Source organism: Tannerella serpentiformis (genome assembly GCF_003033925.1).
GTDB classification, from domain to species: Bacteria; Bacteroidota; Bacteroidia; order Bacteroidales; family Tannerellaceae; genus Tannerella; species Tannerella serpentiformis.
Genome location: NZ_CP028365.1, coordinates 1 through 57,671, shown reverse-complemented (window position 1 = coordinate 57,671; position 57,671 = coordinate 1). Strand labels below are relative to the sequence as shown.

50 protein-coding genes and 2 pseudogenes (1 of these 52 running past the window's edge) are annotated in these 57,671 nt (G+C 56.5%); 34 read left to right on the top strand and 18 right to left on the bottom strand.

The window, feature by feature from the left end:
- From C7123_RS00255 to C7123_RS00205, 11 genes are all read left to right on the top strand, one after another.
- Positions 1-417, top strand: partial view of an O-acetylhomoserine aminocarboxypropyltransferase/cysteine synthase family protein gene (locus tag C7123_RS00255; RefSeq protein WP_069175360.1) — the final stretch only. Its footprint begins 867 nt before the window's first position; only the last 417 of its 1,284 coding nucleotides appear in the window; its start codon lies off the left edge, out of view; it ends in the stop codon at positions 415-417.
- A gap of 25 nt (positions 418-442) precedes the next feature.
- Positions 443-1,810, top strand: coding sequence for a dihydrolipoyl dehydrogenase (lpdA, locus tag C7123_RS00250; RefSeq protein ID WP_107490548.1), 1,368 nt, complete (start codon positions 443-445; stop codon positions 1,808-1,810).
- Positions 1,811-1,900: 90 nt separating this feature from the next.
- Positions 1,901-2,149 carry an AbrB/MazE/SpoVT family DNA-binding domain-containing protein gene (locus C7123_RS00245; RefSeq protein WP_069175358.1) on the top strand — a complete coding sequence of 83 codons (249 nt, stop codon included), beginning with the start codon at positions 1,901-1,903 and terminating at the stop codon, positions 2,147-2,149.
- Positions 2,137-2,463, top strand: a complete 327-nt coding sequence (locus C7123_RS00240) for a type II toxin-antitoxin system PemK/MazF family toxin (protein ID WP_237269321.1) — start codon at positions 2,137-2,139, stop codon at positions 2,461-2,463. The genes C7123_RS00245 and C7123_RS00240 overlap by 13 nt, the downstream gene beginning before the upstream one ends.
- A 621-nt stretch (positions 2,464-3,084) precedes the next feature.
- Positions 3,085-5,379, top strand: a complete 2,295-nt coding sequence (locus tag C7123_RS00235; protein WP_069175357.1) for an ATP-dependent helicase — start codon at positions 3,085-3,087, stop codon at positions 5,377-5,379.
- Positions 5,380-5,471: 92 nt separating this feature from the next.
- Positions 5,472-6,629, top strand: a complete 1,158-nt coding sequence (nspC, locus tag C7123_RS00230; protein ID WP_069175356.1) for a carboxynorspermidine decarboxylase — start codon at positions 5,472-5,474, stop codon at positions 6,627-6,629.
- Positions 6,630-7,202: 573 nt separating this feature from the next.
- Positions 7,203-7,976: a DUF6261 family protein gene (locus C7123_RS00225; RefSeq protein ID WP_069175355.1), complete on the top strand. Its 774-nt coding sequence runs from the start codon at positions 7,203-7,205 to the stop codon at positions 7,974-7,976.
- Positions 7,977-8,123: 147 nt separating this feature from the next.
- Complete coding sequence (locus tag C7123_RS00220) at positions 8,124-10,922, top strand: DNA methyltransferase (RefSeq protein ID WP_069175354.1); 2,799 nt, start codon at positions 8,124-8,126, stop codon at positions 10,920-10,922.
- 119 nt (positions 10,923-11,041) lie between these two features.
- On the top strand, positions 11,042-11,878 hold the full coding sequence (locus C7123_RS00215) for a CvfB family protein (RefSeq protein ID WP_069175353.1): 837 nt from the start codon (positions 11,042-11,044) through the stop codon (positions 11,876-11,878).
- Positions 11,879-11,880: 2 nt separating this feature from the next.
- Complete coding sequence (locus C7123_RS00210) at positions 11,881-13,677, top strand: MutS family DNA mismatch repair protein (RefSeq protein WP_069175352.1); 1,797 nt, start codon at positions 11,881-11,883, stop codon at positions 13,675-13,677.
- A gap of 85 nt (positions 13,678-13,762) precedes the next feature.
- Positions 13,763-15,061, top strand: a complete 1,299-nt coding sequence (locus C7123_RS00205; RefSeq protein ID WP_069175351.1) for a UDP-N-acetylmuramoyl-tripeptide--D-alanyl-D-alanine ligase — start codon at positions 13,763-13,765, stop codon at positions 15,059-15,061.
- Positions 15,062-15,499: 438 nt separating this feature from the next.
- On the opposite strand, the gene C7123_RS00200 is transcribed toward C7123_RS00205, so the two are convergent.
- The 13 genes from C7123_RS00200 to gyrA form a co-directional block, all read right to left on the bottom strand.
- On the bottom strand, positions 15,500-17,761 hold the full coding sequence (locus C7123_RS00200; protein ID WP_037979033.1) for a RelA/SpoT family protein: 2,262 nt from the start codon (positions 17,759-17,761) through the stop codon (positions 15,500-15,502).
- 59 nt (positions 17,762-17,820) lie between these two features.
- Entirely contained in the window at positions 17,821-19,377 is a 1,557-nt protein-coding gene (locus C7123_RS00195) for a lytic transglycosylase domain-containing protein (RefSeq protein ID WP_069175350.1), read from the bottom strand.
- Between the two features lie 58 nt (positions 19,378-19,435).
- On the bottom strand, positions 19,436-20,191 hold the full coding sequence (locus tag C7123_RS00190) for a DUF5683 domain-containing protein (protein ID WP_159049772.1): 756 nt from the start codon (positions 20,189-20,191) through the stop codon (positions 19,436-19,438).
- Between the two features lie 16 nt (positions 20,192-20,207).
- Positions 20,208-21,110 (bottom strand): ParB/RepB/Spo0J family partition protein, encoded by a 903-nt coding sequence (locus tag C7123_RS00185; protein ID WP_038009355.1) that lies wholly within the window; start codon positions 21,108-21,110, stop codon positions 20,208-20,210.
- Positions 21,111-21,123: 13 nt separating this feature from the next.
- The gene (locus tag C7123_RS00180; protein ID WP_037979029.1) at positions 21,124-21,894 is read right to left on the bottom strand and encodes a ParA family protein; all 771 of its coding nucleotides are present in this window, start codon (positions 21,892-21,894) and stop codon (positions 21,124-21,126) included.
- Between the two features lie 435 nt (positions 21,895-22,329).
- A complete protein-coding gene (locus C7123_RS00175) occupies positions 22,330-23,082 on the bottom strand; it encodes an MBL fold metallo-hydrolase (protein ID WP_244905556.1) in 753 nt (250 codons plus the stop codon).
- 95 nt (positions 23,083-23,177) lie between these two features.
- Positions 23,178-23,435 (bottom strand): hypothetical protein, encoded by a 258-nt coding sequence (locus tag C7123_RS00170; RefSeq protein ID WP_083206873.1) that lies wholly within the window; start codon positions 23,433-23,435, stop codon positions 23,178-23,180.
- Between the two features lie 77 nt (positions 23,436-23,512).
- Complete coding sequence (locus C7123_RS00165; RefSeq protein WP_069175347.1) at positions 23,513-24,475, bottom strand: DUF6261 family protein; 963 nt, start codon at positions 24,473-24,475, stop codon at positions 23,513-23,515.
- Between the two features lie 866 nt (positions 24,476-25,341).
- Positions 25,342-25,608 carry a toxin-antitoxin system protein gene (locus C7123_RS00160; protein ID WP_069175346.1) on the bottom strand — a complete coding sequence of 89 codons (267 nt, stop codon included), beginning with the start codon at positions 25,606-25,608 and terminating at the stop codon, positions 25,342-25,344.
- A 50-nt stretch (positions 25,609-25,658) separates the two neighbouring features.
- Positions 25,659-26,174, bottom strand: a complete 516-nt coding sequence (locus tag C7123_RS00155) for an NAD(P)H-dependent oxidoreductase (RefSeq protein WP_069175345.1) — start codon at positions 26,172-26,174, stop codon at positions 25,659-25,661.
- Between the two features lie 441 nt (positions 26,175-26,615).
- Positions 26,616-27,359, bottom strand: coding sequence for an RDD family protein (locus tag C7123_RS00150; RefSeq protein ID WP_069175344.1), 744 nt, complete (start codon positions 27,357-27,359; stop codon positions 26,616-26,618).
- Between the two features lie 1,114 nt (positions 27,360-28,473).
- Entirely contained in the window at positions 28,474-29,694 is a 1,221-nt protein-coding gene (locus C7123_RS00145) for a tetratricopeptide repeat protein (RefSeq protein WP_038009360.1), read from the bottom strand.
- Positions 29,695-29,745: 51 nt separating this feature from the next.
- The gene (gene gyrA / locus C7123_RS00140; protein WP_069175343.1) at positions 29,746-32,265 is read right to left on the bottom strand and encodes a DNA gyrase subunit A; all 2,520 of its coding nucleotides are present in this window, start codon (positions 32,263-32,265) and stop codon (positions 29,746-29,748) included.
- A gap of 925 nt (positions 32,266-33,190) precedes the next feature.
- Between gyrA and C7123_RS00135 the strand changes: the two genes are divergently transcribed.
- The 8 genes from C7123_RS00135 to C7123_RS00100 all read left to right on the top strand — a co-directional run bounded on the left by C7123_RS00135 (position 33,191) and on the right by C7123_RS00100 (position 42,781).
- Positions 33,191-34,075 (top strand): RsiV family protein, encoded by an 885-nt coding sequence (locus C7123_RS00135; protein ID WP_069175342.1) that lies wholly within the window; start codon positions 33,191-33,193, stop codon positions 34,073-34,075.
- Between the two features lie 8 nt (positions 34,076-34,083).
- Positions 34,084-34,704, top strand: a complete 621-nt coding sequence (rsmG, locus tag C7123_RS00130; protein WP_037986027.1) for a 16S rRNA (guanine(527)-N(7))-methyltransferase RsmG — start codon at positions 34,084-34,086, stop codon at positions 34,702-34,704.
- Complete coding sequence (locus tag C7123_RS00125; RefSeq protein WP_037980440.1) at positions 34,701-35,345, top strand: MBL fold metallo-hydrolase; 645 nt, start codon at positions 34,701-34,703, stop codon at positions 35,343-35,345. The genes rsmG and C7123_RS00125 overlap by 4 nt, the downstream gene beginning before the upstream one ends.
- 22 nt (positions 35,346-35,367) lie before the next feature.
- Positions 35,368-38,229: an aminomethyl-transferring glycine dehydrogenase gene (gcvP, locus tag C7123_RS00120; RefSeq protein WP_069175341.1), complete on the top strand. Its 2,862-nt coding sequence runs from the start codon at positions 35,368-35,370 to the stop codon at positions 38,227-38,229.
- A gap of 121 nt (positions 38,230-38,350) precedes the next feature.
- Complete coding sequence (locus C7123_RS00115; RefSeq protein ID WP_173897012.1) at positions 38,351-38,701, top strand: PAS domain-containing protein; 351 nt, start codon at positions 38,351-38,353, stop codon at positions 38,699-38,701.
- Positions 38,702-38,881: 180 nt separating this feature from the next.
- Positions 38,882-39,652 carry an SDR family NAD(P)-dependent oxidoreductase gene (locus tag C7123_RS00110; RefSeq protein ID WP_069175339.1) on the top strand — a complete coding sequence of 257 codons (771 nt, stop codon included), beginning with the start codon at positions 38,882-38,884 and terminating at the stop codon, positions 39,650-39,652.
- Between the two features lie 679 nt (positions 39,653-40,331).
- Positions 40,332-41,561 carry a site-specific integrase gene (locus tag C7123_RS00105; RefSeq protein WP_069175338.1) on the top strand — a complete coding sequence of 410 codons (1,230 nt, stop codon included), beginning with the start codon at positions 40,332-40,334 and terminating at the stop codon, positions 41,559-41,561.
- Positions 41,562-41,572: 11 nt separating this feature from the next.
- Positions 41,573-42,781: a site-specific integrase gene (locus C7123_RS00100; protein WP_069175337.1), complete on the top strand. Its 1,209-nt coding sequence runs from the start codon at positions 41,573-41,575 to the stop codon at positions 42,779-42,781.
- A gap of 472 nt (positions 42,782-43,253) precedes the next feature.
- Here C7123_RS00100 and C7123_RS13530 read toward each other — a convergent pair whose 3' ends face one another.
- Together C7123_RS13530 and C7123_RS13170 are read right to left on the bottom strand one after the other, a co-directional pair.
- Positions 43,254-43,424: a hypothetical protein gene (locus C7123_RS13530; protein WP_335755866.1), complete on the bottom strand. Its 171-nt coding sequence runs from the start codon at positions 43,422-43,424 to the stop codon at positions 43,254-43,256.
- Positions 43,425-43,868: 444 nt separating this feature from the next.
- Entirely contained in the window at positions 43,869-44,303 is a 435-nt protein-coding gene (locus C7123_RS13170; RefSeq protein ID WP_216820857.1) for a COG3415 family protein, read from the bottom strand.
- 99 nt (positions 44,304-44,402) lie between these two features.
- On the opposite strand from C7123_RS13170, the pseudogene C7123_RS00090 reads away from it, so the two are divergent.
- Both C7123_RS00090 and C7123_RS00085 read left to right on the top strand, forming a co-directional pair.
- Positions 44,403-44,546, top strand: a pseudogene (locus C7123_RS00090) (transcriptional regulator); the annotation flags it as partial.
- 366 nt (positions 44,547-44,912) lie between these two features.
- Positions 44,913-46,121 (top strand): MFS transporter, encoded by a 1,209-nt coding sequence (locus C7123_RS00085; RefSeq protein WP_037994151.1) that lies wholly within the window; start codon positions 44,913-44,915, stop codon positions 46,119-46,121.
- On the opposite strand, the gene C7123_RS00080 is transcribed toward C7123_RS00085, so the two are convergent.
- From C7123_RS00080 to C7123_RS00070, 3 genes and pseudogenes are all read right to left on the bottom strand, one after another.
- Positions 46,113-47,285 carry a site-specific integrase gene (locus tag C7123_RS00080; RefSeq protein WP_069175336.1) on the bottom strand — a complete coding sequence of 391 codons (1,173 nt, stop codon included), beginning with the start codon at positions 47,283-47,285 and terminating at the stop codon, positions 46,113-46,115. The genes C7123_RS00085 and C7123_RS00080 overlap by 9 nt on opposite strands.
- A gap of 685 nt (positions 47,286-47,970) precedes the next feature.
- Positions 47,971-48,099: pseudogene (locus C7123_RS00075) on the bottom strand (helix-turn-helix domain-containing protein); the annotation flags it as partial.
- A 521-nt stretch (positions 48,100-48,620) separates the two neighbouring features.
- Positions 48,621-49,241, bottom strand: coding sequence for a helix-turn-helix domain-containing protein (locus tag C7123_RS00070; RefSeq protein ID WP_069175335.1), 621 nt, complete (start codon positions 49,239-49,241; stop codon positions 48,621-48,623).
- Between the two features lie 97 nt (positions 49,242-49,338).
- Between C7123_RS00070 and C7123_RS00065 the strand changes: the two genes are divergently transcribed.
- From C7123_RS00065 to C7123_RS00005, 13 genes are all read left to right on the top strand, one after another.
- Positions 49,339-49,527 (top strand): GntR family transcriptional regulator, encoded by a 189-nt coding sequence (locus tag C7123_RS00065; RefSeq protein WP_069175334.1) that lies wholly within the window; start codon positions 49,339-49,341, stop codon positions 49,525-49,527.
- Positions 49,528-49,540: 13 nt separating this feature from the next.
- Entirely contained in the window at positions 49,541-50,140 is a 600-nt protein-coding gene (locus tag C7123_RS00060) for a BRO-N domain-containing protein (protein WP_083206872.1), read from the top strand.
- Positions 50,140-50,361, top strand: a complete 222-nt coding sequence (locus C7123_RS00055; RefSeq protein ID WP_069175332.1) for a hypothetical protein — start codon at positions 50,140-50,142, stop codon at positions 50,359-50,361. The genes C7123_RS00060 and C7123_RS00055 overlap by 1 nt, the downstream gene beginning before the upstream one ends.
- A 39-nt stretch (positions 50,362-50,400) precedes the next feature.
- Positions 50,401-50,700 carry a hypothetical protein gene (locus C7123_RS00050; protein WP_159049771.1) on the top strand — a complete coding sequence of 100 codons (300 nt, stop codon included), beginning with the start codon at positions 50,401-50,403 and terminating at the stop codon, positions 50,698-50,700.
- A complete protein-coding gene (locus tag C7123_RS12750; protein WP_159049770.1) occupies positions 50,687-50,863 on the top strand; it encodes a hypothetical protein in 177 nt (58 codons plus the stop codon). The genes C7123_RS00050 and C7123_RS12750 overlap by 14 nt, the downstream gene beginning before the upstream one ends.
- A 26-nt stretch (positions 50,864-50,889) precedes the next feature.
- On the top strand, positions 50,890-51,177 hold the full coding sequence (locus C7123_RS00045) for a hypothetical protein (protein WP_159049769.1): 288 nt from the start codon (positions 50,890-50,892) through the stop codon (positions 51,175-51,177).
- Positions 51,178-51,349: 172 nt separating this feature from the next.
- A complete protein-coding gene (locus C7123_RS00040) occupies positions 51,350-53,362 on the top strand; it encodes a hypothetical protein (protein ID WP_069175330.1) in 2,013 nt (670 codons plus the stop codon).
- Between the two features lie 328 nt (positions 53,363-53,690).
- Positions 53,691-54,578 (top strand): ATP-binding protein, encoded by an 888-nt coding sequence (locus tag C7123_RS00030; RefSeq protein ID WP_037985084.1) that lies wholly within the window; start codon positions 53,691-53,693, stop codon positions 54,576-54,578.
- 5 nt (positions 54,579-54,583) lie between these two features.
- Positions 54,584-55,228, top strand: coding sequence for an ATP-binding protein (locus tag C7123_RS00025; protein ID WP_069175328.1), 645 nt, complete (start codon positions 54,584-54,586; stop codon positions 55,226-55,228).
- Between the two features lie 40 nt (positions 55,229-55,268).
- The gene (locus tag C7123_RS00020; protein WP_069175327.1) at positions 55,269-55,766 is read left to right on the top strand and encodes a hypothetical protein; all 498 of its coding nucleotides are present in this window, start codon (positions 55,269-55,271) and stop codon (positions 55,764-55,766) included.
- A 22-nt stretch (positions 55,767-55,788) separates the two neighbouring features.
- A complete protein-coding gene (locus C7123_RS00015; protein WP_069175326.1) occupies positions 55,789-56,436 on the top strand; it encodes a DUF3164 family protein in 648 nt (215 codons plus the stop codon).
- Positions 56,433-56,891, top strand: a complete 459-nt coding sequence (locus C7123_RS00010) for an HAD family hydrolase (RefSeq protein WP_069175325.1) — start codon at positions 56,433-56,435, stop codon at positions 56,889-56,891. Before C7123_RS00015 ends, C7123_RS00010 begins: the two co-directional genes overlap by 4 nt.
- 525 nt (positions 56,892-57,416) lie before the next feature.
- A partial coding sequence (locus C7123_RS00005; protein WP_107490546.1) for a hypothetical protein occupies positions 57,417-57,671 on the top strand: 255 nt, incomplete at its 3' end.

The following is a 57,671-nucleotide window of genomic DNA, read 5'->3' as shown; positions in this document are numbered from 1 at the left end:
ACGCTGCACCTGCGTGTGCCGCGCCACTGCGCCAATGCGTTGTCCGTAGCCGAATACCTCAGCCAACACCCGAAGGTGGCATGGGTGCATTACCCCGGCCTGAAGGGCGATAAGCATTACGCGGCGGCGCAGAAGTACCTGCCCAACGGCACGTGTGGCGTGCTGACGCTCGGCTTGAAGGGCGGACGCGAGCAGGCTGTCCGGTTCATGGATGCCCTGCGGATGGTGGCCATCGTTACCCACGTAGCCGACGCGCGTTCGTCGGTGCTCCATCCCGCGAGCCACACGCATCGCCAGTTGACCGACGAGCAACTGAAGGCCGCCGGTGTGGCTCCGGATCTGATCCGCTTCTCCGTCGGTATCGAAGACATCGAGGACATCCTGGCCGACGTGGAGCAGGCGCTTGAACACGCATAACCACTTATAACTACAATAGAAAAGAATCATGACTGATTTAGCAATCATTGGAGGCGGGCCGGCCGGCTATGTGGCTGCCGAGCGCGCCGGAGCGAAAGGATTGAGCGTAACGCTCTTTGAGAAGAACAACCTCGGCGGCGTCTGCCTCAACGAGGGCTGCGTGCCCACGAAGACGCTGCTCTACAGCGCCAAGGTGTACGACTACGCCCGCCACGGCGACAAGTATGGCGTCACGACCGAGGGCGCTGCGTTTGACTACGGCAAGATCGTGGCCCGCAAGAACAAGGTCGTGCGCAAACTCGTGGCTGGTATCGGTGCCTCGATGAAGGCGCACGGCGTGAATGTCGTCAAGGGCGAGGCGCGCATCACAGGCCGGAAGGAAGACGGCACGCTGACCATCGCGTGCAACGGCGAGGCGTACGAGGCGAAGAACCTCTTGCTCTGCACCGGTTCCGAGGCCTTCGTGCCGCCCATTCCCGGCGTACCCGAGGCGGGTGACGTGATCGTAACCAACCGCGAAATACTGGCACTCAAGGAGCGCCCCCAGTCGATCGTCATCATCGGCGGCGGCGTGATCGGCATGGAGTTCGCCAGCTTCTACAATAGCCTCGGCACGGAGGTGACCGTCGTGGAGATGCTGCCCGAGATCCTCGGTGGACTGGACGGTGAAGTGAGCGTCATGCTGCGCGAGGTGTACGCCAAGCGTGGCATCCAATTCCGACTCTCTTGCAAGGTGACGGAGGTGCGCGGTAATGAGGTGATCTATGTCGACGCAGAGGGCAACACGGCCTCGGTCACGGGCGAGAAGATCCTCATGAGCGTAGGCCGCCGCGCCGTGACGGCCAATCTCGGACTGGAGACGATCGGCGTGGAGACGGTGCGCGGCGCCGTCAAGACGGACGCGCAGCTGCGCACGAATGTGCCGAATGTCTTCGCCGCGGGCGACATCAACGGCTTCTCCATGCTGGCACACACCGCCAGCCGCGAGGGCGAAGTGGTGGTGAACAACCTGACCGGCACGCCGGACGAGATGCGTTACGACGCCGTTCCGGGCGTGGTCTACACCAACCCCGAGGTGGCTGGCGTGGGCCTGACCGAAGAGCAGGCCGAGAAGAGTGGCAAGCGCTACGCTGTGGCAAAGTTGCCGATGGCCTTTTCTGGCCGATTTGTCGCCGAAAACGAAGGTGCCAACGGGCTCTGCAAGGTGATCTATGATCCGGAGAAGCGCACCGTGCTGGGCGTGCACATGCTGGGCAACCCGTGCAGTGAGATGATCTTCGGCGCATCGATGGCCATCACCCAGGGCATGACGATCGCCGAGTTGCAACGCGTCATCTTCCCGCACCCCACGGTGTCCGAGATCTTCAAGGAGACGCTGTTTACGATCCATTGAACGATCGCTGACTCGAGACTTGTCAATGGTCGATTGGGAATTATGAATCCGGGCAACCGGCGAATCATGCATCATTAACTACGATAACAGATGGAAGCGAATATCATTCAGATCGGAGACCGTGGGGGAATTATTCTTCCTGCAGAGATTTTGCGTGAGATGAACCTGTCTATTCGAGACGCTGTCAAGATGCGCATTGTAGATAGGCGCATTGTGATCGAGGCCTCCCCCAGACAGGGTTGGGCCGATGCAGCGCGAAAGGCGCATGCACGCGGTGACGACAAGTTGTTTTTTCAGGACACGCTTAGCGAGGAGACCGTACCAGAATGGACGTGGTAGAACAGTTCAGCGTTTATTGGGTCGAACTTGATCCAACGCGCGGGGGCGAGATGAATAAGACTCGTCCGTGCGTCGTGGTCAGCCCAGAGGAGCTGAATGCCCATTTAGCGACAGTCATCATCGCCCCCGTGACTTCAACGATCAGGGAGTATCCGTACCGCGTCCACTGCTTCATTGCAGAGCGTGACGGAGAGATTGCAACGGACCAGTTGCGAGCCATTGATAAAAGCCGATTGAAAGAGAAGATTGGCATGTTGGATGAATCGGAAATAAGCGATCTGCGAAGCGTGTTCAATCAGATGTTTTGCGTATAGAGCGAGGTGTACCCCCCGCTTCGCGAAACAGGTAAGCACTGAAGGCCGCCGGACGGACTGTGGGGAGCAATCCCCCATTCGTTCGGCGGCTTTGTGTTTCGCGGATGGATACCCTGTGGGACGGGGCGGATACCTGAGACAATCCGTTTTTGTGCCCGACGGGGTGTTGGTGTGCAAAAGGCGGCGTGTTTTAGTGCCCGACGGGGTGTTGGTGTGCAAAAGGCGGCGTGTTTTAGTGTCCGACGGGGTGTTGGTGTGCAAAAGGCGGCGTGTTTTTGACCCCGACGGGGTGTTGGTGTGCAAAAGGCGGCGCGTTTTAGTGTCCGACGGGGTGTTGGTGTGCAAAAGGCGGCGCGTTTTAGTGCCCGACGGGGTGTTGGCCTGCAAAACGGGCCGTGTTTTTGACCCCGACGGGGTGTTGGCCTGCAAAAGGCGGCACGTTTTGGGCCCCGACGGGGTGTTGGTGTGCAAAAGGCGGCGTGTTTTTGACCTCGACGGGGTGTTGGCCTGCAAAAGGCGGCGCGTTTTAGCCCCCGACGGGGTGTTGGCCGGAATACGCATATTCATCCCTCTTCTACCTTTGCCGGCCGACAATAAAACAGGTATAACATATAGCCAACAATGCTTTCTATACTCGATGAACTTAACGATGCACAGCGCGAAGTGGTGCTCTACAACGACGGCCCGTCGATGGTTGTGGCCGGCGCGGGGTCGGGCAAGACGCGCGTGCTGACGTACAAGATCACCTACCTACTCAGCCGTGGCTACGAGCCGCACCGCATCCTGGCCCTGACCTTTACGAACAAGGCCGCACGCGAGATGAAGGACCGCATCGCCGCCCTGACAAACGAACGCACCGTGCGTCAGCTTTGGGCCGGCACGTTCCACTCCATCTTCTACCGCATCCTGCGCGAAGAGGCGGAGTATGTGGACTACAACCCGGACTTCACCATCTACGACGCCGCCGACTCGCGCAACCTGATCCGCAGCATCCTCCGCGAAATGCAGCTGGATGAGAAAACGTATCGCCCGGGGCTTGTGCAAAGCCGCATCTCGAACGCCAAGAACGCCCTCGTCACGGCCGAGGCCTACGGTCGGAATAGGGAGCAGGTGGAGTACGACGCCCGGTGCCGCGTGCCTCTCATCCGCGAGATCTACGCCCGCTATCAGAACCGTTGCCGGCAGGCCGAGGCGATGGATTTCGACGAGCTGCTGCTCCAGACGAACATTCTCTTTCGCGACCACGCCGAGGTGCTGGATCGTTATCAACGGCACTTCCGGTTCGTGCTTGTGGACGAGTATCAGGACACGAACCTGGCGCAGCATATGATCGTCAATCGCCTCTGCGAGAAGCACCGCCACATCTGCGTCGTGGGCGACGACGCGCAGAGCATCTACTCCTTCCGCGGCGCCAACATCGACAACATGCTGCGCTTCAAAGACACCTATCCGGAGTATCGCCTCTTCAAGCTCGAACGCAACTACCGCTCTACGCGCAACATCGTTGAGGCGGCCAACAGCCTCATCGATAAAAACAAGGGACGGATCCCCAAGAACGTCTATTCCGAGAACGAGGCCGGCAGCAAGATCCGCGTACTGTCGTCATACACCGACTACGAGGAGGCCTACCTCATCGCCTCGCAGATCACGGAGCTGCAGCGGGCTGGCGATAGTCCGCTGTCGGAGTTCGCCGTGCTCTATCGCACCAACGCCCAGTCGCGCGTCCTTGAGGAGGCGTTGCGGAAGAAGGGGATCGCCTATCGCGTCTATGGCGGACAGTCGTTCTACCAGCGCAAGGAGGTGAAGGACATCATCGCCTACTTCCGCGTCATCGTCAACCCCGACGACGAGGAGGCGCTCAAGCGCATCATCAACTATCCCGCGCGCGGCATCGGCGAGACGACCGTCGCGAAGCTCATGCGCGCCGCCACCGAACACGGCGTCAGCCTCTGGGCCGTCGTGAGCGACCCTGCGGCCTATGCGCTGTCGGTCAACCAAGGCACACTGCGCAAGCTCAGCGCCTTCCACGGCCTGATTCAGGAGCTACGCACTGAGAACGACAACCTGCAAGCCGTGGAGATGGCCGAGCTGATCGTCAAGCGCAGCGGTATCGCCGCAGAACTCTTCCAAGACCGCTCCGTGGAGGGTGTCGCACGGCAGGAGAACATGCAGGAGGTGCTCAAGGCCGTCCGCATTTTCGTCGAAAGAAACCGTGAAGAAGGCGCCGACGAGCTGCTGCTCTCCGACTTTCTCCGCGAGGTGTCGCTCCTCACCGATCAGGACGAGAAGCAAGACGAGTCCGCCGACCGCGTCACGCTCATGACCGTCCACGCGGCCAAGGGACTGGAGTTCGACAACGTCATCATCGCCGGCATGGAGGAGAACCTCTTCCCCTCACAGATGGCGATGGATAGCCCGCGCGCCATCGAGGAGGAGCGGCGACTCTTCTACGTGGCCCTCACCCGCGCCCGCCGCCACTGCCTCATCACCTACGCCAAGACGCGCTTCCGCAACGGCATGAATCACTCCTGCACGCCGAGCCACTTCCTCGACGACATCGACCCCACGCTCCTCATCCGCCCGGACGATCCCTCGCTGATGGCCCGACCGGCCACGCCGTCGCGTCCCGCTGCCACGCGTCCGTTAGTCACCACCGCCACCTCGGCCACCTCCGACCGTCCCTCGGCGCGCTTCCGGCGACTACCCACGGACGTCCATCAGCCTGCACCGCAGCAGGTGGACGCCATCGGCGACTTACACACGGGCGACACCGTCCGTCACGACCTCTTCGGCACCGGCACCATCGTCACCCTCGAGGGCGAAGGCGGCAACGCCAAAGTCACCGTCGACTTTGAATACTCCGGCCGCCGCTCGCTACTCCTCAAATACGCACGACTCACGCCAGTCAAGGATTAACCCGGTACGTGCTGGAGGCTCTACCCTCTACCCTCTACCCTCTATTATGTCTACCCTCTACCCTCTATTATGTCTACCCTCTACCCTCTATTATGTCTACCCTCTACCCTCTACCCTCTACCCTCTACCCCTCCCCCTGTTACGTCATTGAAGAAGCCCTGCTCCGCCGCAACCTCTCGCTTATCCGTGAGGTCAAGGAGCGCGCCGGCGTGGAGATCATCCTCGCCTTGAAAGCCTCCGCCCTGTGGCACGTCTTCCCCATCGTCCGCGAATACATCCCGTGCGCCACGGCCAGCTCCGTCTGGGAGGCGCGCCTCGTCCTCGACGAGATGGGCACCCCCGCCCACACCTATTCGCCCGCCTACACCGAGGCCGACTTCCCCGAGCTACTCCGCTGCAGCAGCCACATCACCTTCAACTCCCTCACCCAGTACGAACGCTTCCGCCCGATGGTCGAAGCCGACGGCGCAAGGGTCTCGTGCGGCCTGCGCATCAACCCCGAGTATTCCGAGGTCGGCACGGCGCTCTACAACCCCTGCGCCCCCGGATCGCGCATGGGCATCACCGCCGACAAGTTGCCCGACCGACTGCCCGCGGGTGTCGAGGGGCTGCACTTCCACACCCTCTGCGAATCGTCGGCCGAGGATCTTGTGCAGACACTCCGCGCTGTCGAGGAGCGCTTCGGGCGCTGGCTGCCTCAGGTGCGTTGGCTCAACATGGGCGGCGGCCACCTGATGACGCGCGCCGGATACGACGTCGACCTGCTCGTCGACACCCTCCGCCGTTTCCGCGCCGCCCACCCGAATCTCTCGCTCATCCTCGAGCCCGGCTCGGCCTTCTTCTGGCAGACGGGCTACCTGCAAACGACCGTCGTGGACATCGTCGAGAACGGCGGCATCACCACGGCCATCATCGACGCCTCCTTCACGTGCCACATGCCCGACTGCCTCGAAATGCCCTACAAACCCACTGTCCGCGGCGCCACGGAGCCGATCGAGGGGCGCCCCACGTACCGCATCGGCGGCTGCAGCTGCCTGAGCGGCGACTTCATGGGCGACTGGTCGTTCGAGCAGCCGCTCCGCGTTGGCGATCCGATCATCTTCGAGGACATGATCCACTACACGACCGTCAAAACGACCATGTTCAACGGCATCCGCCACCCGTCGCTGGCCATCGTGCCCCTCGGCGCCGATCGCCCGGAGGTTTTCCGCACGTTCACCTACGAGGATTACCGTAGCCGCATGTCGTAGGCCGTGGAAAATCGGCCAGCGCAGCCTTCAGTACACCCGGCCAGCCCCGAAACGTGTTCCGCGCAGCCCTTCGTCTGCCGGTGACAAGGAAAAACGGAAGTAGGTCGGATCGTGTTAATGTAAAAGGATCCAATATGCAGTGCATGTTTTTATGCTTTTAATATGAGAGGATTTGATAGCACATGCAAGTTGTATGCTTTTGAAGTAAAAGGATAGTATATAACACGTATATCCGATGCTTTTCGTGTAAAAGGATAGAACTTGCATGGTATATTCCATGCTTTTGATGTGAAACACGGGAGTAGTCGATGAATGATTGCGTCCTTTTACTATAAAAGCAAGGCTTAGTCAGGTGACATGCGATGCTTTTACTGTAAAAGCAAGGTATATACATGAGACGAAGGTTCCTTTTATGCTAAAAGCATATAACCGGACATGCAAGTCGGATGCTTTCAATGTAAAAGCATGCCATATACAATCGATTTTTACCTTTGCGCGCACTGGGGTGGGGTAGGAGAGACTCGAAAGGGCGCCGACTTCACCGGATTACATTCAAATGAGATAAGCACTGTCATGGAAGAGATTATCCAAATACAAAAACTCAGTCTGTACAGGCTGGACAACGCCTCGCATACCGATTTCCACACCACGATCGGCGGTCGCATCGCGGAGGTGGGCGCGGAAAAGCTCGGGATACCGGCGGCGTTGGCTGCGGAGTACCAGCAATGCATTCAGGAGGCGATCGAGATGATCAAGGAGACGCGCACGAGTCGCCGGACGAAGGCGCTCCAGCAGAAAGACGCCGAATGCGACCGCCTGGTGTCGTTCATCCTGGCCGTGGTGCGCGCCATGCGCCTCTCGCCCCGGGCAGAGGCGGTGGAGTCGGCCGAAGATCTGTACCTCCAGCTGCGCGTCGGCAAGCGCATCCAGGCCGAAGGGATCGGCGTCAAGCCCGCGCGTATCGAAGCGCTACTGCACGACCTGAGGAAGCCGGAACACGCGGTGCACATCACCCGACTGGGCCTCGAAGAAGCCGTCGGGCTGCTGGATAAGGTCAAAGAGGAGGTGCGCGCGCTGATGAACGAGCGGTCGGAGGAGCGGATCGAGAAAAAGCGGCCGTCGCTCACCCAGCTCCGCCCGAAGACGGACGAGGTCTACGGCCGCATCGTCCAGCACCTACAGATGTCGCACTTCGTCGGCAAGCCGCCCGTCGATCGGGAGGCGATCGCCCAATTCGCCAGCTATATCAACGAACGCGTGAGCCAGACCCGCATGACGCACAAGCAGCGCCAATCCCATCGCATGGCCCTCCGCAAGCCCAAGGCCGCGCCAACACCCACCCCCTAACTCCCCGGCCACATAACCACTGGGGCGCAGCCTCCACTACCGCGCCGCAGGCGCATAACTACCTCTGACTACCGCGCCGCAGGCGCATAACTACCGGGGCATAGCCCCTGACTCCCGCGCCGCAAGGCGCATAACTACTTGATGACTATGCAACCCCTATACAACCCAGACGCCGCCCGCGCCTTCGCCCAGCGATGGGCCGGAAGGGGCGACGAGAAGAGCGACACGCAGACCTTCTGGCTCGAAATGCTTGGCCAGGTGCTCGGTGCACCCAACCCCTTTGAGTTGATCCGCTTCGAGCGCTCCGTCAAGCTCGGACACAAGTCTTTTATGGACGCCTTCATCTCGTCGACTCACGTACTGATCGAGCAGAAGAGCCTCGGCGTAGACCTCGACACGCCGCAACGTCAGAGCGACGGCACGCTGCTGACCCCCTTCCGCCAAGCGGCGCGCTACAACTCCATGCTGCCCTACTCCGAGCGGGCCCGATGGATCGTCATCAGCGACTTTGCTCGTATCCGCGTCTACGACATGGAGACGCCCGAGGCACCGCCACGCGTCGTCACCCTGGCCAACCTCGCCGAGGAGCTCGACCGCCTCGACTTCCTCGTCAATCCCAAGGTGGAGAGCATCCGCCGGCAGGAGGAAGCGCTCTCAGTGGAAGCGGGCGAACGCATTAGTAAGGTTTACGACCTGCTCTTAGAGAAATACATCGACCCCAAGTCGCCCGAGACCCTGCGCAGCCTCAACCTGCTCTGCGTGCGCATCGTCTTCTGCCTCTATGCAGACGACGCGGGGCTCTTCGGCAAGCGAAACTTCTTCTTTCGCCATTTCGAACCGCTCATCAAATCTCCCGACCTCTTCCGCCTCGAGCTGATTCGCTTCTTCCGTGTCCTCAACACGCCGCACGACGAGCGTGACCCGTATGAGCGCAAGTTTGCGCCGCTGCCCTATGTTAACGGCGGGCTCTTCGCCGATAAGTCCGTGGAGGCCTACGCCTGGGAGGTGCCCGAGTTCAGTCCCGAAGTCATTCATGCGCTGATGATCGACGCCTCGGAGGGATTCGACTGGAGCGGCATCTCGCCCACCATCTTCGGCGCCGTTTTTGAGAGCACCCTCAACCCCGAAACGCGTCGCACGGGCGGCATGCACTACACCTCGGTGGAGAACATTCACCGCGTCATCGACCCGCTCTTCCTCGACCGCCTGCGCGACGAGTTTGACAACCTCAAAGCCATCGCCGAACCGCGTCACCGCCGTCGGGAGCTGCTGGCCTTTCAGGAGCGCATAGCCGCTATGACCTTCTTCGACCCGGCCTGCGGATCGGGCAACTTCCTGACCGAGACCTACCTCTCGCTGCGCCGCCTCGAGAACGAGGTGGTGCGCGCCGCGGCTGTCGACACGGCCGACATGGCCGTCCTGGGCGAGGCCTTCACGCCGATCCGCGTCTCGATCGATCGCTTTTACGGGATCGAGATCAACGACTTTGCCGTCGTGGTGGCGCGCACCGCGATGTGGATCGCCGAGACGGGCATGAAGCGCGAGACAGCATCGATTGTCCACCACGATCTCGACTTCTTCCCCCTCCGCTCCGAGGCGCATATCGCCGAAGACAACGCCCTGCGCCTCGACTGGCGTACCGTCTGCCCCGCGCCGGACTACATCATCGGCAACCCGCCGTTTGTGGGAGCGCGATGGATGAGTAAGGCGCAGAAAGAGGATCTGATTGGGGTCTTTGGGACGGATTGGAAGAACGTGGGAGATTTGGATTATGTCTCATGCTGGTTTAAGAAAGCTGTAGATGTAATGAAAGACACATCTATCCGCGCCGCCTTTGTGTCGACTAATTCCATCGTACAAGGAGAGAGTATCAGTATACTTTGGAAACCACTCTTCGCCGACGGTATGCATTTCGACTTTGCCTACCGCACCTTTCGCTGGGATAGCGAGATGGCCGAAAAGGCCCATGTGCACTGTGTGATTATCGGCTTCAGCATGACCCCGAACGACTTCCCGCCTCGGATCTATATCGGCAAGGGAAAGTATATCGAAGTCAAGCATATCAACGCCTATCTGATGGACGCGGACGATGTGTTTGTAGAAAGCCGGACAAAGCCCCTTTGCGAAGTGCCTGAAATGGGAATTGGAAATCAGCCGATCGACGATGGGAACTACCTCTTTACGGCGGAGGAGCGCGACGCTTTTATCAAACTCGAACCGGAGGCTGCTAAATATTTCCGCCCATTTTACGGAGCGCAAGAGTTTATTAATAACAAACCCCGCTACTGCCTTTGGTTGGGAGACTGCTCTCCCGCCGAACTGCGTCGCATGCCGCATGCCTATAAACGCGTAGAGGCCGTCAGGCAATTTCGTCTGAACAGCAAAAGGGGGGCTACACTGAAATTGGCTGACAAGCCGACCCGTTTTCAAGTGGAGAATATGCCTGACTCGAATTATTTACTTGTACCGCGAGTTTCTTCGGAGCGCAGACAGTATGTGCCCATCGGTTATATGACGCCAGATGTAATCTGCTCCGATCGTGTCTCTCTGATTCCTTCGGCTACGCTCTACCACTTTGGCATACTCACTTCTCTGCTACATAATGCTTGGATGCGCGTTGTTTGTGGACGTCTGAAAAGCGATTATCTCTATTCCAACACGATTGTCTACAACAATTTCCCCTGGCCCACGGCCACGGACGCTGACCGGGCGAAGATCGAAGCCACGGCCGAGGCCATCCTTGACGCCCGCGCCAAGTATCCGGACAGCTCGCTGGCCGACCTCTACGACGCCGCGGCCATGCCGCCCGACCTGCGCCGCGCCCACTCGCTGAACGACGCCGCCGTGCTCCGCCTCTACGGCCTCCCCGCCGACGCCCCGGAGCCTACCATCGTGGCCCACCTGATGAACCTGTACAAAGAGCTAACAGCTAAAAACGAAAAGTGAAAACCCCGAGGGGGGCACTACCTCTGACCCTCTAACTACCGGGCATAGGTGTGTTCCTACCCTCTATTCTCCCCCCCCTCTACCCTCTACCCTCTACTCTCTACTCTCTACCCTCTAAAATGGAAATAGGCAAATACAACACCCTGCGCATAGCCCGGCGCGTTGATTTCGGGCTTTATCTGGCCGACGCCGACGGCAACGAAGTGCTGCTGCCCACGCGCTACGTCCCCGACGCGGCCCAGGAAGGCGACGAGCTGACCGTCTTCGTCTATCACGACAACGAAGGCCGCCCCATCGCCACCACCGACCGGCCTGCGGCCACCGTTGGCGAGTTCGCACGCATGAGAGTCCGTCAGGTGGCCGCCGCCGGCGCCTTCCTCGAGTGGGGACTGATGAAGGACCTTCTCGTGCCCTTCCGCGAGCAGAAAATCCCCATGCAGGCGGGCCAGTGGCACATCGTCTACGTCTACCTCGACCACATCACCCACCGCGTCGTCGGCTCCGCACGCATCGATAAGTACCTCGACAACACCCCGCCCCGCTACACCCGTGGCCAAGCCGTCGACCTCTTCGTCACCGGCGAGACCGAGCTCGGATATAAGGTCATCATCAACCACCTGCACTCCGGCCTCCTCTACCGCAACGAAGTCTTCCGCCCCCTCCGCACCGGCGATCGCGCCACGGGTTACATCAAGGAGGTGCGCGAGGACGACAAGATCGACGTCAGCCTCTATCCCCTCGGCTACGATAAGATCGACGGCATCGCCGACCGCATCCTCGAAGCGCTGCGGCAGAATGGCGGCGCCCTGTCCATGCATGACAAGAGCGACGCGGACGAGATTCGCGCCCTCTTCGGGTGCAGCAAGAAGAGCTTCAAGCAGGCCGTCGGCGCGCTCTACAAACGCCACCTGATCACCATCGAACCCACAGGCCTCCGCCTCGTCGGCGAGGATTAAGGATGGAGGCACTGATCCGTTTTTACGACGAACGCATCGCGCAACATCGGGCCACACTCGAGGCGCTGAAGCGAAAGATCTATCATGCCGGCACGCTCCGCCTGCTGATCGTGGTGGCTGCTTTGGTGGCCGTGTGGGTCGCTCGTGGCGCGGGGTGGGACGTGCTGACGGGCATCGTGGCGGCGTGCGCCGTGCCGTTCGTGGCGCTGATGGTTTACCACAATCGACTCGCGGTGCAGAGGGATTTCGCCACGGAGCTGATGCGCCTCAACGAGGCCGAACGGCGGGCGATCGATTACGATTTCAGCGCATTCGATGGGGGAGGGGAGTACGCCGATGCCGCGCACCCCTTTGCGCTCGACTTGGACGTCTTCGGCGAGCAGTCGCTCTTCCGCAGCCTCAATCGCACGGTGACGTCGGCCGGGCAATCGCTCTTGGCCCAGTGGTTCATGCGTCCGCTGACGGAGCGCGCCTCCGTGCTGCGCCGTCGGGAGGCGATCCGCGAGCTGGCCGACCGGCCCGACTTCCGTCAGCATTTCTATGCCACGGGTATCGCGAGCAAGGGGCAGCGCGCGGGGGCGTCGGACCAATGGATGAAGGGCTTGCCGCGCTTTGCAGACCGCGCTGTGTGGCGGGTGCTGAAGGTGCTTGTGCCCGCGTTGTGGATCGTCGTGGCGGTGGGCTGTGCCGTCGGTACCTTCCCCACGTGGGCGGCCGGAGGGATGCTCGCCGTGAGCTTTGGTGTGGCCAATCTACCGGCCCGGCGTATCCACGCGCTGTGCAAGTCGGCCGACCGGATGGAGGGCGTGCTCAAGTCGTATGCCGCACTGATCGCTCGGGTGGAGGCGGAGACGTTCCGCGCCGAGTCGCTCGTCGTGCTGCGGCGTCGCTTTGTCCCGGCGGAGGGCGCGAGTGCTTCGCTGGCCATCCGCAGGTTGTCGCGCCTCATCGGGGCGCTCGATCAACGCTACAGCATGGCGGGGCTGCTCCTCAACTTGTTCCTGTTGCGCGACGTGTGGTTGGCCGGTCGCGTAGAGCGATGGATGGCGCGTCACGCGCGTCAAGCGGCCGACTGGTTCGAGGCGCTGGCCGAGGTGGATGCGCTGTGCTCACTCGGCGGCTTCGCCTTCAATCACCCGGACTATCCTTATCCCGACCTCACCGACGCGTACTTCTGTATGGACGGGCGCGGGTTGGGTCATCCGTTGATCCACCGCGACCGTTGCGTGCGTAACGATTTGCACATCGCCCAGCCGCCGCACTTCGTCGTCATCACCGGGGCGAACATGGCCGGCAAGAGTACCTACCTGCGCACCGTGGGCGTGAACTTCCTCTTGGCGTGTATGGGACTTCCTGTGTGCGCCGAACAGCTGACGGTGTCGCCCGCGCCGCTCTTTACCAGCCTGCGCACGGCCGACTCGCTCGCGGCTGGGGAATCGTACTTCTTTGCCGAGCTAAAGCGCCTGAAGCATATCATCGACCGACTGCAAGCGGGTGAGCAGCTCTTCATCATCCTCGACGAGATCCTCAAGGGAACTAACTCGGAGGACAAGCGGAAAGGCTCGCTGGCACTGATGAAGCAGCTCGTTGGCCGTGGAGCGTGCGGCATCATCGCCACGCACGACTTGCAACTCGGTGCCTTGGCCGACGAGTTCCCCGATGCCGTCGAGAACGGTTGCTTCGAGGCCGATATGACGGCCGACACGCTCACCTTCTCCTACCGCCTGCGCCCCGGCGTGGCCCAAAACATGAACGCCTGCTTCCTGATGAAGCGGATGGGTATCATCATGGGTAGTTAGTGGGTAGTTGGGGCGGTCGCAAGAGCCGTCCGGTAGTCAGAAGTAATCCTTTGCTCTTTTCACTTTTAGTTATTCCGTTCCAGATATGACCCCTCAAGACCTTTACCCCCTCTTTTTGCGTCACCCAGCCGTCACGACCGACAGCCGACGCGTGACGTCCGGCAGCCTTTTCTTCGCACTCAAAGGCGACACCTTCGACGGTAACGCCTTTGCCCTGCAAGCGCTCCGCGATGGCTGCGCTTACGCCATCGTAGATGATCCCGCGCTGCCTGACGATCCCCGACTCCTCCGCGTCGACAGCGTCCTCGATGCCCTGCAAGGCCTCGCCCGACTGCATCGCGAGACGCTCCGCACGCCCATCGTCGGCATCACCGGCACGAACGGCAAGACGACGACAAAGGAGCTCATGGCCGCTGTCCTCGCCCGACGCCTCCGCACGCTCTGCACGGAGGGCAACTTCAACAACCATATCGGCGTGCCCCTCACGCTGCTTCGCCTCACGAAGGCACACGAGGTAGCCGTTGTCGAAATGGGCGCGAATCACCCCGGCGAGATACGCGACCTCTGCGCCATCGCCCGACCGGACTGCGGCCTGATCACCAACGTCGGCCGAGCGCATCTCGAAGGCTTCGGATCGTTCGAGGGTGTCGTCCGCACCAAGGGTGAGCTCTACGACTTCCTCCGCTCCACGGGTGGCCGCATCTTTATCGACGAAGACAACGAGCACCTCACAGCCATCGCAGGCGGCGCAGACAGCGTAGGCTACGGCTGCACCATGCGCCCCACGACGCGCATCGCCGGACAGACCGTGGACGGCCCGCCGCCCTTCCTCGTCTTCGCTTGGCAGGAGCGCGGCGACGACCGACAGCACACGGTAACTACGCGACTCGTCGGCGGGTATAACCTGAAGAACGCGCTGGCGGCCGTGGCTGTGGGGCGCACGTTCGGCGTCCCGGCCGACGACATCTGCCGCGCCATCGCCGACTATACGCCGACGAACAACCGTTCGCAGTGGATGGAGACGAGTCGCAACCGCCTGCTCATCGATGCCTACAACGCCAACCCAAGCAGCATGCGCGCGGCCATCGACAACTTCTCCGCTTGGACGGTCGCCCCGAAGGCCGTCATCCTCGGCGACATGTATGAGCTCGGCGAAGAGAGCCCGTCGCTACACGCCGAAGTGGTGCGTCGGCTCGAGGTCTGTCGCTTCGATCGCGTCATCCTCTGCGGCCCACGCTTCACCGCCGTCGGTGGTCCGTTCACGTGTTACCCCACCGTCGAGGCTCTCACGGCCGCCCTCACCGAAAGCCCCTTGAGCGGCTACCACATCCTCATCAAAGGCTCTCACGGCATGCACCTCGAGCGCCTCATCGCAGCGTTGTGACGGGCCTCTTTATTGGAATGGGCTTGCGGCGACCCCGGTGCGCGAATGGGCGGCTTATTTTGACTTGGTGACGTTGGCAGGCCGCCTGCCAACATCGTCGGAGTGTTCGGTGACTCTGGCAGGCGGCCTGACAGCGTTACCGGAGTGTTCGATAGTCCTGGCAGGTGGCCTGCCACCGTCACCGGAGTCTCCGATAGTCCTGGCAGGCGGCCTGACACCGTTACCAGAGTCTCCGATAGTCCTGGCAGGCGGCCTGCCAGAGTCACCGAACACTCCGACGACTTTGGCAGGCCGCCTGCCAGCGCTTTCACCCGGGTATTCCGAAGCGTCCCCCCGAGCAACAGGCCGACGAATGATCACGCCAGGCTCATGGGTATACAGCAGACAGCCCCATCGATACCTATCGGTGGGGCTGTCTGGTTGTTTGCGATCTCTGGGTCAGTCCGCCACGCGTGCCACGGACTTGATGTGGGTGTTCTTAGCCAGTGTGACACAGATGTTTTGGATATCCTCCACGTTGTGCACCATCATCTTGATTTTGCCTTCGAAGACGCCATCCTTAGCCTCGATCGTGAGCTTGGTGATGTTCACGTTGAAGCTCTCGGAAATGGTGCGCGTGATGGTGTTGAGCAGGCCGATGGAGTCGATACCCTTCACCTCGAGTGTGGCCTCGAAGGAGGTGTTGATGTGGTTGCTCCAGACGGTGGAGAGGATGCGCTCGCCGAAGCTGCTCTTCAGTCTGAGGGCAATGGGGCAGGAGATCTTATGGACGACCACGTTGCCGTCGTCGTTGATGAAGCCTAAGGCCTCGTCGCCGGGGATCGGTTTGCAGCAGCCGGCGATGACGTAGTTGCGGTTGAACTCGTCCTCGCAGAGGTAGTAGGGCTTCTTGCGGTCGAACTTCGGCAGCTCCTTTTTGGGGCCGGCCGGGGTGGGCAGGATGGTCATCATCTCGCGCTTCTTACCCATGCGCAGCGCCTGTTTGAGGTACTTGAAGAGTACGTTGTCCGTCTTCTCTTGCACGATCTTTTTGAGGTTATCGGGCAGGGTGACTTCGCCCTTTTCGATGGCGTAAAAGAGGCCATCACGGGTGGGGAAACCGTAGTAGACGGCGATCTTGTCGAGCAGCGACGAGGCGGGCGCCTCGAAGCCAGACTTGTGGAGGGCGGCCAACAGCTTCGCTTCGCCGGCCTTGGAGGCCTCGCGGCGGACACGCTTCAGGTAGGCCTCCACCTTGCTGCGGGCCTTGGCCGTTACCACGAAGGCGAGCCAGTCGGCCGATGGCTTCTGCGAGCGGGAGGTGAGCACCTCCACCTGGTCGCCGCTGGAGAGTTTGTGGCTCAGAGGCACGAGGCGATGGTTCACCTTGGCGCCGATGCAGGTGTCGCCCACGTCGGAGTGGAGGGCATAGGCAAAGTCGAGCGCCGTGGCACCTTGGGGCAAGGTTTTGAGCTCGCCTTTGGGGGTGAAGACGAAGATCTCAGACGAGAAGAGGTTCATCTTCACCGTGTCGAGGAAGTCGAGCGAATCGGGGTTCGGGTTTTCGAGAATCTCGGTGATCGTAGCCAGCCACTTGTCTAATTCCGTATCCTCCTCCACGTGCTTCTCCTTGTATTTCCAGTGCGCGGCGAAGCCCTTCTCGGCGATCTCGTCCATGCGGCGGCTACGGATCTGGATCTCTATCCATTGGCCGTCGGGCCCCATGACGGTGAGGTGGAGCGCCTGGTAGCCGTTCGATTTGGGGCGGCTCACCCAGTCGCGCAGACGGTCGGGGCGGATGCGGTAGATGTCGGTGATGGCGGAGTAGATGTCCCAACAGAGGTTCTTCTCGTCGATACCCTCCTTCGGCTCGAAGACGATGCGCACGGCGAAGATGTCGTAGATGTCTTCGAAGGGGACACTCTTGGCGTTCATCTTGTTCCAGATGGAGAAGGCCGATTTGACCCGGGCGCGCATTTCGTAATGCAGCCCCATGGCCTGCAACTTCTCGTCGACGGGTTTAGCGAAGTGCTCGAAGAGGCGGTTGCGAGCGCCCTCAGTGGCGGCGAGCTTTTGGTTGATCAGCTCGTATTCGCGGGGGTGTTCGTACTTGAAGCTGAGGTTCTCTAACTCCGTTTTGATGGCAAAGAGGCCCAGACGGTGGGCCAGCGGCGCGTAGAGGTAGAGCGTCTCGCCGGCTATCTTGTATTGCTTGGCGGGGAGCATGGAGCTGAGCGTGCGCATGTTGTGCAGACGGTCAGCCAGCTTAATGAGGATCACGCGGATATCGCTGCTCATGGTTAGGAGCAGTTTGCGGAAGTTCTCCGCCTGCGCTGAGGCATGTTCGTCGAAAACGACACCGCTGATCTTGGTCAGGCCGTCGACGATCTGGGCGATCTTATCGTCGAACATGTCGCGGATGTTCTCCACCGTGTACTCGGTGTCCTCCACCACATCGTGCAGCAAAGCGCAGCAGATGGAGGTCGAGCCGAGGCCCATCTCGTTGCAGACGATACGGGCGACAGCCAGCGGGTGCATGATGTAGGGCTCCCCGGACCGACGGCGTACACCCTTGTGGGCTTGGTTGGCGAAGTTGAAGGCCTTCGTGATACGCTCGATTTTGCGTCGGTGGTTAGAGTGGCAATAGTCATCGATCAGGCGATTGAATTCGTCCTGGATCATTTGGTTTTCGGACTCGGGCCGATCATCCTGTGCATTCATAACGGGGAATATGAGGTAGTGAGGTGGAATGGGCGAGCCGATGGCCCGCCCATAGGTGATTAGCGGCGCTTGCGTGCCTTGGTCGTCTTTTTGCCTGCGGCGGCCTTCTTGGTCGTCGCACCCTTCTTGGATTTCTTTTGTGCGGTGGCCTTCTTGCGAGCTGCGGCCTTGCGGGCAGCTGCGGTGCGTGCGCGGGTGGACATGGCGGTGCGTCTTGAAGCTGGGCGGGCGGTGTAGGTGTTTTCGCCGGCCTCGGATCCATCGGCGCGCTTACCGTCATACGTTACGCCACCGGTATCCACGTAGATCGTCAGGCGCTTGCCACGCGGCACCCGGTTCGTGCGCAGGTTGTTCCATTTGCGAATGTTCTGCGCCGTGACGCCGTATTTGTTGGCGATCGTATAGAGATTCTCGCCTGATTTGACGGTGTAGCGAATCATCTCGGTCTTTGGCTCGGAAGGTTTGTCCTCCTGATCGTCGGAAGAAGGCTCTGTATAGCGCTTCGGCAGGTAGGCGGCCAGCAGTTCGTCGGCCCGATAGGCGCTGATGGTATCCTTCTTATCGATATAGGCGTACGTAGCGGCCACGGGCAGCTTCAGTACGCAGGGCTTGATGTGTCCGGGGATGATTTCGCGTTTGTACTGCGGGTTGAAGGTGCGCAGCATCTCAATGTCCACATTCAGCACGTCGGCCACCTGTCGGAGGTGCATCAATCTGTCCACCATCACCGTATCCGTAGCCACCGAAAGGCTGGTGCGCATGGGGCAAATATTATGCTCGCAATGGTAGGTCATGATGTAAGTCGCCGCGATGAAGAAAGGCACATACGAGCGAGTTTCGCGGGGCAGATAGGGGTAGATCTCCCAAAAGCTCGTGCGTCCGCCTGCGCGCCGAATGGCCTTATTCACGTTGCCCGGGCCGCAGTTGTAGGAGGCCAGCACAAGGTACCAGTCGCCAAACGTGGCATACATCTGCTTGAAGTACTTGCAAGCCGCGTGTGTGGAGGCGATCGGGTCGAGGCGTTGATCGATCAAACTGTTGATCTCGAGACCGAACAACTTGCCGGTGGGCAACATGAACTGCCAAATGCCCGCGGCACCTGCGCGCGAATACGCTCGGGGGTTGAGATTGCTTTCGATGATGGCGAGGTACTTCAATTCCAGCGGGAGATCGTATTGGTCGAGCACCTGCTCGAAAAGTGGGAAATAGAGATCAGCCATCGCCATGACATAACGCACCAGCTCGCGGCGTCGGTCTGCATAAATACTGATACAGTTGCGAACAATCGGGTTATAGTCCATCGGTATAATGGTGGCCATGCGCGAGAGCCGGTCGCGGTATACATCGTCCGATACAGGGGCATTCTCGTCGTGGTCGATACAGTAGGGGTCCGACTGAGAGAAATACTTGGCGTGCCAGCTTTGGAGGAGTGCGCGCACATTCTCATCGAGCACTTCGGGGATAAGTCCGACGTCCTCATAGGTCGAATCGGTGGAGAGGATCGAATAGTCTTCACCGATTATCTGCGTGTTATGGTCGTCATCGTCCTGCGCAAAAAGGGTTGACGGGGCGATGAGGGACGCCGCGCCGAGGACTGTAAAAAAGAGCTTCTTCATATCGTGCGTTGAATAAATAGTCTATGTGTTCGGGTGGAAAAAGTGGAGCATACGGCTATCAGAAATGGATACTGCACGCTAAACCAAACGCGGCGGACGATCGGTTCGTTAGCGGGGTGACGGTCGGGGTGAGGTGCAGAGACAGATCGGGGGAGATGTCGAAATCGAAGAGCTGCGCGTCGACGTACGCATCGGCCATGCAGAGAAAGTACCAAGCGACGGTCAGGATCACGCTGAGGTCTCGATAACGCCTGTAGTAATCCTTGCCACTCTTTAGATTGCTTCGAAAATTGGCGTTGGAAATATAGTCCTTCGGGTCGCGGTTGCGAGGCACGAAGTTTTGCCAACTCTGATGCCAGGTGGAGGGCGAATTCACGTCGTCCGTCATAATGTGCAGATAGGCCTCAGAATAATCGCGGTAGTTTTTGTTATTCCACGTAATGGCGTAGACGAAACCCATGAAGCCGCCGTAGACGATGGGCAATTTCCAGTATTTCCGGTTGTAGATCTGACCCAGCCCGGGGAAGACGGCCGAATAGATCACGGCGCGTGTAGGGTTCGGGCGGAAGGGGGCGGGGAGTGGCGAGGAGGCGGTGCGTCCGATGGGCGCGGTGGCCGAATCGGCGCGGTGCCAAAGCTCGCGGGCGGTGAGGCTGTCGACGAGCAGGCCGTCGACTCGGAGCAGGGTATCGGCCGGATCGGGTAGGGTTGTGCCGAGTGTGTCTGGCTGCTGGGCCCGCACTACGGCGGGTAGCGCGGTCCAGACGGCGGCGCAGACCAAAAGTCGGCTGAGGGTTTGACTGACCTTACTCACGCGGTGCACATCTCGTTTAACTCTGCTTCATGCCGTCCAGTAGGCGCATGATGCCTTCCAATTCTTGCTCTGAGGCAAAGGGGATGGTGATCTTCCCCTTGCCGTTTCGTTCGTCGTAAGTGAGGCGCACTTTCGTCTGAAAAAAAGCGGCCAGATGCTCCTTGAGGATCTTAAATTCATCCGGGAGGAGCTTGTGGGGACGGCGCTCAGGGTCGGCCTCGGCCTGTTGGTGCTTGACCTCGGCGGAGGCGTTGCGAGCCAGCTCTTCGACGGTGCGCACCGAGAGTCCCTGCGTCAAAATCTGCTCGTAGAGGGCCAATTGCACCTCCGGATCCTCCACCGAGAGCAGGGCACGAGCGTGCCCCATGTCGATGCGCTTATCCTTGAGTCCGACCTGAATCTCCGCCGGGAGCTTGAGCAAACGCAGGTAGTTAGCCACCGTAGCGCGCTTCTTGCCCACGCGCTCGCTGAGTTGCTCTTGCGTAAATCCGTTGGCGTCGATTAGCCGCTGATAAGCGAGGGCCGTTTCGATGGCGTTCAGATCTTCGCGCTGGATGTTCTCAATGAGGGCCAGCTCAGCGATATTCTCGTCTTCGGCGGTCTTGATGTAGGCGGGGATCTTGTCTAACCCGATCCTTTCGGCAGCCCGATAGCGGCGCTCGCCCGCGATGATCAAGTAATGGCCATCGCCTTTTTCTTTGAGTATGATCGGCTGTATGACGCCGTATGTGCGGAGGGACTGGGCCAATTCCTCGAGTGATTCTTCTTCGAAAATGGAGCGTGGCTGTCCGGGGTTGGGCTCGATGCGATCAAGCTCTATTTCGTTAATGGACGACGATCCGCTCGTCACAATTTCGTCTGGCGGGGCGAGCAGTGCGTCGAGTCCGCGACCTAATCTGTTGCGTGTGGCTTTGGCCATAAGAGGTGCGTATTTATGCGGTGGTGTTCTTTTCGATAATCTCCTGGGCGAGCTGCATGTGGTTCGTCGAGCCCTGCGACTCGGCGTCGTAGAGGAGGATGGGTCGGCCGAAGCTGGAGGCCTCGACCAGTTTGACGTTGCGGCGGATGACGGTCTTGAAAACCAAGTCTTGGAAGGGGCGCTTGACCTCTTCGTAGATCTGATTGGCCACGCGGAGGCGTGCGTCATACATGGTGATCAAAAAACCTTCGATCTCGAGGGATGGGTTGAGCTTCGACTTGATGATTTTGATCGTGTTCAGCAGCTTGCTAATACCCTCAAGGGCAAAATATTCGCATTGCACGGGGATGATGACTGCGTCTGCGGCCGTGAGGGCGTTGACGGTGATCAGTCCGAGTGAGGGCGAGCAATCGATGAGGATGAAGTCGTAGCTGTCGCGGAGGGGCTGGACGACGCGCTTCAAAATCTGTTCCCGCCGCTCCATGTTGAGCATTTCTATCTCGGCGCCGACCAGATCGATGTGCGAGGGGAGCACCTCGAGTCCATCGAGTTCGGTGCGCACGATGGCCTCCTGCGGCTCGTCGCCATTGATAAGGCATTCGTAGAGCGAGGTGGGTAAATTCTTAATGTCGACACCCAATCCGGAGGAGGCGTTGGCCTGCGGATCGGCGTCGATGACGAGCACGCGCTTCTCCAGCGCAGCCAGCGAGGCAGCCAGATTGATCGTTGTCGTGGTCTTTCCCACGCCGCCTTTTTGATTGGCTAATGCGATAACTTTTCCCATTGAATATTGGCTTTGAGACAAGTCAAAGGTCGGCTTGTTCCACGTTCTGCGTCGGCCTTTGTTCGGCGCAAAGGTAGTTCTGTTTTGTGTTTATTGGAATACGTCCATGCGTGGAACGGCCCTAACGTGGCGGGAAGTGCTGTCGATGATAGGGTGGGGAAGCCTCGTTGGGAGGGAAAAACAGACGCTCCGTATGCACCTAACGCCTAATCTACGCCTCTTGCGAAGCGTCCCAAGGGACGTATTCAATACGCCCCTACGCCGGCACCTACCTAAGGGTCGACGGGGATCTATTGAAAGGAAACGGATTCCTCCATGCGTGTCAGATGGAAAAAATCTCGGGTTGCGCTGTCGGCGATGGGGTGGGGGAGGCGGTATAGAAGTCGTTCGTTTTGCGAACGAAGGCGGAGGGGCGATAGGCGTCATGACAGAAAACTACGCGGAGGTGATCTCTGGCGGCCTCGTCGAGCAGGAGGCAGCGCTCGCGGTAGGAGTCCAGGGGCGGATGTCGTAGGCCGAGATCCACGTGGGGGATAGGTGGGCCGCCGTGGGGACGATGTCGCCGGGGAAGAGCACGCCCGGCCTGCCGTCGGGGCGTTGGATGCGGACGGCGATCTGCCCATCCGTGTGGCCGTCGTGCAGGGTCAGGCGGACGAGTGGATGGATGAGCGTCTCGGACGTGTCAATGGGGGAGAGGAGGCCGGCGTGGCGGATGGCGTCGATATGTTCGGTGGAAAAGGAGTCCTTCTCGAGGGCGTTTGGAGCGGCGCAGGCGTCGAGCTGGGCACGGCTGACGTGAACGCGGGCGCGCGGGTAGGTGGCTACAATGCGCCCCAAGTCGTCCATTCGGGTCGTGCCGCCGCAGTGATCAAAGTGCAGGTGGGTGAGGATGACGTCCGTCACGTCGTCAGGCTGGATGCCGAGGCGAGCCAGCGTAACGGCGGGGTCCGTCAATTGATGAAAAGCGTAATACGATCGGCTGAGCCGTTCCAGATGTTTCGTGCCGACGCCTGTGTCAATCAGCAGGATGCGATCCTCGACACGGACCAGACCGATCTGCATGGCTAGCACGCAACGGTTCAGGTGATCCGCCTCGTAACGTCGTCCCCAAGCCGTACGTGGCACGGCGCCGAACATGGCACCCCCGTCGGCATAAAAAAGTCCTGCGTTAAAAAGTTGGATAGTCATGGCGTGGGATGATTGATGAGGGATGGTCAATGATTTCGCTGCGTGGGTGCGTCATTCGGTGAGAAATGAAATGGGAACTGCCGACACTTTAAGATCTACAGCGAGGCGACGAATTCTTTGAAATGATCGACATCGAGCACCTCCAAATTGTCGTTCTCGCGGGCTTCACGAATGGCTTCCATCGTCTCGGGATTAGGCTGACGACGGATTAGCTTCCGAAGCATCTTTTCTACATAGCCGTTCAGGCTTTTGTTCTCCCTCTTCGCCTCTTTTTCCAGTTGGTCGATCAGACCTTTATCCAGATGAAGGGCAATTTCCACTTTCCCTGTCGTTCCCATGATGATCTCAATCAATCTAAAAATTAGCGCCCGATACCAGGGGGAAAACCCGCCGGGTACCGGGCCTTTTTAGGGGTTCACCTTCCGTTTCTTTACTCTTCCGGCAAAGTGATCTCCGGACTGCTTCCGCCACCCGGCGCGCCACCGCCGCCGCCACTGCCCGTGTCCGGTTTCTTGCCTTCGCCGCCACCCTCGGGCTTCTTCGGCGCCTCCGGCTCGGGGAGATGGATATCCGGCTTGTCGCCCTCCTTCGGTTTCTTGGGCTTCGGCTCTTTCGGTTGGGGCGGGGTATCCGGTTTCTTCTTCTTTTTGTCTGCCGCCGATTTTTTCTGAGCCAGACTCTGGTGGTAAGCCTTATCGGTCCGGTCGACGAGGCTGTTCAGATGCTCGGCGAGCTTCTTGAGCGCTGCTTTATCGACCGACGCGACGCCGGAGACATAGGCCGCTTTGAGCATGAAGATCACGCGGTTATAAACGGCATCCGTCTTCGGTCGCACTTCAGCCGCCGTCGGCAAATTGCTTCGGTGCGGGTTCTTGACACTCTGCAGATAGAGCTTTTTGCATTCCCCGTTGGCCGCCTCCAATTTCGCGAGGGCAGACGTGAGGCGCAACGTGGTCACGTGCGCAGCGTTCTCGGTTTTCTTCAGGTCGACCAGCAGGCCATCGATATGCGACGATTGGCGGTCGAACGACTCGCGCTGCACCCGTCCGTAGCTGTTGATTACCAGTGCCAACTCCGACGCAGCCTTCTCCTCGGCCTCTTCCGGTGAGAAGACGCAAGCACGAATCAGCCGGAAGATGTAAGTAAGAATGCGATCACGCTCCTCGTTCTTTTTGTTCATCGTTTTGGTTAGCGTCTCTGCGACCACCTCCTTACCGATGTCTTCTTCGGTATCGATATTGCCTTTCCACTCCGTTTTGAGCGGTTCCGGGAGACCGATTTTTGCAGGCTCGTATTCGTTGACTAAATCGTAAGCCCTGCCGTGAAAATGTACGTGTTGCCCGTTGTCGAGCTTTTTCATCCCTATGGGATCAATTTCAATGATTTCGTCCATTGTGTCATTAATTTGAATGGGTATAAAAACGATCAAAAATAAGCATAGATCAGATAGATGCAAGAAATACGCGTCACTTTTCGGATCCGAGACGTGCGCTGCGCCCCACGACCGATCGGCGAACGGTCTGCGTTTGCCACAGATCTGAGCAAAACCCGCCGGGTTTCATTCAAACTTGTGGCAAAGCCCAAAACCCGGCGGGTTTCGCTCCATGTCGAGTGGCAAAGCCCAAAACCCGGCGGGTTTCGCCCCATGTCGAGTGGCAAAGCCCAAAACCCGGCGGGTTTCGCTCCATGTCGAGTGGCAGAGCCCAAAACCCGGCGGGTTTCGCTCCATGTCGAGTGGCAGAGCCCAAAACCCGGCGGGTTTCGCTCCATGTCGAGTGGCAGAGCCCAAAACCCGGCGGGTTTCGCTCCATGTCAAGTGGCAGAGCCCAAAACCCGGCGGGTTTTGCTTCATGTCGAGTGGCAAAGCCCAAAACCCGGCGGGTTTCGCACCGCATCGTTTGGCGGACTTCAAAACTTGCCAAGGATGGCGCCCCACACGTGCGACTCAACGCCTCTCTGACCTCAAAAAGCATTCAAGCGCCCTACCGCTGTAGGAACGGGGGCGAATGTACAAACATTTAGAAAAGCGAATAGGGTAGGGGGTCAGAATTATTTTTCAACAGACCGGTGGGAGTGCTTTTCGTGGCCTCTGAGGGATCGCGGCGCCCATCTGAAGTGCGATCCTCGCCACGTCTCCTCTCCTACCCCCGCATATAATAAGGAAACGCGCGTGCGCGTACATTATATATATAGCAATGGCCGGCATCCGTCCTGAGGAAGATACCGGCCATTGATGTCCAAAAACAAGAACAGGCGATTTTAGTCTTCGATCGCCTCGATGGACTTCATAAACGCTTCAAAACTGCTTGCATCCAGTGTGCCCGCATACCGACCTGAGCGCGCTTCCTCGATGGCCTCAAGGGTCGCTTCGTTCGGCTTGTAATAAATGGCGTCCAGCAGGATGCTCTCTACAAAGTCATCCACGCTTTGGTGCTCCTCTGTGGCTTTTTTCTTCAGGCGGTCAAGGAGCCCTACGCTCAGATTGAATGCAGCCCGTTTTTTGGGTGTTTGTGCAATCGTTTCCATTGGATGTCTCGTTTTTGGGGGTTGTACAAAGATGGGATGATACGTACCCTTCACTTTCCCAGCACCAAACGCTGGTAGGCCGCGCGCGACTCGGCCACCTCGGCGGGGTCGAGATTGTCGCCATTGCAGAGGGCAACGAGGCCGATGTATTGGGCTTGCACGTAACGGATGGTGGCGATGACGGGCAGGGCGGACTCCTCGATGGTGAACCCGATCTCTTCGCGGGTGAATGTCTCGCGGGGGCAGCCGGCCGTGATCACGATGCCGATGGATTTGCCCTTGAGCGCCTCGCGCGTCCCGAAAGCCCAGCCAAAAGCGAGTACCTCGTCGATCCACTTTTTGAAAAAGGCCGGGACGTCGTACCAATACATGGGGTACTGAAAGATAATCCGGTCGAATTGCTCTGCGAGGCTTTGCTCAGCGGCAACATCGATGCGTCCGTCGGGGTACATTTCGTAGAGGTTGCGAATGACAACGGGTGCCCCTTCGGGCAGGGATTCGAGCAGCGCTCGGTTGGCTTTTGACACCGGGTAGTTCTCGTGCGTCAATAAAATCAGGGTCTTCATAAGCTAAAAACTAAAATCTAAGAATTACTTGTTGGGTTATGGGGTGAAACACTGAAATCTAAGAACAAATGGGTGGGTTATGGGGTGGAGCCTGTCGTCCGAATGGCTTACGCGCCGCGTGGACAGGCTGAACGCCAAAATCTAAGAACAAATGAGTGGGTTACGGGGTGAAATACTGAAATCTAAAAACAAATGGGCGGATTGTGGGGTGGAGCCTGTCGTCCGAATGGCTTACGCGCCGCGTGGACAGGCTGAACGCCAAAGTCTAAGAACAAATGAGTGGGTTACGGGGTGGAGCTTGTCGTCCGAATGGCTTACGCGCCGTGTGGACAGGCTGAACGCCAAAATCCAAGAACAAATGAGTGGGTTACGGGGTGGAACACTGAAATCTAAGAACAAATGGACGGGTTGCGGGGGCGATACAAGGGCCTGAATCCCGATTTAGACGGCCGCCTCGAGGGCGTAATGCTGATAATCGCGAACGAGGGTGCGGAGCAGGGCCTCGTCGGCCGTGCCATTGTTCGCAAGCCCGAGAAAGCGGCGCACCTCGTTGGCCAACTGGCGGATACGCTCGGGGCGCGTCTGCCGGTCACCGCCCGTGAGCGTGCGATTGATGAGGTCGACTTGTGCCAGCGAGAGCCGTTCGGCCTGTGGGAAGACGGGCTGGTAGTCGTGGTTCAGATGGCTGAACTCGTCGAGTGTGACGTGGATCTTCTTATAGTCTTTCTCCTTGATGACGAGCGTTCCAGCCGCCAAGTCGCCGACCCGCTGATTGTTCTTAGTCAGGGCAATACACAGTATGCCGACGTACGAGGTGTGCATGTCGATGAGCAGAAACAGCCATCGGAACAGGTAAGCCGCCACGGTGGGCCTGTCTCCGTTTTTCATGACTACGCGCATGCCCAGGAAACGCTTGCCGGGCGTCTGCCCATTGTTGAACGTCTCCCAAAAGAAGGTGTAACCGAGCGCGGGAAGGTAAAAGACGGAGAGTATCAGGAAGGAGCCAAACGCACCTTGCTCGCCCCCAGTCATTTGCATGTAGGCGATCCAGAGCCCAAACACGGCCGCGCAGTAAACGAGTAGCAGCACGGTGTCGATCAGCCGCCCCAGGACGCGCGCGCCTAAGCTCGCCGGTGTCTGGTCGATCTGTACGTATTGGCCGGTGACGATGGTAGAATCAGACATAAAAATCGGAGTAGTTACAGGTGGATGTTATGCGTCGCAAGGTGCGGAGCGTCGGGTTAGGCAGCCCTCCCGCGCCTCAGTCCGTAGACCTCGGCCCATTTCAGGCACACCACAAACGACGGAAAGGCTCTCCGCCCAAGCGTTGAATGCGCAAAGATAGACGCCGCCCGAAACTCCCTGAAAAGTTCAGGCACTCTCACCCGACGATTCCCCTTTTTGTCAAGGTTTAGGCGGGTGCGTTCGTTGGGATAGCATTTTAGGGTAAGGGTTTGGCGGGTACGTTTTTGGGGATAGTGTTTTAGGGCAAAGATTCGTGGGGTACGTTTTGAGGGGGTGTGTTTTGAGGTAAGGGTTAGGCGGGGGCATTTGTCGGGAATGTGTTTAGGGGCAAAGATTCGTGAGGTATGTTTTGGGGAAGTGCATTTTGGGTTAAGAATTAGGCGGGGACGTTGGTCGAGATAGCTTTTTGAGGCAAGGATTGGGCGGTAACGTTTGTCGAGATCGCTTTTGGGGGCAAAGATTCGTGGGGTATGTTTTGGGGAGGTGTGTTTTGGGTTAAGGGTTAGGCGGGGACGTTGGTCGAGAATGTGTTTAGGGTCAGGTTTTCGTGAGGTACGTTTTGGGGAGATGTATTTTGAGGTAAGGTTTAGGCGGATACGTTTTTGGGGATAGCATTTTGAGGCAAGGGTTAGGCGGGAACGTTCGTCGAGATTATATCTCAGATCCATTTCCCGGTCGCACAGATTGCGCTGAACATCAAACGCGACGAAACACCTCCGAGACGGTATTCGGATCGTCCTTTTTCCCGAAAAGCGGATTCAAGACCTACTTCCGACCGTGCATCTCGCCCATTTTTCTGTGCGATTCCTGTGTGACTCTCCCATTTGCGCCCCAAAATGCACCGCGGTATCGGGATGAATTCCAGACAATCCACGATAAGCCATCGTGGCGGCTGATTAGGTCCAAAAACAGCCCCTCCCCTCCTACTTCCGTATGATCGATAATAACAATTATGTTAACCTGTAATCATAGGGGAGAGGGCATAAAAAAATCCGCGCGACACCCTCCGGATCCATGGAGGGGCCGCGCGGACAGCCAAAAATATTGGACGGATTTACTTCGACATTTCTGCGTTGATCGCGTCGAACTCCTTGTTCATACTCAGATTGTAATAAATGCCTCTGAGTCCGATCATGTATTCTCTTTCCTCTGGTTTCAGCTTGTGTGCCTTCTCAAAGAACGGCAGCGCTTTGCGAAGCATCGCTTCAGCCTTGGCCTTCTCCGCCTTATACTGATTCTGGTCGTTCAGCGAATTGGCCTTGTCCAGCAAGCTCACGCCTTGGTTGAAATAGAGACGCCCCACGCTGAAGATGTTCGATGGATTCTCAGGATCCAAGTCGAGCGCTTTCTTGTAAGCCTCTTCTGCCTTGGCTTCGTCCTTCAGACCGACCTCATAGAGGCTGCCGAGGGCGAAATAGAGCTGCGGGTTGTTGGGGCTCTTGGAAATGGCCGTGTTCAGCAGCTGCATAGCCTGCTCATTGCGCTTGGTGCTGATGTAGACATTGATCATGTTGTTCAGGAAGTAGCTCGAGTCGGGGAAGAGCTTCATGCCCTCCTCCAAGGTCTTCTCCAAGCCGACTGTGTCCTTGAGTACCTGATCGTATACGTAACAGAGCGACTGATAGACATCAAAACGACGGTAGTCCGTTCCTTTTGCCCGGTTCAAGTCCTTGATAGCCTGCTGAGGATCGTCCATTTGCATGGCGGCAATGGCCGCGTAGAATTGCACGATCATAAAGTTGGAATCTCTTGCGGCCGCTTTTTCGCCTTTCATAAAGGGCAGGTCGGCGATCTCGAGATATTGCTCAAAGAAATCGTGGGCTCTCTTGTAATTCCTCTGGTCGAAGAAGTACGCGCCTCCGTTCAAGTAGTAGAGGATGTTTGCGTTGAGCGTGCCCTTGATGTTCTTCGTGTATTTGGGCTTCACCTTGCCCTTCTCGTTGGGCAGTTGGTCAAGCCGATAGGACTCCTTGAAGTACGGCAGGATGTTTCCCAGCGCCTCATACATGACGGCTTCGTCGGGCTTCTGTCCGAGGATCTGCTTCATGTTTTCGGTACTGAATTGCGTGTCTTCAATGAGGCCGGCCACATACCAGGTCTTTGCGTCGTCCTTTGTCTCAGCGTTTTCCATGGCCCCTTTGATCAGGGTCCGGGCTTCGTTGAAATCCGGTTTGGAATCTTTCGCAATGCGTTCTGCATCGGATACGGCCTTCTTCTGACCAAAGACGACGGTCGTCATCAGACACAAGCCGATGGTTACTAATACTCGCTTCATGTTCTCTAATTTTTAATTGTGTATGAATGGATGATTGATAGCTTCGAGGGATCACGCGTTGTCGGTCGGTGTGTTCGGCGCCTCGTCAGCCGACTCTTCCACGCCGCCAATCCGATCCTCTTCCGATTCGGAGACCACTTTGCAGACGGATGCGATCTCGTCGTTACGTTTCTCCAAGTTGATCAGGCGAACGCCCTGCGTGGCGCGACCGATCACGTTCAAGTCGGCCACCTTCATGCGAATCGTGATACCGGACTTATTGATGATCATCAGGTCATTGTCCTCGGTAACGTTTTTGATGCCGACCAGCTTGCCCGTCTTTTCGGTCACTTGGATTGTCTTAATGCCCTTACCTCCGCGGTTCGTGACGCGATAATCATCGATGGCGGAGCGCTTGCCGTATCCCTGTTCAGAGACGACGAGCACCGTCTCTTGCTCAGGATGCTTGATGCAGATCATGCCGACTACCTCGTCGTCGTCGCCATCGAGCGTCATGCCACGCACACCGGCGGCCACACGTCCCATCACGCGCACTTTGCTCTCATGGAATCGGATCGCGCGACCATTCCGATTGGCGATGATCACTTCGTTGTTTCCGTTCGTGAGGCGCACTTGGATCACACCGTCGCCCTCGCGCAGTGCGATGGCATTCACGCCGTTCTGACGCGGACGGGAATAGGCCTCGAGCAATGTCTTTTTGATCAGTCCGCGCTTGGTGCAGAAGAGCAGGTAGTGCGAATTGATGAAGTCCACGTCGCCCGTCAGGTTCTTGATGCGGATAAAGGCATTCACGCGGTCGTCCGAGTCGATGTTGAGGAAGTTTTGGATGGCGCGCCCTTTGGTGTTCTTCGCGCCTTCGGGAATCTCGTAGACCTTCTTCCAGAAGCAGCGCCCTTTGGCGGTAAAGAACAGGATTGTGGCGTGCATCGAGGCCGGATAGATGTGCTCGACAAAATCCTCTTCGCGCGTTTCGGAACCCTTCGAACCCACCCCACCGCGGGTCTGCGCACGGAACTCACTGAGCGGCGTGCGCTTGATGTAACCCATATGTGAGATGGTGATGATCATTTCGTCGTCGGCGTAGAAGTCTTCCGGGTTCAGCTCTTCGGAGGCGTAGACGATGTCCGTCTTGCGCTCATCACCGTATTTGTCGATGATTTCTTGGAATTCATCGCGGATGACCTGCAGCAGTCGGTCTTCGTTTTCGAGGATCTCCTTGAGACGAGCGATTAGCTTTTCGATCTCCTCGTATTCGGCGCGGAGCTTCTCCTGCTCCAGCCCGGTGAGTTGGCGCAGGCGCATTTCAACGATGGCGCGCGCCTGGACTTCGGATAGTTCGAAACGTTCGCGGAGGCGATCAATGGCTTGCTGCGGACTGCTGGAGGAGCGGATGATGGCGATGACCTCGTCGATGTGATCCGAGGCGATGATCAGCCCTTGGAGGATATGGGCGCGCTCCTCGGCTTTTTTCAGCTCGAAGCGTGTGCGGCGCAGGACAACATCGCGGCGATGATCGACGAAGTTGCCGATCAGATCTTTCAGGTTCATCAGCTTCGGCCGACCGTTCACGAGCGCGATGTTGTTCACGCTGAAGGACGACTGTAAGGCCGTCATCTTATACAGCTTGTTCAGCACGATGTTGGCGTTCGCCTCACGCTTCACGTCCACCACGATACGCATACCGCTGCGGTCCGACTCGTCGTTCACGTTCGACACGCCGTCGAGCCGCTTCTCGTTCACCAGATCAGCGATGGCGCGGATCAGCTCCGCCTTGTTCACCATGTAGGGGATTTCGCTGATGACGATTTTATCGTGCGCCGCGCCGCTCTCGATCTCCGCCTTACCGCGGATGACGATGCGCCCGCGCCCTGTCTCGAACGCCTCCTTGATACCGGCGTAACCGTAGATCGTGGCCCCGGTCGGGAAGTCGGGCGCTTTGACGTGCTGCATCAGTCCTTCGACATCGATCTCACCGCGTGCATCCACATAAGCCTGACAGGCGTGAAGCACCTCCGTCATGTTGTGCGGTGGCATGTTCGTCGCCATACCCACGGCGATGCCCGATGCCCCATTGATAAGCAGGTTCGGGATGCGCGTTGGTAACACCGTAGGCTCTTGCAGCGTATCGTCGAAGTTGAGCTGGAAGTCAACCGTATCCTTATCTATATCCCGCAACATTTCCTCAGCCAATCGGCTCATGCGCGCCTCGGTGTATCGCATAGCGGCCGGGCTGTCGCCGTCCACAGAGCCGAAGTTGCCCTGCCCATCGACCAGCGTGTACCGCATGGACCAATTCTGGGCCAGTCGAACTAACGCAAAGTAGACCGAAGAATCGCCGTGCGGGTGATATTTACCCAGCACTTCACCGACGATTCTGGCTGCCTTTTTATAGGGTTTGTCTGAAGTATTTCCTAGCTCGTTCATCCCGAAAAGGATGCGCCGATGCACGGGTTTGAATCCGTCTCTAACGTCCGGTAGCGCCCGGGAGACGATGACCGACATCGAGTAGTCGATGTAAGCCGATTTCATCTCTTGATTGATGTCGATCTTGATAATTCTATCCTCTGCCATCTATTACTAATGTATAGCGTTGCGTGAAAAAACAACGCTAAAGTACAGGTTTTCGGATAACGGGCAAGAAGACCTCCTAAAACGAACTTCAACGGGCTTGCTCGTCCGTGCGACGTGCCTGCGGAGATCGTTTTCCTGACGTAACGGACGAGATAAGGCCTAAAACCTGTCTCCGAGAGGCTTATACTCCCCGAATAAGGCCTTACGGAGCATATTTCCAATCGTTCGGAACTTCCCGAAAGCCTATTCCATAGTTTATAGATCAATCGGAACTTCCCGAACCAAATTCAGATCCTGATACAGTCTTTCGGGAACTTCCGAAGCTATTCGCATCATATATAGAAAGCTCCGGATATTCCCGAACAGGATAAACATCATGTATAAATCCATTCGGGAGTTTCCGATCAATTGAAATTGAAATTTAAGACCATTCGGATACTTCCGAAAGATTGGATATGCATATTAAAGAATTTCGGGAAGATCCGAAAGCCTTAAAAATAGAGTATGGGCTTATCGGGAAGATCCGAAGAATATATACGAGGAGTTTATTCCTTTCGGATAATTCCGAGAGTATGATATAGATATGTACATGCTTTCGGAACTTCCCGAAATAGAGGTGCAGAATGCAACTATCGTTCGGGTAGTTCCGATCGATTGAAAATACGGTCTATGAGGGCTTAACAGGGCTGAGTGAGCTTGTTCTCGTACTTCATGAGGGCTTAACGGGGCGGAGCGGGCTTGTTTTCGTACTCCGTAAGGGTTTAACGAGGTGGAGCGAGACTGTTTTCGTACTTCATAAGGGCTTCGAGGTGGCGAAGAAGGGGCGCGAGGTGGCGTGCGGAGCCTTCGGGGAGGCAGAATGGGCCGAAATAGTAGGGATTTCGAACAGCGTCTTACATTTGCCACGTATTTACACGCAAGAAGTATGAATATTGGTTACACAAAGGGGTTGACCCTTCTTCTGCTTGTCCGAATGCTCTCAGCGTGCCATTCGGAGGGGAAAGAGATCGAAGAGAATGCAATTCGTTTCGAGTCGGTGGTGGTTGAAAAGACTTATCCCGTGGAAAACAAGAAGGACACTACGACCGAGGGGCGTGTGCTGAAGATCCACTTCACGTATCCGACGGAGTATGCCAACCAGGGCGTGCTTGAGGCTGTGCAACAGCAATTCGTCCGGAGCATGCTGGGCGATACGTATGCGCAACTGCCAATCAAGGAGGCGGTGAATAAGTATGTCGAGGATTACGGCTTGCACCTGAAGGACAAGGACGTTTCGGACTTTGAGCAGGACACGGAGGACCGCACGGCGGTGATGGACTTCGAGGGCGAAGAATTCGACACCTCTGACCGGCCGTCGCTACCGGAATATGAGCTGCTGAACGATAGCATTCTGTTTAACCAAAAAGACGTGCTGTGTTACTCCGTCTATCGGGAATACAACGCTGGGACACCCTCGCCAGTCCGCACGTACACCAATTGGGTGATCGACCTGAAGACGGGCAACCGCGTGACGGAAAGCGAGATTTTCAATGAGGACTACAAGGACGATCTGGCGAAGATCATCGTGGACGCCATTGCGCTATATAACAATGTAGACAAGGTGGCCGATCTGGAGAACATCGGCTTCTACAACATCAATGAGATTTACCCGAACCGCAATTTCTATGTGGACGACATCGGGATCACCTATACTTTCAACGAAAGCGACATCGCCGCGGGCGCGCTGGGAGCCACTTCGGTGCGTATCCCCTACGAGAAAGTCCGCCATCTGATGCGCCATGACAGTCCGATCGCACATCTGGTCTTTTGACGCACGGAATGGAGGCTGTCAACCGTTATTATCCCGACCTGAACGAGACGCAACGTCGGCAATTTGAAGCGCTGGGTGCGCTTTACACCGACTGGAATGCGAAGATCAATGTGATCTCGCGTCGGGACATCGAAAATCTGTATTTGCATCACGTGCTACACTCGCTGAGTATCGAGCGGATGATTCGTTTTCGGGCGGGATCGGCGGTGATGGACGTGGGTACGGGCGGAGGGTTTCCGGGCATTCCGCTGGCCATCCTTTTTCCCGAAGTGACGTTCCATTTGGTGGACAGCGTGGGGAAGAAGATCCGCGTGGCGCAGGCCGTGGCGGAGGCGCTGGAGCTACGGAATGTGACGACGTGCCACGAGCGCGTGGAGGACGAACGAGGCCGATTTGACTTCGTGGTGAGTCGGGCAGTGATGCCACTGCGCGACTTGGCCGCAGCGGTGCGGAAGAACATCCGCGAGGAACAACAAAACGCGCTGCCCAACGGATTGATCTGCCTCAAGGGCGGGGAGCTGCAACACGAGATTGCGCCGTTCAAGAAGCAGGCCGTGCGCCTCGATATCGATGCCTATTTCCGGGAACCTTATTTCAAGACCAAGCAAATCGTCTATATCCCCCTATGATTACGATCAAACAGTTTGAATTCAATCCCTTCGGGGAGAATACCTATGTGCTCAGCGATGAGACACGGGAGGCCGTCGTCGTGGACTGCGGCTGCATGATGGCGCGCGAACGGAGTGCGCTCTCAGATTACATCACGGAGCACGGTCTGACTCCGGTCAGGCTGCTCTGCACGCATCTGCATTTCGACCACATCATCGGTAACGCCTTCATCCGCGACACATACGGGTTGCTGCCCGAGGCTTCGCAAAAGGATGTGGAAGCGTTGCCGTCGCTTGAGGAGCAGATGGCGGGACTGGGTTTGCCGCCGAGCAAAGCGTTCGAGACGGTGCCGGTGACAAAATACCTGTCCGAGGGCGACACGGTGCGCTTCGGGCAGTCAGAATTACAAGTGCTGGCTACACCGGGCCATTCGCCGGGTAGCCTCTCCTTTTATGCGTCGCAGGATGGCTTCGTGCTGTCCGGCGACGCGTTGTTTGAAGGCAGCATCGGTCGGACGGACCTATGGGGCGGCGACTTACGGACGCTCATCACGGCCATCCGCGAGAAGTTGCTGACGCTGCCTGACGCTACAGTCGTCTATTCGGGCCACGGCCCTGCGACGACCGTTGGCATAGAGAAAAACGAGAATCCTTACTTATAATCATCATACAATCAAAAGAGACATGGATACGAACAAATTTTCCAACCGTCATATCGGCGTTACGACCGATGACGACAAAGCTGCGATGCTGAAAGCCATCGGGGTAAACTCGCTGGATGAGCTGATCGAACAAACGATACCCTCGGACATCCGCCTGACAAAACCGCTGAACCTGCCCCCCGCGATGACGGAGCGCAAGTTCGCTGAGCACATCGCTGAGCTGGCAGGCAAGAACAAGATATTCACCTCCTACATCGGTATGGGATGGTACGACACGGTTTGCCCGGCGCCCATTGTGCGCAATGTGTTTGAGAACCCTGCGTGGTACACCTCTTACACGCCGTATCAGGCCGAGATCTCGCAGGGTCGTTTGGAGGCGCTGCTGAATTTCCAGACCGTGATCTGCGAACTGACCGGGCTACCGCTGACCAACTGCTCGCTCTTGGACGAGGCTACGGCAGCTGCTGAGGCCGCTACGATGTTTCATGGTACGCGCAGCCGCGCACAGGCCAAGGCTGGGGCGAACACGCTCTTCGTCGATGAGCACGTGTTTGAGTCGACCAAGGCCGTGATCCATACGCGCATGGAGCCGCAAGGCATCGAGGTGGTGACGGGCGACTTCAAGACGTTTGAGTTTACCGACAAGGTATTCGCCGCCATCGTGCAATACCCGAATGGCGACGGTGAGATCGAAGATTATCGTGCGTTTGTGGAGGCAGCTCACGCCAAGGATGTGCGCGTGGCTGTAGCCGCTGACCTGATGAGCCTCGTGCTGCTGACACCTCCGGGCGAATGGGGTGCGGATGTGGTGTTCGGTAGCAGTCAGCGTTTCGGTATTCCGATGTTCTACGGCGGTCCGTCGGCAGGTTATTTTGCCACGAAGGACGAGTACAAGCGTACCATCCCCGGCCGTATCATTGGTATCTCGGTCGACGCTTACAATCATCCTGCGTACCGTCTGGCATTGCAGACGCGCGAGCAGCATATCAAGCGCGAGAAGGCCACGTCGAACATCTGTACTGCACAGGCACTGCTGGCTACGATGGCCGGATTCTACGCCGTTTATCACGGTCCCGACGGACTGCGCGACATCGCCTCACGTATTCACGCTTACGCCGGATTCTTAGCCGAAGAACTTGAGAAGCTGGGCTACAAGCAGGTAAACAAAAACTTCTTCGACACGCTCAAGATCGCACTGCCGGAGCGCGTAGAGGTCAAGACGCTGCGCGAGATCGCACTGGAGTGCAACATCAACTTGCGCTACTTCGAGGACGGTCACGTGGGCATCAGCCTTGACGAGACGACGCAACCCAAGGCCCTGGCCGTGCTGTTGCAAATGTTTGCCGGCGTGGCAGGCAAGACGTATGCCGCCAATGTGGACGACATCAACCGCAGCCGATACTTTGACGAGCAGTTCGTGCGTACCTCCAAGTTCATGGAGCAGGAACTCTTCGCTAAGTATCACACCGAGACCGAGCTGATGCGTTACATCAAGCGCCTTGAGCGCCGAGACATCTCGCTGGCTCACTCCATGATTCCGCTGGGTTCGTGCACGATGAAGCTCAATGCCGCTTCTGAAATGCTGCCGCTCAGTCGGCCGGAGTTCCAGAACATCCACCCCTACGCCCCCGTGGATCAGGCGGCCGGATACATTGAGATGATCGAAAACCTCTCCGCGGCACTGATCGAGATCACCGGTCTGAAGGGCGTCACGCTGCAACCGAACTCCGGCGCTGCGGGCGAGTACACTGGTCTGCGCATCATCCGCTCTTACCTCGAAAGCATCGGACAGGGACACCGCAACGTGGTGCTGCTGCCGGCTTCGGCTCACGGTACGAACCCCGCCAGCGCCATCCAGTGCGGCTTTACGACCGTCACCGTACGCTGCGACGAGAAAGGAAACGTCGACCTGGCTGACTTCCGCGCCAAGGCCGAGGAGAACCGCGACAATCTGGCCGCGAGCATGATCACCTACCCCTCGACGCACGGCATCTTCGAGACGGACATCAAGGAAATGTGCGACATCGTGCATGCCTGCGGTGGACAACTCTACATGGACGGCGCCAACATGAACGCCCAGGTTGGCCTGACGAACCCCGGCACCATCGGCGCTGACGTCTGCCACCTGAACCTCCACAAGACCTTCGCTTCGCCTCACGGCGGCGGTGGCCCCGGTGTAGGTCCTGTTTGCGTGGCTGAGCACCTGCTGCCCTTCCTCCCCTCCCACCCCGTTGCCTTTGGTAACAGCCTCAACACCGTGGCTGCTGCGCCTTACGGTAGCGCCGGTATCCTGCCTATCACCTATGGCTATATCCGCATGATGGGTGCCGATGGGCTGACGGAAGCCACCAAGGTGGCCATCCTCAACGCCAACTACTTGGCCGCGAAGCTGGAGAAGGACTACGGCATCGTTTATAACGGTGCACGTGGACGCGTGGGCCATGAGCTGATCCTCGAATGCCGCACCATCAAGGAGCAATCTGGCATCGACGAGAGCGACATCGCCAAGCGCCTCATGGACTTTGGCTATCACGCCCCCACCCTCTCCTTCCCCGTGCACGGTACGCTCATGATCGAGCCGACCGAGAGCGAGAGCAAGCACGAGTTGGATCGCTTCGTGGAAGTGATGCAGTGCATCCGCAAGGAGATTGACGAGGTGGAGAAGGGCACGGCCGACAAGGAGGACAATGTGCTCAAGAACGCACCGCACCCCGAGTATGAGGTGACGGCCGACGCGTGGAGCCATCCCTATCCGCGCACCAAGGCGGCCTTCCCGCTGGAGTGGTTGCACGACGGCAAGTTCTGGGTCAATGTGGCTCGCGTCAACAATGCCTATGGCGACCGTAACCTGGTGCCCACCCTCTGCGGCTGCTGCCAGTGCTAATCCCCCATGTGTACGTTATATATAATGTACGCCTATATATAGTGTAACAGGTAAGCCCGGTCACTCCTTTCGTAGAGAGCGGCCGGGCTTCTTTCACTTTTAGATTTTAGATCCCCTTATGATGAAGTATTTCCAAGAAGCCGACATCGCTGTCACGGTTTGCGACCGCGAGGGGCGGATCATCGATATGAACAACCAATCGCGCGAGGTGAACCTCAAGCCCGGACAGGAGCTGATCGACAGCAATGTGCTCGACTGTCACCCCGAGCCCGCCCGCACGATGCTCGAAGACATGATGCGCAACGAACGCAAACACGTCTACACGATCGAAAAGAACGGTCGCAAGAAGCTCATCTACCAGATCCCCTGGTACGAGGACGGCCAATACATGGGATTCATGGAGCTATCCATGGTCATCCCCTTCGAGATGGATCACAAGATCCGGGGTCAGAAGATAGAAGATAGAGGGTAGAGGGTAGAGAGTAGAGGGTAGAGGGTAGAGCCGGGTACTTGAAAGACTCAGGCTCCTATTCCTACCCTTCCCCCGCCCCTCCACTCTCTACCCTCTACCCTCTACTCTCTACCCTCTAAACTCTACTCTCTACCCTCCACCCTCTACCCTCCACCCTCTACCCTCTACCCTCTACCCTCTATGCAACCCATCACAATGATCACCGGTGCCACCGCAGGCATCGGTCGGGCTACGGCCCACGTATTGGCCCAAGATGGCCACCAACTGATCCTCACCGGCCGACGCCGCGAACGCCTCGAAGCCCTCCGCGACGAGCTGGCCCGTACCTACCCCAAGAGCCGCTTCCTGACGCTCACCTTCGACGTCCGTCGCCGTGAGTCCGTCGAGGAGGCCATCGCCAGCCTGCCCGACGAATGGCAGGCCATCGACACGCTCATCAATAACGCCGGACTGGCCGTCGGGCTTGAGCCGCTCCACGAGGGCGACCCCGACGACTGGGAACGCATGATCGACACCAACATCAAAGGCCTGCTTTACGTCACCCGCGCCGTTACCCCCGGCATGGTCGCCCGCCGCGCTGGACACATCGTCAACCTCGGCTCCATCGCCGGCCGCGAGGTCTACCCCGGCGGCGCCGTCTACTGCGCCACGAAGCACGCCGTGCGCGCCCTCAGCCAAGGCATGCGTCAGGACCTCCTGCCCTACGGCATCCGCGTGAGCCTCATCTGCCCCGGCGCCGTGGAGACGGAGTTCTCCATCGTCCGCTTCAAGGGCGACAACCAACGCGCCGCCAGCGTCTATGACGGCTACACGCCGCTTTCGGCCGACGACATCGCCCGCACCATCCGCTTCGCCCTCACCGCCCCCGCGCACGTCGACCTCCAGGACATCCTCGTCATGCCCACCGCTCAGGCCGACGCCCGCACCATCCATCGCACGCCGAAGGGCTGAAATACCGTTCCGAGGTGGTCACAACCACGTTTCGGACGTTATTTAACCACGTTCCGAGGGGTATTTAATATGGTTCCGAGAGGTATTTAATACCGTCCTGAGGGGTATTTAATATGGTTCCGAGGGGTATTTAATACCGTTCCGAGGGGTATTTAATACGGTTCGGAACGTGGTTATGACCACCTCCGAAGGGTATTTCACCACGTCCGGAACGTATCAAGACCACGTCCGGAACGTATCAAGACCACGTCCAGAACGTATCAAGACCACGTTCCGAGGTACTCAAGACCACGTTCTGGACGTATCACAACCACGTTCGGAACGTATCAAGACCACGTCCGGAACGTATTACAACCACCTCGGAACCTATTAGAATACGTTCCGAACCAACTATTCCCCTCAAAAGCAGAAGCCACGATGTCAGAGTAAGTAGGCTGATAATTAGGTGGAAAGGGGTAGATATGCTTCCGATTGCGTCGAGCGTAAGAGGCAGAAAAGTGCGGATCCGAGCAAGAGTTCAGTTACCAAACCATTACCCTGTCTGGTGGTAGGTAACGATGGTGCAAAAGCAGGTAACTGAACCTTTCTCGCACATGGTTCTTTTGCATTGATATACAGGGATCTGCACAGGTAACGGGCGCTTTGAACCGGGTAATTTTGCCCACAGCTTTCAAAGCGTATGGATGACAAGAAAATGAAGGTGTTGCTCTACCTCAAAAAGAGCTCTCTCGATAGGTCAGGCAAGGCGCCGATCATGGGACGCATCACGCTGGGGCGTTCCATTGCACAGTTCAGTTGTAAGCTGTTCTGCAATCCTGACTTGTGGAACCCGCGCGAAAGTCGGATGAACGGGAAGAGTCGTGAGGCCGTTGAGGTCAATGCCAAGTTGGATAACCTCCTTCTCGCCGTTCAGTCTTCCTATCAGTCCTTGCTTGCCAAGGGATCTCCGTTTGACGCAACCGACATCAAGGAGCATTTCCAAGGCTGCGTGCAAAGTCGAACCATGCTATTGGAACGGTTCGACGGCCTGATCGAGGACATGGAGGAGCACGTCGGAGTAGACATCAAAAGAGAGTCTTTGGTCTTGTATCGTCAGACGAGAGCGCGATTGCAACAGTTCATTCGAGCGAAGCATAACGCTTCCGACTTAACCTTTTCGCAGCCCACGGAAGACTTCATCAAACAATTCGAGCAGTATGTAATCGGAGAGATGGGTCTGAAACAGAGCACTTGCTACAACATGATCGTCCTTATCAAGAAGGTCTGCAAACTGGCTTATCGCGAAGGAGTGGCAGACTCCTTGTTATTTGACAATGTGCACGTGGGCAAGGGAGATAGCCGATTACCCAAAGCGCTCGATAGAGAAGCGTTGGACAAGTTAAAGGCGCTCTGTTTTGACGGCTGGGAGATCGACCTGGAGATAGCGCGCGATGTGTTTCTTTTCGCCTGTTACACCGGCGCCGCCTATTGCGATCTAATGGCACTGAACCGTGGGCATCTTGTCTGCGACGACGAGGGCGCCCTTTGGCTGAAGTTTAACCGACAGAAAACAGGCGTTCTCTGCCGTGTAAAGCTCTTGCCCGAAGCGCTTCGATTGATGAACAGACTGTCCGATGAAGGAAGGAACACGTTGCTTCCTCACATCAATTACCTGACCTATCAATCGCATCTGAAGGTTCTCAGGCTGCGGGCCGGTATCGCGCTACCCTTCACTTCGCACACCGCCCGACACACCTTCGCTACGCTCGTTACCTTAGAACAAGGCGTGCCCATCGAGACCGTCAGCAAGATGCTTGGGCATAGCACGGTGCGCATGACCGAGCGATATGCGAAAGTCACTCCCCAAAAGCTATTTGAAGAGTTCGATCGCTTGATCGCCTTCACTGAAGATTTGCACCTAACCATTTAGCCGAAACCGATATGAGAAGTACGTTCAAGATCCTGTTCTATATCAACAGACAGAAGACAAAAGCAGACGGCAAGACGGCCATATTTTGCCGCGTCACCATCGATGGCAGAAGTGCGGTGATGACAACCGGCGAGGAATGTCTGCCAGATGAATGGAACAGCAGGCAGGGTATAACCGGCGAAAAGAAAATCAATCAACGCCTCGCTACATTCAGGGAGCTTGTGGAAAAGACTTACGCGGAAATACTCACGAAAGATGGCGTGGTCAGTCCAGAACTGCTCAAGAACTGCTTGCAGGGTGCCGTTGCCACACCAACCACTCTTTTAGCCATGAGCGAGGCGGAACTGCAATCTGTGAAGGCATGCGTGGGCAAGTCAAAGGCTGAAAGTACCTACCAAAACCTGATCTATTCGGACAAGCTGCTTCGGGCGTTCATGAAGGAAAACGGAGGGCGAGACATCCCCCTCGCAGGCATTACGGAAGATCTGTTTGAGGACTTCCGCTTCTTTCTCAAAAAACGCGGTTTGGCGGCATCGACCATGAACAATCACCTCTGCCGATTGAGTCGGTTGATGTATCGTGCGGTAGACTTGAAAGTCATCCGCTGCCATCCATTTGAGGATGTTGCCTACGAAAAGGAGGAACGGAAGATTCGCTTCTTGCAAAAGAGCGATGTGGCCAAGCTCATGGCGCTGAAAGTGAACGACAGGGAAGCAGAACAGGCCCGACAGATGTTTCTCTTCTCTTGCTTCACCGGACTGGCCATTGTAGACATGGAGCGATTGAAGTTCTCGCATATCCAAACGTCAGCCGATGGCCGGAGATATATCCGTAAGGAACGACAGAAGACGAAAGTGGAGTCTGTCGTGCCGCTACATCCGATCGCGGAGGAGATCCTCAATAAAAGCCAAGAGGAGCAGACGGTGAAAGAAGAAGGCGACGACCTTGTCTTTCCACGCGATTGCAGTCGTAGTGTGATGAATAACAAACTGAGTACCGTGGGTAAAGCCTGTGGCGTCAGGCAACGACTGTCTTTTCATATGGCGCGCCACACGTTCGGAACCCTGTCGCTCAGCGCAGGCATCCCGATAGAGAGCATCGCCAAGATGATGGGGCACGCGTCCATATCCAGCACGCAGATCTATGCGCAGGTGACGGACAAAAAGATCTCGGAGGATATGGACAAGCTGATCCAAAAGCAACAAGCGGCTTCAGCGTGATCCCTGTACGGCTGTCTTAACATGCCTTTTTTCCCTTCACCGATTAGATCTTACTACATAACTACAACAGGACGTAACAGATTGAGAAAATAGGAGTTAGAATGTCGTAGAAGCTCGAAATCCTTCATGCTACCTTCCTAACTACATAACACGATTTGAGAGGGATCTGCACAATCTACATATCCTCCTCATTCCTTTTCGGAGTCATTTTTTTGAGTGTCGATAAGGTGAGTTGAGAGCCCTTTGAGGGGTTTCCTTTCTCCCTTCCGAGCCTCACTTGGGGCTCGGAAGGGGGAAGTTTTCAGCACTATAATGAATCGTATGAGTTAACCGAATAGGTAGAAAAGCTAAGAGGAGGAATGGGGTGTGCGAAAGTACATTCAGGCATCTGTGCATTTGTTTATGCGAAGAGGTCCTATTTTTCCCCCCCCTTCTTGTCGGATTACCGCTTCCACCTCCCTTGTATAGTCAATCAAAAATGGATAGCGAATTGAGTACGCGGAAGTTCAGAGTTAGAAGCGACTCCAACTCGCGTCCGATAAGACGCGATGTTGTCAAAGGATTTGAGCACCGCGTCTCGAAATTCATGTTTTGTCCGATAGAACTTCGTGTTGATGATCTCCTTTCGGAGGAATTTCCACAGTCGCTCGATCAGGTTTAAATTCAGAGAATAGGACGGTAGGAAGATCTACTTGATTTTCGTGCCTTTCACCCACTCTCGAAGCTTTTTACTCAGGTAATAGCGTGCATTATCTGTGATGATGTAGATACTTTCAGCCTCAGGGAGCTTCTCCAAAGCTACCTTGTAAAGGGCGATGGCGGAATCGGTATCGACACTCGGACACTCATGGGCTATGACCTCTGTCACATCATGCGCATTAAGTAGTCCGTTAATATTGACTTGGGCGCCGACCGCTCACAGAGTGGGCTGCTCCAAACGTTTGCCCTTCTTGATCCATGCATAAGTGAAACGTGTGTTGTGAGTCGGATGTGTGCCGTCTGCGTAATAGTAGATATCGCTTTCTTTCTTAGCTCTGAAGCGCTCCTTTATCATTTGAACGATGCCTTTTGCTCCTCTGCATCCGCCTCACAAGAAACCTCTGTAGTCTTCTTGTAAGTAAAGCCGATTTGGGTTCAAAAGATCCATCATTCCGGCTGGCGTATATGCTATTCCGAAGGTATCCTTTACCCATTCGGACACGCTCTTGGCATCGGTAGAAAGATGTCGCTCCAACTCTTCGCAAAGCAGGCTGATTTGCCCACTCTCAAGACGTCCCCAATAACCCTTATAGTGATCTTCCAAAAAAATGTCCGTTTTTCCTCGAACGTAAAGATCCTTGTACCGATAGACGGTAGCGACGTCTATGCTCAAACTTTGGGCAACCAAGTCAGGGCTAAAGTCCAAGGCAAGCATCAATATGCACGTAACCCGAGCATAGTATCTAAGACCGATAACGTTACGCTGAAGTTTGCGCAGTTCCTCTATTTCTTGTTCCGGTAGTTTGAATGACATATCTGCCACAAAGAAGATGTTTTTGTTTTACCGTTTCTGTTCGCAATCCTTTTCCGTTTGGCTATAAGTTTATAGTTTTGCAGACAATATCAAGATAAATATCATCCGATGGGACAGAAGAAAGAGCATAGCAACCTCATCAAAGAGCATTTGAAGAAGCGAGGTTTCACCCAAACATGGCTCGCCAAAGAGTTGGGTATGAGTTTCAGTATCACCAACGCCTACGTTCACAATTGCAAGCAACCTAATCTTACGTTATACCAGGACTTGCCAACTGGGTTAGTTGCCCCTACCTTTTTACTTTGAAAATGGTTCCCAAGTCGATATTATGAGTTTTGGGATAATGTCCAACAGTAAGAATAAAAATAGGGAACACTTGGGAGAAAGATTAGGCTAGAGATATTTAACGTAAAGCTAATGAAGCTTTGCGGCAGTCTTCATCAACAAGGATTGCAATCCTCTATGTGATAATAATGTTGTTTTTTTACGCTAAAAGTAGAGTTCTTTAAAAAGAGCTTTGTGATTGCTGGTTGACTATGTATTACTCCAATAGAAAAATTTAATTTCCTCCGCATCGTTTGATCGAAATACTAATTAATATTATTGTGTTATGAGTTTATGAAAGAACAAAAGAATTTTCTTGTCCCTATGGCATTCTTAGGGCTTATGTTTTTCACTTGTGGTTTTGCATTGGGTATTAATTCATTGTTGGTTCCAGTATTGAAGGTTTCATTAAGTGTTTCTTCAATGGAAGCATATATGCTTATTGGTGCAACATTCTTACCTTTCCTTCTTTTTGGTTATCCTGCGGGAATATTAATCAGTAAGATTGGCTACAAGCGCACGATGGCAATATCGTTTGGAATGTTTGCGGTAGCTTTTGGAGCTTTTATCTTTTCGGCATCAGAAAAGAGTTTTCCCTTGTTTTTGATAGCTTCTTTTACCTGCGGAACGGCTAACACTTTTTTGCAAGCAGCTATTAATCCTTATGTCACGATATTAGGACCTACGGAAAGTGCAGCAAAGCGAATTTCTATGATGGGTATGATTAATAAGTTGGCTTGGCCAGTATCACCATTATTTATTGCTCTTTTTGCAGGTGCTTCGGGTAGTGTTGGTATTGATGATTTAGGAAAGCCCTTTGCTGTTATTATTTGTCTTTTCATTATTTTGGGTGTTGTGGCTCTTTTGTCGCCATTACCAGAAGTGAAGGCAGCTGGTGAAGATAGTGATAATAGTGATGAAGATGACCAAGAGGTTTCAGCCTATGCCAATAGTAAGAATTCTATATTCCAATTTCCACATTTGGTGTTGGGTGCTATTGCTATTTTCTTTTATGTAGGTTCTGAGACGATTGTTTTGGGAACGCTTATAGATTATGCAAATGAGTTAGGATTGGATCATCCTGAAAACTATTCTTGGATTACACCTATCTGTATTAGTATTGGTTATATAACGGGAATCATACTTATTCCTAAATATCTCTCACAGACACGCGCTCTGCAGATTTGTTCTTTTGTGGCTTTGGTGGGTACATCCCTTGTTGTAGTTCTTCCTGGAACCTATAGCATTTACTGCATTGGCGTAATGGCTTTGGGATGTTCGCTTATGTGGCCGGCATTTTGGCCTTTAGCTTTGATGGATTTGGGGAAGTTTACCAAAAAAGGCTCATCGATTCTGACGATGGGGCTTATTGGTGGAGCTGCGATAACAGTACTCTTTGGACTTTTAAAAGATGTCACAAACACTCGATACGCCTATGGCCTTTGCTTTATATGCTTTGGTTATATTTCGCTTTATGCATTCAAGGGGTATAAGTTACGTTAACAACATCTTGATCTCACTATGCCCTAACATCTTGGACACGCTCTCAATTGACATCCCTTCGGCGAGGGTCATTTGCGAGGCGAAGGTGTGGCGGGCCATGTGGAAAGTCAACCGTTTAGGGATGTGACAAAGCGCAGCGATCTTCTTGAGATGGATATTGACGGTGTCGCAGCCGGGGATCGGAAGGAGGTAGCCCCGGGGCGGTTCGTGACGAAAGGCGCGTGTGTGGATGCCCCTGTACTGCTCGATGATCGCTGACGCTTCGGGCAGCAGGGGGATGTGGCACATCCGGGCCGTCTTTACACGCGGCTTGCGGATCCAAGTCATTCCGCCTTCCTCGATCAGATGTTCCGCCGTCAAGTGGTAGATGTCCGTGTAAGAGAGGCCCGTGAAGCACGAAAAGAGGAACATATCTCGGGATACAAGCTCGTAACTCCCCAGCTGCGAGTCGTCCAAATCGATGATACGCCGCAGCTCGTCCTTGGTGATGTAGCGCGGTGTGCCGACGTCCCATCGGATGGAGTAGCCCATGAAGGGATAGGTGTCGATGACACGCCTTTTGTACAAGTCTTTGAGGAGCGACGCCAGCACGGTGAGATAGCCGGCGGTGGTGTTGAGCTTGAAGGCTTTCTCCTGCGCGAAGTAGGCCTCGAGCTCCTCGATAAAGGCCTTGTCCACCTTGTGCACGGGGAAGTCGCTCACTCGGTAGCGATGCCGAAGGAAGGCTGCGAGAAGCCCCCGAAAAACCCGGAGGAACTTGTACCTGCGTTCGCTGCGATCCACCCCCACCCGCTCCTGAAAACAAGCGAGATATTCCTCCAAATGATAGAGCAAGCCTTGGCAGTCACTCCGAAGTCCGAAGACGAGGGCCTTGACCTCCTCGGCGGTCACGGCCTCGCCTTCCTTCTTCCGTAAGTCCTCATAGGCGCGGCAGACACTGACCTGCAGGCTGTCCAGCTCGGCGTTTACGGCCACGGCTTCGGCGCTTTTCCCGACGAGCCTGTGCTTGCGGCTGTCCCAAAGCGACGGGGAGCAGGCCGTCTTACAACTGAATTGTACCATCGTTCGCCCCACACTGAGGCGCGCCATAATCGGGCTTTTGCCCGCCTTGCTCTTTGTGCCCCGTTTGAGGTAAAAGAGCAGCTTCAACGTTTTTTCTTTCATCGTTTTGTTGCTTACAAAGTGGAACCTTAAAAGAGATACTTGTCGCTACGCAAAACACTGAATGCAAGAGAAAAAGACTCGGTTTAGTTACCTCATATTGCGTTCTCTTGCCGAAAGGCAAAAAGGGGAACGATTAGGTAACTGAACTCCCTCTTTGAAGCCCCTTTTTTTGCCTTTTCCCTCTGGCGTAAGCCTCGGCAGGATGCGGCAAAAGTCACTACCCATCGGCCCTCTCGCCCTTTCTCGCTTTCCCTTGCTCCCGACTCCCATACTTTCCCATATAGACAGTAGAGAATGTGGAATTCGCAGAGGAAAGAAAATCAAAGGCCGAAAAGAGCACATTGCCATTGTTACACAAAGAACTTGGTTGGCATTTTAAAGTTATACTTCGCCCGAAAGAGGACACACATAAGATTGTTGTTCTCCTCTTAAGATGGATCGTAGAAAGAACGTTCTCTTGGATAGAAAACTACAGGAGAATGACGATCAATTAAGAACGATGTAGTGAGTCCGCAGAAGCCATGCTGTACCTCACTTTCTGTCATATTCTCCTTAAAAAGTCCACAGACAAATTCAGAACTGCTTCTCAAAACACTATGTAGATATTCTAAAAAAATGGCACTTGGTGCAGATCTTCCTCTGCTGCCAAGTGCCGTTTTCAATTCAATTATGCGCCTTTCGCGTCTTACCGTTTCCCGCCTCCCTTGTAATTCTCTTCCAGTATCCTTTCGAGATCTGAGGCCTTGTAAAGGATCTTTCCGGCAAACTGCGTGTAGGGGATAATCTTTCGGTCGCGATAGTCCTGCAAGGTACGTATGCCCCACAAATCATTAAGTACAACGGGGAAAACGGAAAACACTGATAGACAGGGATGTGAGAAAAAGGGGCGCCAAACATTCAGTACATTTTGCTTGGATTTCGGTTGGATTCGAGGGGATGGAATTGGGGGCCTACAACGGGCGGGTTGGATTGAGGCCACCCAAAGGGCCAAAAACGCGCGAAAAGGCGCATGAATACTGATGATCTGAGGGGATAAACAAAGGCGCTCAGAGGCCTTAAAAAGGGCCTAAAAAGGGGTGTTCGGACGTGGGTTCGGGCACCCCTCTTTTTTACCCCTCAAAATCGAATAATGACGCGATAATGACAATCCTGGCGCCGAATAATGACAAAATATTGACAACGAAGGGGGGTGAGTGCCCCCCGCTTACGGGTTAAGAATGTGTTAAGTTGTGGACTTTTTGAGGTGAGTTTTGCCCCCTATTACGGCGTAGGAGCGCGAGTTGCGACGGGTGGGACACAACAAAGGGGGCTTAAAACCAGCGTTTTAGGCCGTTTTCAGGGGGTAAAGAGGGCTTCTTGGGGCTGAGATTTTAACAGTTCGGCGGATTCTACGGGGTTTTCGGGGGGTAGAGGTGCGTGGGCAGGTTCGAGATATTGAGTATGAATATCGGGTTCCTCTTTTTTCAGGTGATCAATGCGCATCAGCTTGATCTGTCGTTCCTTATCCTCAATCTCTTTTTGTCTGGCCTCAATCTCCCTTCGCTGGGCTTCGATCTCTCTTTGTTGGGCTTCGATCTCTTTTTGTTTGGCCTCGATGGCGGCGCGCAAGTGCTCATTTTCAGCTTCTAAGCGGCCGACTTTGACAGACAGTTCCTGTATTTTCTCGATAAAGCCGGGGAAGGCCGGTTCTGATGGTGGGGGAGCCACTTCCGGCGCCGATTGCCCGCGCAGCATAGCCCCCTTGCCAGTAAGTAGCCATTCGGGAGATATTTCATCAAATGATGATATGATCGCTTCTAACACGTCGAAACTCGGCTTGCTTTTCCTCCCGGAAACAATATTGAATACGACTTGAGGGGCGAATCCGATTCTTTCTGCAAATTTTTTCTTGTTGCCACCAAGCTGACTATCAATCAAATACAGGATTCTATCATTTACACCTAGAAAATTCTTCATCTTTTGTTGCTCTATATCATCAAATGATTATACGTTTGCGACGTCTTTCAAAATGAAAGGCGCGCTAAAATTATGGATTAAGTAAACGAACAGAGAGATGGGAAAGATTCTAAGAGACCCCGAGTCGGTAAAGGAGTTGGCAAAGGCCTTCCGAGTGAGTACTCAAATGGTAAGAGCGGCATTAAATGATGCCTCGCAAAGCGACCTGGCTAAGCGTATCCGGAAACGGGCGCTGGATATGGGTCTGAAAGAGAAAGGAAAGGAACAAGTAACTGTATTAAAATGAAGGAGTAAGAAGAATGGAAACGAGCATTTTACAATGGAAAGAAGGGGCATCCGTACGGATGCAGATGATTAAGGATGAGCCGTGGTTTGCGGCCAAAGATGTGTGCGAGCTGCTTGGACTTGATAACAGCCGCCAAGCAGTGAGCCGGCTCGACGATGACGAAAAGGGTGTCATTAATAGTGACACCCTTGGTGGAAAGCAGGAGCTTACGTTCGTCAACGAGTCCGGAATGTATGCGCTGATCTTTCAAAGCAGGAAGCCGCAGGCACGGGCGTTCCGGAAATGGGTGACGGGCGAAGTGCTGCCGAGCCTTCGGAAATATGGCTACTACGTGGCGCCGGGGGCTCAGCTGACCGACGAGCAACGGGAAGAGCTGGAACGGGTGATGATGGGGCGGATGAGGCGCTACCTGTCGCGGCGGGACTACATACAGGTGGCGCGCTCGACGGGTTACCCGGTGTGGTTCGTGCAGCGGGTAGTGGCTGGTCAGGCCGGTGGGCATGCCGGGAGCGTGATGCTGGCTTTGCAGGAACGGGCGCTGAAGAACTGTCAGGAGTATGTGAATCCGCTGTCGGAGGCGCGGATGACGTCCGTCATCGAACAACTGAGCTGATGGCAACGAAAAACGACGCGATGGAAACGAAGTATGAATCTGTAATCGGCGAGCTGGGCCAGCGGGTGGAGTTGGCGCAGGCGGACGCGGAACGACTGGAAGAGGAACTGATGGACGAACAGATCGTCCAAGTGGCGCACCCGCTATATGTGGAGTTGCTGCGTGCGCAGGCACGCATCGACGCGCTGAGTGATGCGATAGAATTGATCATTAAGAGCTAAAAACGAAAAGTGAAAAACGAAATGAATACGGATAAGGATATGAGACCAGCGGATGTCTCGGAGGTGAATAGCACGCTGATTCTGCGGGCTGATGAGATAGGAAATGAGCTGCGGAAGTTGGTCAAGGAGAAATCCGAAGATCGTGCGGCGGTGTTGGTTACGATGGATCAGATGGACGGCGAGGAAGAGTCAGAGGCTATGCTGGCGGTGTGCGGCCGGGGCTACATGCTGATAGAGCTGTGCCGGCTGATGTGGAACGATCCGCGGATCGGAGTGGCGCTGCGGGTGTTTTTGATGAGTGAAATCGAGAAAATCAAGCTGAGCGATGAAAACAAGTGATTTGAGGCCCGGCGCGTGCTATTGGTACACGGGTCGGGGGCGGCGCGAAATGCTGCGATACCGATACCGGGAGTTGGATGTCTACTTGTTCGATTCGGACGATGGGCAGTCGGTCAGACTGACGGCCGAACGGGTGGAACGATATATCCAAGGGAGGGCGTAAGTGCAACGAAAAACGAAAAGTGAAAAATGGAAAACGGAAGATACAAGAGCGGGCATTCATCCCTCACGGGATGCCCGGAGGCGTATGCGTGTGCGCCCCTACGCATGTTTTTGGGCGCGCTCAGAATGACAAGCGTGGGGATGTGGCTTCGGTTCGGATGCCTTGGGGTGTTGCTCTCGTGCAGCCCGACGGAAGGATCGGAGACGATGACAGACATTGCCCTGTACCTGGTTGCAGGTGTTATGGTGGGGCTGATTTGGTGGCTCGACCGGGAACGGATGAAACGCATAGCCGACCACTTCGGCGAGGATTAGAAGAATACTTTTTTGCTCGACATAGATGCTTATTTCTTAGAACTGTTTGACGTGAGTCCCCAAGGGGGTGCCTGATCCCTAAGGGGGCGCCGGTTCAGGGTTTTGACGGCCGAAAGTGGCCGCGGGGGTTCGACTCCCCCGAACCGGACATTGAAAGGAGATAAAAAGAACGATGCCCGCTTACGCATATATAGATGGTGTGCCCGCCCTGACGGTGAACGACTGGTGTGAGTCGGGGCTGACGTATCGGCAGTTTTGTTATGACAGACAAAACGGCGATGTATCCATCATCAGCCAACGCAAAGGAGGTGAGACGGTGATCGACGCGCGTTCGATCCGCCGGGCCGACCGGCTGCGGGTGATCGAACGGGTGATGGGGCGTGTGCCGCGTGAGGAACACCGGCCGCTCTACACCGTGGACATGGATCGGGAGGCGGAGGCCTTCTTCGCCGCTTACGAAAAGGCGGACGGCGGGCGCCTCTCGGAAGAGACCGTCCGGCAGCTCACGGCCAAAGCCTCAATCTTCAACGCCCTCCGCGAGGGACTCGCCCGGCAGACGGAACGTCGCGCGGCCAGTGGCTCCAAACTTCGGAAAGGTGCCTACTGGCAGACGATGCTCCGTTGGCACACTGACGAGTGCCGGCGGTCGGCCGAAACGTACGGCGTGGCCGTACCGGAGTACACCAACGCACGCAGCCTCGAGCGCGCCTTCCGCGCCTATGTGGCTGAGGGGTACGCCGCGCTGCTGCCCCGCAACATGGGCAACGACGCGGCGCGGAAGGTGTCCCGCCGGGCTGAAAACCTGATCGTGGCGCTTTGGCGAACGAACGACAAGCCGTTTGCAGCCCGCGTGCACGAGCTCTACATGGAGTTCGCGGCGGGCGATACGGAGCTGTTCGACCGGGAGACGGGCGAAGTGTTCCGCCCCGAGGATTACCGTTACAAAGGCCGCCCGCAGGCGGTGAGCTGCTCGACCATCCGGCGGTACCTGAAAAACGTGGTCAACGAGACGGCTGTCTATGCCGACCGCAACGGCCAGTTCGACTACGCCAACTCGCAACGCCCGAAGCATGTGCGACACAATGGCCGATTTGCCCTCTCCAAAATCTCGATGGACGACGCCGTCCTGTCCCGAAAAAGCACCCGCGGCTGGGTGGCCAAATACCTCTGCGTGGACGTCGTCTCGGGCTACTGGTTCCGCCCGGCCTACACCGTGGGCACGCCCACGCTGGACACCGTGATAGAGGCCTTCCGCAACGTCTTTTGCGAGCTCACGGAGCTGGGTTTGCCCATGCCGGCCGAGCTGGAAGTGGAGCATCACCTGATGCAAAACATCGACTGGCTGCCTGAGGCCTTCCAATTCGTCCGATTCTGTTCGTCGCCCACCGAGAAACGGGCCGAGCACAACATCCGGTCGCTCAAATGGGGCACATCGAAGAAGCAAGGGCACATGCGCGGCCGTTGGTACGGCAAGGCGGAGGCCTTCAAAAGCGTGCGCAACAAGGTGCACGGCGATTTCATCGATCCCACCTTTCAACCGCAAACGATCATTGCCGACGATTTAGCAGACATTGAGTTGCATAATAACGCCTTGCATCCACGGCAGAAAGAGTTCCCCGGGCTGACCCGCCGCGAGGTGCTTTTGAAGCACGCCAACCCGACGCTGCGGCCGATCGCGCCGGAAAGGCTGTATAAACACATCGGCAACGTGACGGAAACGACCATCCGCAACAACGACTACGTGCGGGTAGCCAGTGCCGAGTTCGCCCTTGCGGACTTCGATATGCTCAGCCGCCTTCAGCCGAACGATCGGCGCGTCACGGCCTACTGGCTGCCCCTCGAGGATGGCTCGGTGCCATGTGTCTACCTCTATCAGGGCGATGTCTACATCGGTCAGGCCACGGCGCGGGCGGAGATGGCCTACAACGAATGCGCCGCGGAACGCACTGAGGAAGACGAGGCGCGGATGCTCGTGCAACACAAGCGGGCGGCGCGCTTCGACCGGATGATCCGCGAGCGACGCGAAGAGATTCCCCAGGTGGGTCGGGTGGATCGGGAGACGGCTGAGGCTGTGGCCGCGGCGCCGGTCAAAATCGTCGAGACCCGTCAGCCGATCGGCTACGAGGAAGACGAACTCACGGCCTCGATGGAGGATTGGGCCGCCCGCGCGATCGATCAATTATGAACCAACAAAATAGAAACTACTTAACACGAATAGGACATGTTTCGACAGGATAGCATTGTAGAGAATGAGCAATCTGATAAAGTGGGCAAAACGCCTCAAACGCATTTATCGCCTCGCAGAAAGCATATGGGTCAGCCGGCAATTCAACTAACCAATAGTTTTCCCCTTGCACCTGCCGGCAAGGGCATTTCATCAGCCGGGAAAACGACAAAAGAGCTTTGGTACTCTCGACGAACTGCTTGTCGGGCAGCTCGTCAGGGATCATGCATTCAAGCAAATAATACTCAGTCATAAGCAAGTAAGAATAACGTTAAAAACACGCGAATATATGAGCCTCACGAACGAATACAAAGAGAAAATCCGGGCTGCGCTGGCGGCGCGTCGGGCCAATTTCGACGGCTCGGACGCCCGCTTTGCCGCCACGCTTGGCATAGGCAGCGCGCAATACAGCCGCATCAAGCGGGGCGAGACGGTCGGGGTGCTGGCCGACGAAAAGTGGATCAGCATCGCCCGCCGCTTGGGCGTCGGCCTGACCGATGCGCCGGCATGGCAGACGGCCGAAACGCCCGTCTTCAAATACATCACGGCGCAGCTCGAAATGTGCCAGCAGAACGGCCTCTCGGCCATGCTCTGCGACCTGACCGACATCGGAAAGACCTACACCGCCCGGCAATATGTCAAAACGCACCGCAATGCCGTCTACGTGGATTGCTCGCAGGTCAAAACGCGGCAAAAGCTGCTGCGGGGCATCGCCCGAGAGTTTGGCGTGGGTAGCACGGGGCGGCTGGCGGACGTCTACAACGACCTCGTGTTCTACCTCAAAACGCTCGATCGGCCGCTGGTCATCCTCGACGAGGCGGGCGACCTCAGCTATGAGGCTTTCCTCGAGATCAAAGCCCTATGGAACGCCACGGAGCACTGCTGCGGGTATTACATGATGGGCGCTGACGGTCTCAGCGAAAAGATCCGCCGAGCCATCGACAATAAGAAGGTGGGCTACGCCGAAATCTTCGGCCGCTTTGGCAAGCGCTACGGCAAGGTCGTGCCCACGGCCCGCGAAGAGGCCGAGCGCTTCCTGCAACTGACGGCCGCGATGATCATCAAAGCCAACGCCGGGGCGGATACGGACGTGAACCGCCTGCTGCGCCGCCTGATGGGTGAGGATAACACGCCATCCCTCCGACGGATAAACATCGAACTGTCAAAAAGAGCATAACGACGATGAAGAAGGGACTGACAGCGCGCAATGTGTTGGCCACGAAGTTCAACACGCTCGGGTTTGATGGCGTGTGGCGCGATGCGGTGGGTGATCCCCAGCTGACGGGCAGCTGGATCATTTACGGGGATACGAAAAACGGCAAAACGACCTTCGCGATGATGCTATCCAAGTATCTGACCGCCTTCGGCCGCGTGGCCTACAACAGCGTCGAGGAGGGCAATTCGCGAACGATCCAGATGGCTGTCGACCGCGCTGGAATGCTCGAAGCGGGCGCCCGCTGGATACTGCTCGACCGCGAAAGCAAGGACGAGCTTTGCGAAAGGCTGCGGCGGCAACGCAGTGCGGACATCATCTTTATCGATTCCGTGCAATTCATGGATCTGAAGTTTTCAGAATACAAAGACCTCAAACGACGCTTTCCCACGAAGCTGTTCGTCTACATCAGTCACGTGGACGGCCGTCGCCCCTCGACGCCCACGGCCCTGCGCATCCTGCGCGATGCCAACGTGGCTTTCCGCATCGAAGGGTTCAAAGCCTTCCCCACGAGCCGTTACGGCGGCGGTCGGCCGGTGGTGATCTGGGATAAAGGCGCGGATGAATACTGGGGGCGAGAAAAAGAAGTAGGGGCGGGTAAGGCCGCCCGGTAGTTACGGGCTTCGCCCGGGTAGTTAGAAGAAGTAGAGAATGATGAAAACAATAGATAACGATCACCGGAAGCGGCAACTGCTAAAGCGCTTCCACATGCTGCTAAACAGGGCGCGGATCGATGAGGACGGTAAGCGCGAAATCCTCGCCTCGTATGGCGTAGAGCATTCCTCGGAAATGGATTGCGCGGGGCTGGCCGACGTGTGTAGTAAACTGGCCGTGGCGATGACCCCGCGGGCGTCCGAGGCAGACCGCTGGCGCAAGCGGGTGATGGCCGCCGTGTTCGGCTACTGCCAAGCAATGGACTATGAGGCGGATGTGAATCGGGTAAAGGCCATTGCCTGCCGGGCTGCCGGGGCTACGAACTTCAACCGCATCCCGCTGGAGCGTTTACGCAGCCTTTACAACGCCTTTATGCAGCGTGTAAAAGACATTGAAAAGGTCGGCCGAATGGCGGATACACCCCAGGGCGGCGGGGGCTTCCTCTATGTGATGTTCCCCGACGGACGGAAAGAGATCCCTGGGCGCATAAACAGATAAACACCTAAACGCATAAACAGAAATGACAACAGTAGAAATGACGGCCGAGGAGCGCCAAGAGTTTGAGGCCTACAAACTGGCCAAAGAGAAGAAAGCGGCGGAGGCCAAACGGAAGTCCGATCGCGAAGCCTACACGGAATTGGTGGATGAGACGATCGCGGCCGTAATGCCCGAGCTGACGAATATCAGCGAGGCTATCGCCCAGAAAAAGACGGCCGCGGCGGAGGCCTTCCGCGGGGCATTGGAGATGAAGGCGGAGCTGTTCGGCGTGAAAGACGATCAGCAGTCGCACACGTTCACCAACTCCGAGGGCACGATGCGCATCACCATCGGGCACTACATGCTCGACAATTACCGCGACACGGTGAACGAGGGTATCGCGATGGTCAAAACGTACATCGAATCGCAGGCCCGCGACGATGCCAGCCGCGCGCTGGTCAAGGCCATCCTGCGGCTGCTGTCGCGCGACGAGGCGGGCAATCTGAAGGCCTCCCGCGTGCTACAGCTGCAAAAGATGGCCGAGGAAACGGGCGACGAACGCTTTATAGAGGGCGTGCGCATCATCCAAGAGAGCTACCAACCCACGCCCTCGAAAGACTACATCCGCGCGGCGGTACGTGACGAGTCGGGCGCCTGGGTGCCCATCCCCTTAAGCATGACGGACGTATGATCATCGCAGTAGACTTTGATGGAACGATCCACGACGGCCAGTGGCCGAGGATCGGCGAGGCGATGCCTGGGGCGCGTGAGGCGATCAACGCTCTGCGCGCCGAAGGGCACTATATCATTATCTGGACATGCCGCGAAGGGCGCCAGCAAACGGAGATGGTGAACTGGCTGCTTGAAAAGGGCATCGGCTTCGATCGCATCAATGATCATCAGCCGGATCAGGTGGTGGCCTATGGTAGCGACGCGCGCAAGGTGTATGCGCATTGCTACGTGGATGATAAAAACGTAGGCGGGATGCTCCCGTGGAAAGATATTGCCGCGTGGATCCGAAGCCGGGAAGCGACTTACCAGGGGCGTCTGCGGACGCCGGCGAAGTTTGGCCGGGTACATGCCGGCGAAGTTTGCCGGGCGCATGCCGCTGGGAATAACACATCGGAAACGGACGACGAGGTGTAAAACAGGATGGCAGCGGGGATGATTCATATCGGGGCGGCTGCGGCCGCCTGCGAAGTTTGGCCGGGTACATGAATCCCGCGGGAGTCTTTTGTCTCAAGGGTAGAGACACTGGTACCCGGCAGACTTCGCCGGCGCCCGCAGGCGCCCCACCGAGCCGATAAACGATTCAACGAAGAAGCCCTAAGAGCGGCCGGCAACGCGATTGTCCCGCAAGTGGCTTATGAGATTATACGGGGGATCATAGAGATAGAGCGGGGGGAGCATTTTCCTGACGTCAGGAAAGAAGCAGACAAGGTATAAGAGTAAGATGCTATAAATTTCTTTTGATAGGGGCGGCCGGAGTCCGGGATGGATAGGCCGCCTTTGCTGTATATAGGCAGATGACATTGTGTCTATCTTTTCACCTGCTCTGAATCGTCGCTCTTTCCCTACGCTTTTGCTTTCTTTGCAAAAGCAAGAACAAGCAATCAAGGTAATGGCCGGACAGCATCAGACCAAAGAGACGGAGGGGGTACCCCGATGTGTATGACACGCGAGGAACGAATCGATGCACGCAACCAGCTGATGGCTGCGCGTTTCTATTATTGGACAGAGGTACGCCGGCGCCGCTTCGATGATGTGATGCACATACTTTCTGAGTCTGAATTTTTCATGTCTGAGCGAACGATCACGGATGTGCTGCGCGATGCGGGCCAGCTCCTATCCGACCTGCATACCCGCCGCGAAACGCCCGCTGCCCTTCGACGTGCCTACCCTTCGTGGAGTTGGGAGGCGGCCGGC

What these genes read in the sequence shown, in the direction of transcription:
- C7123_RS00055 (WP_069175332.1), top strand. Translation starts at nt 50,140, where the DNA reads ATGGCAACGAAAAACGACGCGATGGAAACGAAGTATGAATCTGTAATC.
- rsmG (WP_037986027.1), top strand. Translation starts at nt 34,084, where the DNA reads ATGGAGGCTGTCAACCGTTATTATCCCGACCTGAACGAGACGCAACGT.
- C7123_RS00200 (WP_037979033.1), bottom strand. Translation starts at nt 17,761, where the DNA reads ATGAATGCACAGGATGATCGGCCCGAGTCCGAAAACCAAATGATCCAG.
- C7123_RS00235 (WP_069175357.1), top strand. Translation starts at nt 3,085, where the DNA reads ATGCTTTCTATACTCGATGAACTTAACGATGCACAGCGCGAAGTGGTG.
- C7123_RS00220 (WP_069175354.1), top strand. Translation starts at nt 8,124, where the DNA reads ATGCAACCCCTATACAACCCAGACGCCGCCCGCGCCTTCGCCCAGCGA.
- C7123_RS00160 (WP_069175346.1), bottom strand. Translation starts at nt 25,608, where the DNA reads ATGGAAACGATTGCACAAACACCCAAAAAACGGGCTGCATTCAATCTG.
- C7123_RS00225 (WP_069175355.1), top strand. Translation starts at nt 7,203, where the DNA reads ATGGAAGAGATTATCCAAATACAAAAACTCAGTCTGTACAGGCTGGAC.
- gyrA (WP_069175343.1), bottom strand. Translation starts at nt 32,265, where the DNA reads ATGGCAGAGGATAGAATTATCAAGATCGACATCAATCAAGAGATGAAA.
- C7123_RS00245 (WP_069175358.1), top strand. Translation starts at nt 1,901, where the DNA reads ATGGAAGCGAATATCATTCAGATCGGAGACCGTGGGGGAATTATTCTT.
- C7123_RS00150 (WP_069175344.1), bottom strand. Translation starts at nt 27,359, where the DNA reads ATGTCTGATTCTACCATCGTCACCGGCCAATACGTACAGATCGACCAG.
- C7123_RS00135 (WP_069175342.1), top strand. Translation starts at nt 33,191, where the DNA reads ATGAATATTGGTTACACAAAGGGGTTGACCCTTCTTCTGCTTGTCCGA.
- gcvP (WP_069175341.1), top strand. Translation starts at nt 35,368, where the DNA reads ATGGATACGAACAAATTTTCCAACCGTCATATCGGCGTTACGACCGAT.
- C7123_RS00080 (WP_069175336.1), bottom strand. Translation starts at nt 47,285, where the DNA reads ATGAAAGAAAAAACGTTGAAGCTGCTCTTTTACCTCAAACGGGGCACA.
- C7123_RS00205 (WP_069175351.1), top strand. Translation starts at nt 13,763, where the DNA reads ATGACCCCTCAAGACCTTTACCCCCTCTTTTTGCGTCACCCAGCCGTC.
- C7123_RS00110 (WP_069175339.1), top strand. Translation starts at nt 38,882, where the DNA reads ATGCAACCCATCACAATGATCACCGGTGCCACCGCAGGCATCGGTCGG.
- C7123_RS00060 (WP_083206872.1), top strand. Translation starts at nt 49,541, where the DNA reads ATGGAAACGAGCATTTTACAATGGAAAGAAGGGGCATCCGTACGGATG.
- C7123_RS00115 (WP_173897012.1), top strand. Translation starts at nt 38,351, where the DNA reads ATGAAGTATTTCCAAGAAGCCGACATCGCTGTCACGGTTTGCGACCGC.
- nspC (WP_069175356.1), top strand. Translation starts at nt 5,472, where the DNA reads ATGTCTACCCTCTACCCTCTACCCTCTACCCTCTACCCCTCCCCCTGT.
- C7123_RS00155 (WP_069175345.1), bottom strand. Translation starts at nt 26,174, where the DNA reads ATGAAGACCCTGATTTTATTGACGCACGAGAACTACCCGGTGTCAAAA.
- C7123_RS00210 (WP_069175352.1), top strand. Translation starts at nt 11,881, where the DNA reads ATGGAGGCACTGATCCGTTTTTACGACGAACGCATCGCGCAACATCGG.
- C7123_RS00085 (WP_037994151.1), top strand. Translation starts at nt 44,913, where the DNA reads ATGAAAGAACAAAAGAATTTTCTTGTCCCTATGGCATTCTTAGGGCTT.
- C7123_RS00025 (WP_069175328.1), top strand. Translation starts at nt 54,584, where the DNA reads ATGAAGAAGGGACTGACAGCGCGCAATGTGTTGGCCACGAAGTTCAAC.
- C7123_RS00015 (WP_069175326.1), top strand. Translation starts at nt 55,789, where the DNA reads ATGACAACAGTAGAAATGACGGCCGAGGAGCGCCAAGAGTTTGAGGCC.
- C7123_RS00030 (WP_037985084.1), top strand. Translation starts at nt 53,691, where the DNA reads ATGAGCCTCACGAACGAATACAAAGAGAAAATCCGGGCTGCGCTGGCG.
- C7123_RS00195 (WP_069175350.1), bottom strand. Translation starts at nt 19,377, where the DNA reads ATGAAGAAGCTCTTTTTTACAGTCCTCGGCGCGGCGTCCCTCATCGCC.
- C7123_RS00045 (WP_159049769.1), top strand. Translation starts at nt 50,890, where the DNA reads ATGGAAAACGGAAGATACAAGAGCGGGCATTCATCCCTCACGGGATGC.
- C7123_RS00165 (WP_069175347.1), bottom strand. Translation starts at nt 24,475, where the DNA reads ATGGACGAAATCATTGAAATTGATCCCATAGGGATGAAAAAGCTCGAC.
- C7123_RS00185 (WP_038009355.1), bottom strand. Translation starts at nt 21,110, where the DNA reads ATGGCCAAAGCCACACGCAACAGATTAGGTCGCGGACTCGACGCACTG.
- C7123_RS00100 (WP_069175337.1), top strand. Translation starts at nt 41,573, where the DNA reads ATGAGAAGTACGTTCAAGATCCTGTTCTATATCAACAGACAGAAGACA.
- C7123_RS12750 (WP_159049770.1), top strand. Translation starts at nt 50,687, where the DNA reads ATGAAAACAAGTGATTTGAGGCCCGGCGCGTGCTATTGGTACACGGGT.
- C7123_RS00065 (WP_069175334.1), top strand. Translation starts at nt 49,339, where the DNA reads ATGGGAAAGATTCTAAGAGACCCCGAGTCGGTAAAGGAGTTGGCAAAG.
- C7123_RS00175 (WP_244905556.1), bottom strand. Translation starts at nt 23,082, where the DNA reads ATGACTATCCAACTTTTTAACGCAGGACTTTTTTATGCCGACGGGGGT.
- C7123_RS00125 (WP_037980440.1), top strand. Translation starts at nt 34,701, where the DNA reads ATGATTACGATCAAACAGTTTGAATTCAATCCCTTCGGGGAGAATACC.
- C7123_RS00145 (WP_038009360.1), bottom strand. Translation starts at nt 29,694, where the DNA reads ATGAAGCGAGTATTAGTAACCATCGGCTTGTGTCTGATGACGACCGTC.
- C7123_RS00010 (WP_069175325.1), top strand. Translation starts at nt 56,433, where the DNA reads ATGATCATCGCAGTAGACTTTGATGGAACGATCCACGACGGCCAGTGG.
- C7123_RS00180 (WP_037979029.1), bottom strand. Translation starts at nt 21,894, where the DNA reads ATGGGAAAAGTTATCGCATTAGCCAATCAAAAAGGCGGCGTGGGAAAG.
- C7123_RS00070 (WP_069175335.1), bottom strand. Translation starts at nt 49,241, where the DNA reads ATGAAGAATTTTCTAGGTGTAAATGATAGAATCCTGTATTTGATTGAT.
- C7123_RS00050 (WP_159049771.1), top strand. Translation starts at nt 50,401, where the DNA reads ATGAGACCAGCGGATGTCTCGGAGGTGAATAGCACGCTGATTCTGCGG.
- C7123_RS00215 (WP_069175353.1), top strand. Translation starts at nt 11,042, where the DNA reads ATGGAAATAGGCAAATACAACACCCTGCGCATAGCCCGGCGCGTTGAT.
- C7123_RS00240 (WP_237269321.1), top strand. Translation starts at nt 2,137, where the DNA reads ATGGACGTGGTAGAACAGTTCAGCGTTTATTGGGTCGAACTTGATCCA.
- C7123_RS00020 (WP_069175327.1), top strand. Translation starts at nt 55,269, where the DNA reads ATGAAAACAATAGATAACGATCACCGGAAGCGGCAACTGCTAAAGCGC.
- C7123_RS00040 (WP_069175330.1), top strand. Translation starts at nt 51,350, where the DNA reads ATGCCCGCTTACGCATATATAGATGGTGTGCCCGCCCTGACGGTGAAC.
- C7123_RS00105 (WP_069175338.1), top strand. Translation starts at nt 40,332, where the DNA reads ATGGATGACAAGAAAATGAAGGTGTTGCTCTACCTCAAAAAGAGCTCT.